53 protein-coding genes and 1 other RNA gene (2 of these 54 cut by a window edge) are annotated in these 56,057 nt (G+C 69.4%); 20 read left to right on the top strand and 34 right to left on the bottom strand.

The window, feature by feature from the left end; translation table 11 throughout:
• The 3 genes from KS03_RS20075 to KS03_RS20065 all read left to right on the top strand — a co-directional run.
• A protein-coding gene (locus tag KS03_RS20075; protein WP_012734673.1) for an NUDIX hydrolase crosses the window boundary here: on the top strand, nt 1-508 show its 3' portion. The gene continues 2 nt to the left of window position 1, outside the view; 508 of the gene's 510 nt are visible here — the last part of the coding sequence; the start codon is cut by the window's left edge — 1 of its three bases falls inside, at nt 1; the stop codon is at nt 506-508.
• Nucleotides 505-1,686 (top strand): tRNA 2-thiouridine(34) synthase MnmA, encoded by a 1,182-nt coding sequence (gene mnmA / locus KS03_RS20070; protein WP_012734672.1) that lies wholly within the window; start codon nt 505-507, stop codon nt 1,684-1,686. The genes KS03_RS20075 and mnmA overlap by 4 nt, the downstream gene beginning before the upstream one ends.
• A gap of 197 nt (nt 1,687-1,883) precedes the next feature.
• Nucleotides 1,884-3,503, top strand: coding sequence for an FMN-binding glutamate synthase family protein (locus KS03_RS20065; protein ID WP_012734671.1), 1,620 nt, complete (start codon nt 1,884-1,886; stop codon nt 3,501-3,503).
• Nucleotides 3,504-3,601: 98 nt separating this feature from the next.
• Here KS03_RS20065 and KS03_RS20060 read toward each other — a convergent pair whose 3' ends face one another.
• Nucleotides 3,602-4,216 carry a glutathione S-transferase family protein gene (locus KS03_RS20060; protein ID WP_012734670.1) on the bottom strand — a complete coding sequence of 205 codons (615 nt, stop codon included), beginning with the start codon at nt 4,214-4,216 and terminating at the stop codon, nt 3,602-3,604.
• 237 nt (nt 4,217-4,453) lie between these two features.
• Between KS03_RS20060 and KS03_RS20055 the strand changes: the two genes are divergently transcribed.
• The 10 genes from KS03_RS20055 to KS03_RS20010 all read left to right on the top strand — a co-directional run bounded on the left by KS03_RS20055 (nt 4,454) and on the right by KS03_RS20010 (nt 15,377).
• Nucleotides 4,454-5,881, top strand: a complete 1,428-nt coding sequence (locus tag KS03_RS20055; RefSeq protein ID WP_012734669.1) for an aminopeptidase P N-terminal domain-containing protein — start codon at nt 4,454-4,456, stop codon at nt 5,879-5,881.
• A 52-nt stretch (nt 5,882-5,933) separates the two neighbouring features.
• On the top strand, nt 5,934-7,139 hold the full coding sequence (locus KS03_RS20050) for a UbiH/UbiF/VisC/COQ6 family ubiquinone biosynthesis hydroxylase (RefSeq protein WP_012734668.1): 1,206 nt from the start codon (nt 5,934-5,936) through the stop codon (nt 7,137-7,139).
• A gap of 178 nt (nt 7,140-7,317) precedes the next feature.
• On the top strand, nt 7,318-8,361 hold the full coding sequence (gene dusB / locus KS03_RS20045; RefSeq protein ID WP_012734667.1) for a tRNA dihydrouridine synthase DusB: 1,044 nt from the start codon (nt 7,318-7,320) through the stop codon (nt 8,359-8,361).
• 4 nt (nt 8,362-8,365) lie between these two features.
• Nucleotides 8,366-8,599: a Fis family transcriptional regulator gene (locus KS03_RS20040; RefSeq protein WP_012734666.1), complete on the top strand. Its 234-nt coding sequence runs from the start codon at nt 8,366-8,368 to the stop codon at nt 8,597-8,599.
• Between the two features lie 45 nt (nt 8,600-8,644).
• Entirely contained in the window at nt 8,645-10,210 is a 1,566-nt protein-coding gene (gene purH / locus KS03_RS20035; protein WP_012734665.1) for a bifunctional phosphoribosylaminoimidazolecarboxamide formyltransferase/IMP cyclohydrolase, read from the top strand.
• A gap of 413 nt (nt 10,211-10,623) precedes the next feature.
• Nucleotides 10,624-11,166, top strand: coding sequence for a crossover junction endodeoxyribonuclease RuvC (ruvC, locus tag KS03_RS20030; RefSeq protein ID WP_012734664.1), 543 nt, complete (start codon nt 10,624-10,626; stop codon nt 11,164-11,166).
• Between the two features lie 83 nt (nt 11,167-11,249).
• Complete coding sequence (ruvA, locus tag KS03_RS20025) at nt 11,250-11,831, top strand: Holliday junction branch migration protein RuvA (RefSeq protein ID WP_012734663.1); 582 nt, start codon at nt 11,250-11,252, stop codon at nt 11,829-11,831.
• A 100-nt stretch (nt 11,832-11,931) separates the two neighbouring features.
• Nucleotides 11,932-12,999: a Holliday junction branch migration DNA helicase RuvB gene (gene ruvB, locus KS03_RS20020; protein ID WP_012734662.1), complete on the top strand. Its 1,068-nt coding sequence runs from the start codon at nt 11,932-11,934 to the stop codon at nt 12,997-12,999.
• A 19-nt stretch (nt 13,000-13,018) separates the two neighbouring features.
• Nucleotides 13,019-14,095, top strand: coding sequence for an oxygenase MpaB family protein (locus tag KS03_RS20015; RefSeq protein ID WP_012734661.1), 1,077 nt, complete (start codon nt 13,019-13,021; stop codon nt 14,093-14,095).
• 187 nt (nt 14,096-14,282) lie between these two features.
• Complete coding sequence (locus KS03_RS20010; RefSeq protein ID WP_012734660.1) at nt 14,283-15,377, top strand: ParB/Srx family N-terminal domain-containing protein; 1,095 nt, start codon at nt 14,283-14,285, stop codon at nt 15,375-15,377.
• A 63-nt stretch (nt 15,378-15,440) separates the two neighbouring features.
• Here the strand turns inward: KS03_RS20010 and KS03_RS20005 are convergent, their stop codons facing one another.
• From KS03_RS20005 to tyrS, 3 genes are all read right to left on the bottom strand, one after another.
• A complete protein-coding gene (locus tag KS03_RS20005) occupies nt 15,441-16,103 on the bottom strand; it encodes a histidine phosphatase family protein (RefSeq protein ID WP_012734659.1) in 663 nt (220 codons plus the stop codon).
• A gap of 89 nt (nt 16,104-16,192) precedes the next feature.
• Nucleotides 16,193-16,651: a D-aminoacyl-tRNA deacylase gene (dtd, locus tag KS03_RS20000; protein WP_012734658.1), complete on the bottom strand. Its 459-nt coding sequence runs from the start codon at nt 16,649-16,651 to the stop codon at nt 16,193-16,195.
• A complete protein-coding gene (gene tyrS / locus KS03_RS19995; RefSeq protein WP_012734657.1) occupies nt 16,648-17,889 on the bottom strand; it encodes a tyrosine--tRNA ligase in 1,242 nt (413 codons plus the stop codon). The genes dtd and tyrS overlap by 4 nt, the downstream gene beginning before the upstream one ends.
• A 201-nt stretch (nt 17,890-18,090) precedes the next feature.
• Here tyrS and KS03_RS19990 point away from each other — a divergent pair, with 201 nt between their 5' ends.
• Entirely contained in the window at nt 18,091-19,194 is a 1,104-nt protein-coding gene (locus tag KS03_RS19990; protein ID WP_045678951.1) for an anhydro-N-acetylmuramic acid kinase, read from the top strand.
• Nucleotides 19,195-19,295: 101 nt separating this feature from the next.
• Here the strand turns inward: KS03_RS19990 and erpA are convergent, their stop codons facing one another.
• From erpA to rplM, 3 genes are all read right to left on the bottom strand, one after another.
• Nucleotides 19,296-19,670 (bottom strand): iron-sulfur cluster insertion protein ErpA, encoded by a 375-nt coding sequence (gene erpA, locus KS03_RS19985; protein WP_012734655.1) that lies wholly within the window; start codon nt 19,668-19,670, stop codon nt 19,296-19,298.
• 201 nt (nt 19,671-19,871) lie between these two features.
• Nucleotides 19,872-20,264, bottom strand: coding sequence for a 30S ribosomal protein S9 (gene rpsI, locus KS03_RS19980; protein ID WP_012734654.1), 393 nt, complete (start codon nt 20,262-20,264; stop codon nt 19,872-19,874).
• A gap of 13 nt (nt 20,265-20,277) precedes the next feature.
• Nucleotides 20,278-20,706 (bottom strand): 50S ribosomal protein L13, encoded by a 429-nt coding sequence (rplM, locus tag KS03_RS19975; RefSeq protein WP_012734653.1) that lies wholly within the window; start codon nt 20,704-20,706, stop codon nt 20,278-20,280.
• A gap of 676 nt (nt 20,707-21,382) precedes the next feature.
• On the opposite strand from rplM, the gene KS03_RS19970 reads away from it, so the two are divergent.
• Nucleotides 21,383-21,805 (top strand): OsmC family protein, encoded by a 423-nt coding sequence (locus KS03_RS19970; protein ID WP_012734652.1) that lies wholly within the window; start codon nt 21,383-21,385, stop codon nt 21,803-21,805.
• An 86-nt stretch (nt 21,806-21,891) separates the two neighbouring features.
• On the opposite strand, the gene rnpB is transcribed toward KS03_RS19970, so the two are convergent.
• From rnpB to pyrC, 3 genes are all read right to left on the bottom strand, one after another.
• Nucleotides 21,892-22,307: RNase P RNA component class A (gene rnpB, locus KS03_RS29075), an RNA gene on the bottom strand.
• A gap of 72 nt (nt 22,308-22,379) precedes the next feature.
• Nucleotides 22,380-23,213, bottom strand: coding sequence for a DUF3025 domain-containing protein (locus KS03_RS19965; RefSeq protein WP_039203511.1), 834 nt, complete (start codon nt 23,211-23,213; stop codon nt 22,380-22,382).
• The gene (gene pyrC, locus KS03_RS19960) at nt 23,210-24,280 is read right to left on the bottom strand and encodes a dihydroorotase (protein ID WP_012734650.1); all 1,071 of its coding nucleotides are present in this window, start codon (nt 24,278-24,280) and stop codon (nt 23,210-23,212) included. Before pyrC ends, KS03_RS19965 begins: the two co-directional genes overlap by 4 nt.
• A 209-nt stretch (nt 24,281-24,489) precedes the next feature.
• Between pyrC and KS03_RS19955 the strand changes: the two genes are divergently transcribed.
• The gene (locus KS03_RS19955) at nt 24,490-25,434 is read left to right on the top strand and encodes a class II glutamine amidotransferase (protein WP_012734649.1); all 945 of its coding nucleotides are present in this window, start codon (nt 24,490-24,492) and stop codon (nt 25,432-25,434) included.
• 97 nt (nt 25,435-25,531) lie between these two features.
• Here KS03_RS19955 and KS03_RS19950 read toward each other — a convergent pair whose 3' ends face one another.
• From KS03_RS19950 to KS03_RS19925, 6 genes are all read right to left on the bottom strand, one after another.
• Nucleotides 25,532-26,257: an amino acid ABC transporter ATP-binding protein gene (locus KS03_RS19950; RefSeq protein ID WP_012734648.1), complete on the bottom strand. Its 726-nt coding sequence runs from the start codon at nt 26,255-26,257 to the stop codon at nt 25,532-25,534.
• Entirely contained in the window at nt 26,254-26,931 is a 678-nt protein-coding gene (gene gltK, locus KS03_RS19945; protein WP_012734647.1) for a glutamate/aspartate ABC transporter permease GltK, read from the bottom strand. Before gltK ends, KS03_RS19950 begins: the two co-directional genes overlap by 4 nt.
• Entirely contained in the window at nt 26,931-27,671 is a 741-nt protein-coding gene (locus KS03_RS19940) for an amino acid ABC transporter permease (protein WP_012734646.1), read from the bottom strand. Before KS03_RS19940 ends, gltK begins: the two co-directional genes overlap by 1 nt.
• An 86-nt stretch (nt 27,672-27,757) precedes the next feature.
• Nucleotides 27,758-28,651, bottom strand: coding sequence for a glutamate/aspartate ABC transporter substrate-binding protein (locus tag KS03_RS19935; RefSeq protein WP_012734645.1), 894 nt, complete (start codon nt 28,649-28,651; stop codon nt 27,758-27,760).
• A gap of 244 nt (nt 28,652-28,895) precedes the next feature.
• The gene (locus KS03_RS19930; RefSeq protein ID WP_012734644.1) at nt 28,896-30,203 is read right to left on the bottom strand and encodes a Glu/Leu/Phe/Val family dehydrogenase; all 1,308 of its coding nucleotides are present in this window, start codon (nt 30,201-30,203) and stop codon (nt 28,896-28,898) included.
• Nucleotides 30,204-30,375: 172 nt separating this feature from the next.
• Complete coding sequence (locus KS03_RS19925) at nt 30,376-31,332, bottom strand: LysR family transcriptional regulator (RefSeq protein WP_012734643.1); 957 nt, start codon at nt 31,330-31,332, stop codon at nt 30,376-30,378.
• 181 nt (nt 31,333-31,513) lie between these two features.
• On the opposite strand from KS03_RS19925, the gene purB reads away from it, so the two are divergent.
• Nucleotides 31,514-32,902, top strand: a complete 1,389-nt coding sequence (gene purB, locus KS03_RS19920; RefSeq protein WP_035977317.1) for an adenylosuccinate lyase — start codon at nt 31,514-31,516, stop codon at nt 32,900-32,902.
• A gap of 143 nt (nt 32,903-33,045) precedes the next feature.
• Here the strand turns inward: purB and KS03_RS19915 are convergent, their stop codons facing one another.
• The 4 genes from KS03_RS19915 to edd form a co-directional block, all read right to left on the bottom strand.
• The gene (locus tag KS03_RS19915) at nt 33,046-33,549 is read right to left on the bottom strand and encodes a gluconokinase (protein WP_012734641.1); all 504 of its coding nucleotides are present in this window, start codon (nt 33,547-33,549) and stop codon (nt 33,046-33,048) included.
• Nucleotides 33,550-33,566: 17 nt separating this feature from the next.
• Nucleotides 33,567-34,931 carry a GntT/GntP/DsdX family permease gene (locus tag KS03_RS19910; protein ID WP_012734640.1) on the bottom strand — a complete coding sequence of 455 codons (1,365 nt, stop codon included), beginning with the start codon at nt 34,929-34,931 and terminating at the stop codon, nt 33,567-33,569.
• Between the two features lie 537 nt (nt 34,932-35,468).
• Nucleotides 35,469-36,095, bottom strand: coding sequence for a bifunctional 4-hydroxy-2-oxoglutarate aldolase/2-dehydro-3-deoxy-phosphogluconate aldolase (gene eda / locus KS03_RS19905; RefSeq protein WP_012734639.1), 627 nt, complete (start codon nt 36,093-36,095; stop codon nt 35,469-35,471).
• Nucleotides 36,096-36,186: 91 nt separating this feature from the next.
• Nucleotides 36,187-38,052: a phosphogluconate dehydratase gene (gene edd / locus KS03_RS19900; RefSeq protein WP_012734638.1), complete on the bottom strand. Its 1,866-nt coding sequence runs from the start codon at nt 38,050-38,052 to the stop codon at nt 36,187-36,189.
• Nucleotides 38,053-38,341: 289 nt separating this feature from the next.
• Here edd and KS03_RS19895 point away from each other — a divergent pair, with 289 nt between their 5' ends.
• Nucleotides 38,342-39,238: a MurR/RpiR family transcriptional regulator gene (locus tag KS03_RS19895; RefSeq protein WP_012734637.1), complete on the top strand. Its 897-nt coding sequence runs from the start codon at nt 38,342-38,344 to the stop codon at nt 39,236-39,238.
• Between the two features lie 106 nt (nt 39,239-39,344).
• Here KS03_RS19895 and KS03_RS19890 read toward each other — a convergent pair whose 3' ends face one another.
• The 9 genes from KS03_RS19890 to KS03_RS19850 all read right to left on the bottom strand — a co-directional run bounded on the left by KS03_RS19890 (nt 39,345) and on the right by KS03_RS19850 (nt 48,837).
• Nucleotides 39,345-39,767 carry a CopD family protein gene (locus KS03_RS19890; protein WP_012734636.1) on the bottom strand — a complete coding sequence of 141 codons (423 nt, stop codon included), beginning with the start codon at nt 39,765-39,767 and terminating at the stop codon, nt 39,345-39,347.
• A gap of 73 nt (nt 39,768-39,840) precedes the next feature.
• On the bottom strand, nt 39,841-41,112 hold the full coding sequence (locus KS03_RS19885) for a glutamate-5-semialdehyde dehydrogenase (protein ID WP_012734635.1): 1,272 nt from the start codon (nt 41,110-41,112) through the stop codon (nt 39,841-39,843).
• Nucleotides 41,113-41,234: 122 nt separating this feature from the next.
• Entirely contained in the window at nt 41,235-42,374 is a 1,140-nt protein-coding gene (gene holA / locus KS03_RS19880; RefSeq protein WP_012734634.1) for a DNA polymerase III subunit delta, read from the bottom strand.
• A 50-nt stretch (nt 42,375-42,424) separates the two neighbouring features.
• Nucleotides 42,425-42,976: an LPS-assembly lipoprotein LptE gene (locus tag KS03_RS19875; protein WP_012734633.1), complete on the bottom strand. Its 552-nt coding sequence runs from the start codon at nt 42,974-42,976 to the stop codon at nt 42,425-42,427.
• Between the two features lie 28 nt (nt 42,977-43,004).
• On the bottom strand, nt 43,005-45,599 hold the full coding sequence (gene leuS / locus KS03_RS19870; protein WP_045678881.1) for a leucine--tRNA ligase: 2,595 nt from the start codon (nt 45,597-45,599) through the stop codon (nt 43,005-43,007).
• 250 nt (nt 45,600-45,849) lie between these two features.
• Nucleotides 45,850-46,317, bottom strand: coding sequence for an ExbD/TolR family protein (locus tag KS03_RS19865; protein WP_012734631.1), 468 nt, complete (start codon nt 46,315-46,317; stop codon nt 45,850-45,852).
• Between the two features lie 9 nt (nt 46,318-46,326).
• Nucleotides 46,327-47,016: a MotA/TolQ/ExbB proton channel family protein gene (locus KS03_RS19860; RefSeq protein ID WP_012734630.1), complete on the bottom strand. Its 690-nt coding sequence runs from the start codon at nt 47,014-47,016 to the stop codon at nt 46,327-46,329.
• Between the two features lie 30 nt (nt 47,017-47,046).
• Nucleotides 47,047-47,844, bottom strand: coding sequence for a 4-hydroxy-tetrahydrodipicolinate reductase (gene dapB / locus KS03_RS19855; protein ID WP_012734629.1), 798 nt, complete (start codon nt 47,842-47,844; stop codon nt 47,047-47,049).
• Between the two features lie 90 nt (nt 47,845-47,934).
• A complete protein-coding gene (locus tag KS03_RS19850) occupies nt 47,935-48,837 on the bottom strand; it encodes an outer membrane protein assembly factor BamE (protein WP_012734628.1) in 903 nt (300 codons plus the stop codon).
• A 153-nt stretch (nt 48,838-48,990) separates the two neighbouring features.
• On the opposite strand from KS03_RS19850, the gene fur reads away from it, so the two are divergent.
• A complete protein-coding gene (gene fur, locus KS03_RS19845) occupies nt 48,991-49,419 on the top strand; it encodes a ferric iron uptake transcriptional regulator (protein ID WP_012734627.1) in 429 nt (142 codons plus the stop codon).
• A 216-nt stretch (nt 49,420-49,635) separates the two neighbouring features.
• On the opposite strand, the gene KS03_RS19840 is transcribed toward fur, so the two are convergent.
• The 3 genes from KS03_RS19840 to KS03_RS19830 form a co-directional block, all read right to left on the bottom strand.
• The gene (locus KS03_RS19840) at nt 49,636-50,169 is read right to left on the bottom strand and encodes an ureidoglycolate lyase (RefSeq protein WP_012734626.1); all 534 of its coding nucleotides are present in this window, start codon (nt 50,167-50,169) and stop codon (nt 49,636-49,638) included.
• A gap of 16 nt (nt 50,170-50,185) precedes the next feature.
• Entirely contained in the window at nt 50,186-51,196 is a 1,011-nt protein-coding gene (gene alc, locus KS03_RS19835; RefSeq protein WP_012734625.1) for an allantoicase, read from the bottom strand.
• A 97-nt stretch (nt 51,197-51,293) separates the two neighbouring features.
• Nucleotides 51,294-52,616: a C4-dicarboxylate transporter DctA gene (locus KS03_RS19830; RefSeq protein ID WP_012734624.1), complete on the bottom strand. Its 1,323-nt coding sequence runs from the start codon at nt 52,614-52,616 to the stop codon at nt 51,294-51,296.
• A gap of 215 nt (nt 52,617-52,831) precedes the next feature.
• Between KS03_RS19830 and KS03_RS19825 the strand changes: the two genes are divergently transcribed.
• Nucleotides 52,832-53,524 (top strand): FadR/GntR family transcriptional regulator, encoded by a 693-nt coding sequence (locus KS03_RS19825; RefSeq protein ID WP_012734623.1) that lies wholly within the window; start codon nt 52,832-52,834, stop codon nt 53,522-53,524.
• A 177-nt stretch (nt 53,525-53,701) separates the two neighbouring features.
• Here the strand turns inward: KS03_RS19825 and gap are convergent, their stop codons facing one another.
• Both gap and tkt read right to left on the bottom strand, forming a co-directional pair.
• Nucleotides 53,702-54,712, bottom strand: coding sequence for a type I glyceraldehyde-3-phosphate dehydrogenase (gene gap / locus KS03_RS19820; RefSeq protein ID WP_012734622.1), 1,011 nt, complete (start codon nt 54,710-54,712; stop codon nt 53,702-53,704).
• Between the two features lie 93 nt (nt 54,713-54,805).
• Nucleotides 54,806-56,057, bottom strand: partial view of a transketolase gene (gene tkt, locus KS03_RS19815; RefSeq protein ID WP_012734621.1) — the 3' portion only. The gene runs 770 nt beyond the window's last position; only the last 1,252 of its 2,022 coding nucleotides appear in the window; its start codon lies off the right edge, out of view; the stop codon is at nt 54,806-54,808.

Genomic DNA, 56,057 nt, shown 5'->3' with positions numbered 1-56,057 from the left:
GAAATCCGAACTCTGGACTCCGCACGTGACGGTGGCCGCGATCGTCGAGCGCGCCGGGCGTTTCCTCCTGATCGAGGAACACACGTCGGCGGGCCTGCGCCTGAACCAGCCGGCCGGGCATCTCGAGGCCGGCGAGACGCTCGCCCAGGCCGTGATCCGCGAGACGCTCGAGGAAACCGCGCATCCGTTCGCGCCCGAGGCGCTGGTGGGCGTCTACCAGACGCACTTCGAGCGGCCGGGCAAGGGCGGCGCGACCTACCTGCGCTTCACGTTCTGCGGCAGCGCGGGCGAGGCGGTGGCCGGGCGCGCGCTCGATGCCGGCATCGTGCGCACGCTGTGGATGACCGCCGACGAGCTGCGCGCGGTACCCGAGCGGCACCGCACGCCGGCCGTGATGCAGTGCATCGACGATTACCTCGCCGGCCGCCGCGTGCCGCTGGCGTTCATTCATACGCATTCCGTCGCGCCCGATCGCGCGACGCCCGATCATCAGGCTGTCAGCAAATGAAGAAGCAACGTGTCGTGGTCGGCATGTCGGGCGGTGTCGATTCGTCGGTCACCGCGTGGCTGCTGAAGGAGCAGGGTTACGACGTGGTCGGCCTGTTCATGAAGAACTGGGAAGACGACGACGACGGCGAATACTGCTCGACGCGCCAGGACTGGATCGACGTGGTGTCGGTGGCCGACCTGATCGGCATCGACGTCGAGGCCGTGAACTTCGCCGCCGAATACAAGGACCGCGTGTTCGCCGAGTTCCTGCGCGAATACTCGGCCGGCCGCACGCCGAACCCCGACGTGCTGTGCAACGCCGAGATCAAGTTCAAGGCGTTCCTCGACCACGCGATGTCGCTCGGCGCCGAGACCATCGCCACCGGCCACTACGCGCGGGTGCGCGAACGCGACGGACGCTTCGAGCTGCTGAAGGCGCTCGACCAGACCAAGGATCAATCCTATTTCCTGCACCGGCTGAACCAGGCGCAGCTCTCGAAAACGCGCTTCCCGCTAGGCGAGATGCCGAAGACGCAGGTGCGCGAGATCGCGGCGCGGATCGGCCTGCCGAACGCGAAGAAGAAGGATTCGACCGGCATCTGCTTCATCGGCGAGCGGCCGTTCCGCGACTTCCTGAACCGCTACCTGCCGACCCGGCCGGGCCCGATGAGGACGCCCGACGGCAGGCGCGTGGGCGAGCACATCGGCCTCGCGTTCTACACCTTCGGCCAGCGCAAGGGCATCGGCCTGGGCGGCAGCCGGGACGGCAGCGGCGAGCCGTGGTTCGTGGCCGGCAAGGACATCGCCTCGAACACGCTCTATGTGGCGCAGGGACACGACCACCCGTGGCTGCTGTCGCACGAGCTGGTGGCCGGCAACGTCAGCTGGGTGGCCGGCGAGCCGCCCGCCGACGGTTTCGTCTGCGGCGCCAAGACGCGCTACCGGCAGGCCGACTCGGCCTGCTCGTTCGCGCGCGCGAAGGCCGGCGAGGCGGGCGAGCCGCGCTTCTCGCTCGCCTTCGACGCGCCGCAATGGGCCGTCACGCCCGGCCAGTCGGCCGTGCTCTACGACGGCGAGGTCTGCCTCGGCGGCGGCATCATCGAGACGGTCGCGACCAGCCAGCCGGGCTCGGCCGCCGCACTGGCCGCGGCGCTCGGCAGCGCGGCCGAGCCGCTCGCGGGCAGCCTTGCGCGCTGACCCGCCACCTTTCAACGGCCCTTCCACGGCGCGCATGGCGAAGCGCGCCGACACGTTCTCGGTTTAGACTTGCGGCGCGCGACGATATGTCGCCGCGATCTGTCGTCTAGATTCATCGCCGCCTGTGACCGGCCCGCGTCGGCGGGGGGCGGCGCGCGCCGCGGCATGGCGGCCAACCGAAGAACAAGGAACACCCCATGTTTGCAAGACGTTATCTCGCGATGTGGTGCGCGACGCTCGCGCTCGTGCTGCTCGCCGCCCTCGCCTACGGCCACTTGATCGCCTGGCCATGGCTGCTGATCCCGGCCGGGTTCGTCGCGCTCGGCCTCTGGGACCTGAACCAGGATCGTCACGCGATCCTGCGGAACTACCCGCTCTGGGGCCATTTCCGCTTCATGTTCGAATTCATCCGCCCGGAGATCCGCCAGTATTTCGTCGAGGACGACACCGAGGAAAAGCCGTTCTCGCGCGCGCAGCGCAGCGTGGTCTACCAGCGCGCGAAGAACGTGGCCGACAACCGGCCCTACGGCACCGAGCTGAACGTCAAGGCGGTCGCCCACGAGTGGATCAGCCACTCGCTCGCGCCCACCCGGCTCGCCAACCACGACTTCCGGATCCGCGTCGGCGCGGCGCGCGCGCAGCCCTACGACATCTCGATCTTCAACATCTCGGCGATGAGCTTCGGCTCGCTGTCGGCGAACGCGATCCGCGCGCTGAACCTGGGCGCCAGGAAGGGCGGCTTCGCGCACGACACCGGCGAGGGCTCGCTCTCGAAGTATCACCGCGAGCACGGCGGCGACATCATCTGGGAGATCGCCTCGGGCTACTTCGGATGCCGCAACGACGACGGCACCTTCAACCCCGACAAGTTCGCGAAGCAGGCCGCCGATGCCCAGGTGAAGATGATCGAGGTGAAGCTCTCGCAGGGAGCGAAGCCGGGCCACGGCGGCGTGCTGCCGGCCGCCAAGATCACGCCCGAGATCGCCGAGACGCGCGGCGTGCCGATGGGCCAGGACTGCATCTCGCCCGCCTCGCATTCGGAGTTCTCGACGCCGCGCGGCCTGCTCGAATTCGTCGAGCGGCTGCGCACGCTGTCGGGCGGCAAGCCCACCGGCTTCAAGCTCTGCATCGGCCACCCGTGGGAATTCTTCGGCATCGCCAAGGCGATGCTCGAGACCGGCATCCTGCCCGACTTCATCGTGGTGGACGGCGCCGAGGGCGGCACCGGCGCGGCGCCGCTCGAATTCACCGACCACGTGGGCGTGCCGCTGCAGGAAGGGCTGCTGCTGGTCCACAACACGCTGGTCGGCATCGGCCTGCGCGAGCGCGTCAAGCTCGGCGCGAGCGGCAAGATCATCACCGCGTTCGACGTGGCGCGCACCCTCGCGATCGGCGCGGACTGGGTGAATTCGGCGCGCGGCTTCATGTTCGCGGTCGGCTGCATCCAGGCGCAGACCTGCCACACCGGCCGCTGCCCGACCGGCGTCGCGACCCAGGACGAGGTGCGCCAGCGCGCGCTGGTGGTGCCCGACAAGTCCGAGCGCGTCTACAACTTCCACCGCAACACGCTGCATGCGCTGCAGGAGCTGGTGCAGGCAGCCGGCCTCGCCCACCCGGCCGACCTGCGCGCGCATCACCTCGTGCAGCGCGTCGCGCCGCACGAGGTCCGGCTGATGTCGGAACTGCTGAAGTACGTGAAGCCGGGCGCGCTGCTGTCGGGCGAGAAGCTCGGCCTCACGCTCTACGACACCTGGTGGCCGGCTGCGCGCAGCGACACGTTCGCGATCGGCGACGCCGCCTACGCGGCCTACGACTGAGCGCGGCGCGCCAGCCACAGCTCATGAAAAACGCCCCGTCGAGACGGGGCGTTTTGCATGGGCCGCGGCGGCGCCGGGGCGCGGCGGACCGCGCTCGCTCAGTCCTGCAGCACCGTGTCGGCGAACGACGGCCGCTGCAGCAGCTTCGCGTAGTGCTTGTCGAGGTTCGGGTGGCGCTCGCGCCAGCCGAGTTCGGGCATCCGGAACTCGAGATAGCCGAGCGCGCAGCCGAGCGCGATGTCGGCCAGCGTATAGTGCGTGCCGACGCACCACGGCTTGCCGCCGAGGCCTTGCGACATGGCCACCAGCGCGTCGTCGATCTTGCGCTGCTGGCGCGCGATCCAGGCCTCGCTGCGCTGCTCCGGAGTGCGCTGCACGTGCTCGATGCGGATCGCCACCGCGGCGTCGAGCAGGCCGTCGCCGAGCGCCTCCCAGCACCGCACCTCCAGCCGCTCGCGGCCCGAGCCGGGAATCAGCTTGCCGACCGGCGACAGCGTGTCGACGTATTCGCAGATCACGCGCGAATCGAACACCGCCGCACCGTCCTCCATCACGAGACACGGCACCTTGCCGAGCGGATTCGCGGCATGAATCGCGGTGTCCGCCCCCCACACGTTCTCGAGTTCCAACTTGTAGTCGATCTTCTTTTCGGCGAGCACGACGCGCGCCTTGCGCACATACGGGCTGCTCAGTGAACCGATTAGCTTCATCATCCTGCCTAAATTGAAAACACCGCCCGGGAGTATACGTCGTCGGCGATCATAACCGGGCGCCGCGACGCGCTGGCAAGTCCGCCGGACGGCCTGTGGATCGTTTGCAACAGCAGGCCCGGATGCCCCGCGCTTTCGGGTCCGCGCCGCGGCGCGCCGCCGTCCGCCCGCCCGCCCGCCCGCCCGCCCGGCGCATGGTGCCGAAGCGCAGCGCGCGCGCCACAGCGCTACAATCGCCCCATGAACGCGCCGACCGATACCTGCCTCGTCCCCGACGTCTACCGCCAGCGCCGCGCGCGCGTGCTCGCCGCCTTGCGCGCGACGGGCGGCGGCGTCGCGATCGTCCCCACCGCGCCCCAGGCGCTGCGCAACCGCGATGCCGATTATCCGTATCGGCACGACAGCTACTTCTATTACCTGACCGGCTTCAGCGAGCCCGACGCGCTGCTCGTGCTCGATGCGAACGCCGCCGACGGCGCGCCGCAATCGATCCTGTTCTGTCGTGCGAAGCATCCCGAGCGCGAGATCTGGGAAGGCTTCCACTATGGGCCGGACGGCGCGCGCGACGCGTTCGGCTTCGATGCCGCGTTCGCCAGCGACGCGCTCGACACCGAGATGCCGCGGCTCCTCGCCGATGCCGGCGCGCTTCATTACCGCTTCGGCGCGTCGGCCGAGTTCGAGCGCCGGCTCGCGGGCTGGCTCGAGGCGGTGCGCGCGAAGAGCCGGGCCGGCGTCGCCGCGCCGGCCTCCGCGCACGATCTCACGCCGCTGCTCGACGAGATGCGCATCGTCAAGGACGCCCACGAGCAGGCGATCATGCGCCGCGCCGCCGTGATCTCCGCGAGCGCGCACCGGCGCGCGATGGCGGTGACGCGGCCGGGCATCCGCGAATACGAGATCGAGGCCGAACTGCTCCACGAATTCCGCCGCCACGGCGCGGCCGGCCCCGCCTACGGCTCGATCGTCGCGGCCGGCGCGAACGCCTGCGTGCTGCACTATCCGGCCGGCAACGCGGTGGCGCGCGACGGCGATCTGATCCTGATCGACGCGGCCTGCGAACTGGAAGGCTACGCCTCCGACATCACGCGCACGTTTCCCGCCAACGGCCGCTTCTCCGGCCCGCAGCGTGCGCTCTACGACATCGTGCTCGCCGCGCAGGCCGCGGCTGCGGCCGCCACGCGGCCCGGCGCGGCATTCGAGGCGCCGCACGAGGCCGCCGTGCGCGTGCTCGCGCAAGGGCTGCTCGACACCGGCATCGTGCCGAAGTCGCGCTTCGCGAGCGTCGACGACGTCGTGGCCGAGCGCGCCTACGCGCGCTTCTACATGCACCGCACCGGCCACTGGCTCGGCATGGACGTCCACGACTGCGGCGACTACCGCGAGCGCGGCGCCGCGCGCGACGCGCAGGGCGCGCTGCCATGGCGCACGCTGCGCGAGGGCATGGCGCTGACGATCGAGCCGGGCCTCTACGTGCGCGCGGCCGACGACGTGCCGGCCCGATTCCACGATATCGGCATCCGCATCGAGGACGACGCATTCGTCACCGCCGCCGGCTGCGAACTGATCACGCGCGACGTGCCGGTGGACGCCGACGAGATCGAGGCGCTGATGCGCGACGCGCACGGCACCTCGGGCCCGTCCGGCACTACGCCGCCGGCGCGGCCGTGACCGGCGCGCCGGCGTGCCGCCTCCCCCGAACCCGCTCCCCCGCTTTCGCCCGATGACCACCTCCGCTCCGCTTGCGCCCGCCGCCGCACCGTTCGACGCCGACCTCGCGATCATCGGCGCCGGCCCGGTCGGGCTCGCGCTGGCCGGCTGGCTGGCGCGCCGCAGCGCGACCCGCGCGCTGTCGGTCGTGCTGGTCGATGCGCGCGAGCCGTCGGCCAGCGCCGACGACCCGCGCGCGATCGCCGTCTCGCACGGCAGCCGGCTCCTGCTCGAGCCGCTCGGCTGGCCGGCCGACGCGACGCCGATCGAACACATCCACGTCTCGCAGCGCGGCCACTTCGGCCGCACGCTGATCGACCGCGACGAACACGGCGTGGCCGCGCTCGGCTACGTCGCGCGCTACGGCTCGCTGGTGGACGCGCTGGCACGCGCCGTGCGCGGCACGCCGGTGCGCTGGATGACCTCGACCCAGGCGCGCGCGCCGCGCCAGGACGCCGGCGGCGTGAGCGTGACGCTCGCGGCGCCCGACGGCGAACGCGAGCTGCGCGTGCGCGCGCTCGTCAACGCCGAGGGTGGGCTGTTCCAGGGCGGCACGGGCGACGCGCTCGATGGCCGCCACCGCCGCGACTACGGGCAAACCGCGATCGTCGGCACCGTCAGCGCCGCCGCGCCGCGCCCGCGCACCGCCTGGGAGCGTTTCACGCCCGAGGGGCCGCTCGCGCTGCTGCCGCTCGGCGGCGCGGGCCAGGCCGACTACGCGCTGGTCTGGTGCTGCGCGCCCGACGAGGCCGCGCGGCGCGCGGCACTGCCCGACGCGGCGTTCCTGAGCGAGCTCGGCGCGGCCTTCGGCGAGCGCATGGGGCGCTTCACGCGCGTCGTCGGCCGCGCCTCGTTCCCGCTCGGGCTGGTGGCCGCGCCGACGCTCGTCGAGGGCCGCATCGCCACGGTCGGCAACGCGGCGCAGACGCTGCATCCGGTGGCGGGCCAGGGCCTGAACCTCGGGCTGCGCGACGCGCACACGCTGGCCGACGCGCTTTCCGAACACGGCGCGACGCCGCTCGCGCTGGCCGCCTTCAACCTGCGCCGCGCGCTCGACCGGCGCCTCACGATCGGCGCGACCGATATGCTCGCGCGCCTGTTTACGATCGACTCGCGCCCGCTCGCGGCGCTGCGCGGCGCGGCGCTGAGCGCGCTCGAATTCGTGCCGCCGCTGAAGACGGCGATCGCGCGCCAGATGATGTTCGGCCGGCGCGGCTGAGCGGCAGCACCGCGCCGCCCGGCCGCCCGCCCAGGCGCCTGTCACCGGACCGTCACGCAAGCTTCACGGCGATTCGATGCGGTTCGGCGCTTCGCCATGCCCGGCGGCGCTTACGGTAAAATGCGCGTTTCCCATCTCCCGACCGATGCCCGCGCCCCGCGCGGGCGCCGCCATTGCGATGCCCGTTATCGGCCCCCATATCCTGCGCAACAATCTGTTCGTGGCCCCCATGGCGGGCGTCACGGACCGTCCGTTCCGTCAGCTCTGCAAGCGGCTCGGCGCGGGTTACGCGGTGTCCGAGATGGTCGCCTCGAACGCGCAGCTGTGGAAAAGCGAGAAGACCATGCGTCGCGCGAACCACGCCGGCGAGGTCGAGCCGATCGCCGTGCAGATCGCCGGCGCCGATCCGGCGATGATGGCCGAGGCCGCGCGCTACAACGTGGCGAACGGCGCGCAGATCATCGACATCAACATGGGCTGCCCGGCCAAGAAGGTCTGCAACGTGGCGGCCGGCTCGGCGCTGCTGCAGAACGAGCCGCTGGTGGTGCGGATCGTCTCGGCCGTGGTGGCGGCGGTGGGCACCGGCCCCGACGCGGTGCCCGTCACGCTGAAGATCCGCACCGGCTGGGACCGCGAGCACCGCAACGCGCTGACCATCGCACGTCTGGCCGAGGACGCCGGCATCGCGATGCTGACCGTCCACGGCCGCACGCGCGCCGACCTCTACCGCGGCGACGCCGAATACGAGACGATCGCGGCCGTGAAGGCGGCGGTAAAGATTCCGGTGGTGGCCAACGGCGACATCACCTCGCCCGCCAAGGCGAAGGCCGTGCTCGACTTCACCGGTGCCGACGCGCTGATGATCGGTCGCGCCGCGCAAGGTCGCCCATGGCTGTTCCGCGAAATCGATCATTTCCTGCAAACCGGCACCACGCTGCCGGCGCCGAGCGTCGACGAGATCCAGCAACTGCTCAACGAGCACCTGGAGGATCATTACGCGTTCTACGGGGAATTTACCGGCGTACGTACTGCACGCAAGCACATCGGCTGGTACACTCGCGGCCTTTCCGGCGCCAACGCGTTCCGGCACCGGATGAACACGCTCGATACCACACGCGAACAGCTTGCCGCCGTCAACGAGTATTTCGACGCGCAACGCGCGCTGTCGGACCATCTCGTCTATGTCGGCGACGAAGACGGCACATCCGACCCTATTCAATAGCAGCATGAGCAAGCACAACATCGAACAATGTGTCCGCGAAAGCCTGGACGGTTACTTCCGGGATCTCGACGGCTCCAATCCGCACGACGTCTACGACATGGTGATGTCCTGTGTCGAGAAGCCGATGCTCGAGGTCGTGCTCGAACAGGCGGGCGGCAACCAGTCGCTGGCCGCCGAGTACCTGGGCATCAATCGCAATACGCTGCGCAAGAAGCTGCAGCAGCACGGTCTGCTGTAGGCGGCCTCTTCTTCCCCGTTCTCCTGGCTATTGGTGCCCCCGATCATGATCAAGCAAGCGCTCCTCTCCGTTTCCGATAAAACCGGCATCGTCGAATTCGCGACGGCGTTGTCGCAGCAAGGCGTCAAGCTGCTGTCGACGGGCGGCACCGCGAAACTGCTCGCCGAGGCCGGCCTTCCGGTCACGGAAGTCGCCGACTACACCGGCTTTCCGGAAATGCTCGACGGGCGCGTGAAGACGCTGCACCCGAAGGTCCACGGCGGCATCCTCGCGCGGCGCGACCTGCCCGAGCACATGCAGGCGCTCGACGCGCACGGCATCCCGACCATCGACCTGCTGGTGGTGAACCTCTACCCGTTCGTCGCGACCATCGCGAAGGACGACTGCACGCTCGCCGACGCGATCGAGAACATCGACATCGGCGGCCCGACCATGCTGCGCTCGGCCGCCAAGAACCATCGCGACGTGACGGTGATCGTCGATCCGGCCGACTACGCGGTGGTGCTGGACGAGATGAAGGCCAACGGCAACACGGTCGGCTACGCCACCAATTTCCGCCTCGCCACCAAGGTGTTCGCGCACACCGCGCAGTACGACGGCGCGATCACGAACTACCTGACGAGCCTGACCGACGAGTTGCAGCACGCCACGCGCAGCGCCTACCCGGCCACGCTGAACCTCGCGTTCGACAAGGTGCAGGACCTGCGCTACGGCGAGAACCCGCACCAGAGCGCCGCGTTCTACCGCGACCTCGCGGCGCCGGCCGGCGCGCTCGCGAACTATCGCCAGCTGCAGGGCAAGGAACTGTCGTACAACAACATCGCCGATTCGGACGCCGCCTGGGAATGCGTGAAGACGTTCGACGCGCCGGCCTGCGTGATCATCAAGCACGCCAACCCGTGCGGGGTGGCGGTGGGCGCGAATCCGGCCGAAGCCTACGCCAAGGCGTTCCAGACCGATCCGACCTCGGCGTTCGGCGGCATCATCGCGTTCAACCGCGAACTCGACGAGGCCGGCGCGCAGGCGGTGGCCAAGCAGTTCGTCGAGGTGCTGATCGCGCCGTCGTTCTCCGCAGCGGCGCGCCAGGTGTTCGCCGCCAAGCAGAACGTGCGTCTGCTCGAGATCGCGCTCGGCGACGGCTTCAACGCGTTCGACCTGAAGCGCGTGGGCGGCGGCCTGCTGGTGCAGTCGCTCGATTCGCGCAACGTGCAGCCCGACGAGCTGCGCGTCGTGACCAAGCGCCAGCCGACGCCGAAGGAACTCGACGACCTGCTGTTCGCCTGGCGCGTCGCGAAGTTCGTGAAATCGAACGCGATCGTGTTCTGCGGCAACGGCATGACGCTCGGCGTCGGCGCGGGCCAGATGAGCCGCGTCGATTCGGCCCGCATCGCCGGCATCAAGGCGCAGAACGCGGGCCTCACGCTGGCCGGCTCGGCGGTGGCCTCGGACGCATTCTTCCCGTTCCGCGACGGCCTCGACGTGGTGGTGGCGGCGGGCGCGACGGCCGTGATCCATCCGGGCGGCTCGATGCGCGACGAGGAAGTGATCGCCGCGGCCGACGAGCACGGCATCGCGATGGTGCTCACGGGCATCCGCCACTTCCGTCACTGACCGGCCCGGCCGGACGAGCCGGCGGCCCCGGCCGGCCCGGCCGCGCCGCGCGAGGCACCCGGCGGCGAAGGCATCGCCCTCGCCGCCGGGTTTTTGCTTGCTGCGGCAACGCGCGGCCGGGCGCGGGCGCTTCGGTGCCGGCCCGATGGCGCCGGGCGCCGGTGGCTGCCATGCGCCGCCGGCGGTCGCCTGCCGAGCCTCGTCCCCGGCAGGTCCGCACATCGAACCCCGGTATCGAAGGGTCGAGATCGGACCGCGCCGGCCGGCGGGCCCGGGCGCTCGGGCCCGCCGCGCCCGGGCGGCGCGCGGCCCCGCAATGCGCCGCGCGGCCGGCCATGACGGCTCGCGCGCGGCGCGATCGTTGTACCATCGCCGGAATCCGTCTTTTCCTCTCGCCTTTCTTCGGCCAGCCCATGCGAATCATCGGCATCGACCCCGGCCTGCGCGTCACCGGCTTCGGCGTGATCGACGTCCACGGCAGCAAGCTCGCCTACGTCACGAGCGGCGTGATCCGCACCCCGAGCGCCGACCTCGCGGTGCGGCTCGGCACCATCTTCGACGGCGTCTCGACCCTGGTGCGCGAGTACAGGCCCGACCAGGCCGCGATCGAGAAGGTGTTCGTCAACGTCAATCCGCAATCGACGCTGCTGCTCGGCCAGGCCCGCGGCGCGGCGATCTGCGGGCTCGTCTCGGGCAGCCTGCCGGTTGCCGAATACACGCCGACGCAGCTGAAACAGGCGATCGTCGGCTATGGCCGCGCCACCAAGGAGCAGATGCAGCAGATGGTGGTGCGGCTGCTCGGCCTGTCGGGGCTGCCCGGCACCGATGCGGCCGACGCGCTCGGCACCGCGATCTGCCATGCCCACGGCGGCGCCAAGCTCGAGACGCTCGGCGGCCTCGCGCCCGCGCTCGTCAGGAAGGGCTTTCGCGTGCGGCGCGGCCGGCTGGTCGGCTGACGCGGCGCCGCCCTGGCCGCCACGGCGCGCTGGCGGCTGCCGCGTGCGCTACACTCGCGCTTTCCCCCATCGTCGTCCTCGTCATGATCGGTCGCATCGCCGGCACCCTGCTCGAAAAGAATCCTCCCCACCTGCTCGTCGATTGCAACGGCGTCGGCTACGAGCTCGACGTGCCGATGAGCACGTTCTACAACCTGCCGCCCACGGGCGAGCGCGTGGTGCTGCTCACCCAGCTGATCGTGCGCGAGGACGCGCACCTGCTGTACGGCTTTCTCACGCCGCAGGAGCGCTCGGCATTCCGCGAGCTGCTGAAGATCACCGGGATCGGCGCGCGCATGGCGCTCGCGGTGCTCTCCGGCATGAGCGTGCAGGAGCTCTCGCAGGTGGTGACCATACAGGACGCCGCGCGCCTGCAGCGGCTGCCGGGCATCGGCAAGAAAACCGCCGAGCGCCTGCTGCTCGAACTGAAGGGCAAGCTCGGCGCCGACCTCGGCGAGCTGGCCGGCCAGGCCTCGCAGTCGGACCACGCGGCCGACATCCTCAACGCACTGCTCGCGCTCGGCTACTCGGAGAAGGAAGCGCTGGCCGCCATCAAGAACGTGCCGGCCGGCACCGGCGTGTCCGAGGGCATCAAGCTGTCGCTGAAGGCACTGTCCAAGACCTGAGCGGGCGAGCCGTGCGGCTACTGTCCCATCTGCGGGCGCGCCGCGCGAGTCGGCCGTTCGGCCGGTTCGTCGGCTCGGTTGCGCGCGGTACAATGCCCGCATGATCGAAACCGACAAACTCGCCGGCGAGCGCATCATCGCCGCCACGCCCGCCTCGTCGCACGAGGAGGCGTTCGAACGCGCGCTGCGGCCGCGCCAGCTTGACGAATATGTCGGCCAGGAAAAGGTGCGCGGCCAGCTCGAGATTTTCATCGAGGCCGCCAAGCGCCGCGCCGAGGCACTCGATCACGTGCTGCTGTTCGGGCCGCCCGGCCTCGGCAAGACCACGCTCGCACACATCGTCGCACGCGAGATGGGCGTCAACCTGCGGCAGACTTCCGGCCCGGTGCTGGAGCGCCCGGGCGACCTTGCCGCGCTGCTCACCAACCTCGAAGCGAACGACGTGCTGTTCATCGACGAGATCCACCGGCTCTCGCCCGTCGTCGAGGAAATCCTGTACCCGGCGCTCGAGGACTACCAGATCGACATCATGATCGGCGAGGGGCCGGCCGCGCGCAGCGTCAAGCTCGACCTGCAGCCGTTCACGCTGGTCGGCGCCACCACGCGCGCCGGCATGCTGACCAACCCGCTGCGCGACCGCTTCGGGATCGTCGCACGGCTCGAGTTCTACGACGCCAGCCAGCTGTCGCGCATCGTGCAGCGCTCGGCCTCGCTGCTCAACGCGCGCATCGATCCGCACGGTGCACTGGAGATCGCGCGCCGCGCGCGCGGCACGCCGCGGATCGCCAACCGGCTGCTGCGCCGCGTGCGCGACTACGCCGAAGTGAAGGCCGACGGCGAGATCACCGAGCGCGTCGCCGATGCCGCGCTCGCGATGCTCGACGTCGATCCGGTCGGCTTCGACCTGATGGACCGCAAGCTGCTCGAGGCGATCCTGCACAAGTTCGACGGCGGCCCGGTGGGCGTGGACAACCTGGCCGCCGCGATCGGCGAGGAACGCGACACCATCGAGGACGTGCTCGAACCCTATCTGATCCAGCAGGGCTTCCTGCAGCGCACGCCGCGCGGGCGCGTCGCCACGCTGCTCACCTATCGCCACTTCGGGCTGCCGGTGCCCGACAGCCACACGCCGGGGCTCCCGGGCATCGACGACGACACGCGGCGCTAGGCCGCCCGGAATCCGCACGATGCCCCGCCCGCCCAGCCACGCAGCCGCCCAGCCGCAAGCAAGCGGGCTTGCGCAGCGCCTGCGCGCGCGGCTCGCGGGCGGCGTGACGCTGTTGACCACGGGCGGCGGCGGGCCGTCGATCGACTATGCCGCGCCGCCGGGCGATCCGGGCCTGTTCGGCCCCGAGGCGGTCTGCTGGCGCGTCCACGCCGATTTCACCTCGATGATGACGGGCGGCATCGCCGCGCTGCTGCTGCAAGCGCTGCACCCGCTCGCGCTGGCCGGCGTCTGGGACCATTCCACGTTCCGCACCGACATCCTTGGCCGGCTGCGCCGTACCGCGACCTTCGTGGCCGGCACCACGTTCGGCAGCCGCGCCGACGCGCTCGCCCTGATCGAGCGCGTGAAGACGATCCACGCCGCGGTGACGGGCACCGCACCGGACGGGCGACCCTATCGCGCGAGCGATCCGGCACTGCTGACCTGGGTCCATGTGGCCGAGGTGTCGAGCTTCCTCGCCGCGTATCTGCGCTATGTGAACCCTGCGCTGTCCGGCCCCGAGCAGGATCGCTACTACGCCGAGACCGCGCTGATCGCGACGCTGCTCGGCGCGCGCGACGTGCCGGCCTCGCGCGCCGCAGTGGCCGCCTATCTGGCGCGCATGCGCGGCGAACTGGCCGCCAGCGAGCGCACGCGCGAGGTGATCCGCGTGCTGCGCGACGCGCCGGTGCCGCGCGCGTCGATGAAGCCGGCGGCCGCGCTGCTGTTCCACGCCGGCATCGACCTGTTGCCGGACTGGGCGCAGCGCCAGCTCGACCTCGCCTCGCTCGCGCCGGTGCGGCGCGTGGTGGCGCGGCCCGGCATTCGTCTGATCGCGCCGGTGTTTCGCTGGGCGCTCGTCAATGGCGCGTCGAAGCGCGCCCGGCGGCGCGCGGCGGCGGCGCCGGACGCCGTCATGACGCCGACGGCCTCCACCCCGGCCGCGCCGCAGCGGCCGCCGCCGGCGAACTCCGGCGACGCGCCAGGCGCCCGCGATCCCGCCCGCGCACAGCATTCGGCCGCCGACGCCGCCGGTGAGCCGCCCGGACCACGCTGAGCCGCCCGTCCTGCCGGCGGCGGAGCCCAGGCACCGCGCGGGCCAAGCCATCTGGCCGGCGCCCTCGGACTCGCGATTGTCATCGCACCGATATCGAGTCACCATCACGCTGCGGCGGCACGCTTGCACCGCTGCTCGCGCCGCTACCCGCAGCGGCGCCCTGCCCATTTTCACGTCCGCTCTCACGATGCCTGCTGCTTCGCTCAGCCGTTTTGCCCTGGCCGCCCCGCTCTGCTCGCTGCTCGCGCTCGCCGCCTGCGGCGGCGCCACGTCCGCCGCTGCACCCGCCGCCGCATCCGCCGCCGTTCGGCAGCCGGCTGCCACGGCGGTACAGCCGCTGCCCGGCAAGTGGGCCGCGGCCGCCGCCGGTCAGATGCTCGATGTCGCGCTCGGCGATCTGCACCCGACCCAAGCGGCGCTCGGCTATGACCAGATCTACTACAAGCTCGGCCGCTACGAGCGCGATCCGCTCCGGAAATTCGACGACTTCTGCGCCGACGAGGGCCTTGGCGGCCTGAGGAAGAACGGCGCCTCGCCCCGCTCGACGCTGACCAATGCGGCGAGCTACGCCTGCACGACCACCGACCCGCGCCAGCGCGACACCAGCGTGCTGAACCCGGTGGTGGTCGGCCCGAACGGCGACACGCTGTACCTGACGGACGGCCATCACGGCCTGTCGACCTACTACGAGGTGCCCGGCGGCGGTCCGACGCTGCATGTGCACGTGCTCGTCAAGGACAACCTGAGCGGCTACTCCGGCAGCGCGTTCTGGGCACAGATGCAACGCCGCGGCTACACGCGCCTGAAGGACGCGAACGGCGCCGCGATCACGCCGGCGCAACTGCCCACCGGGCTCGGCCTCGAGCTCGGCATGCAGGACGACGTCTATCGCTCGCTCGTCTACTTCACGCGCGGGATCGGCTACCGCAAGCCGACGTCGCCCACCGATTTCCTCGAGTTCTACTGGGCCGACTGGCTGCGGGCGAGGTTCCCGCTGTCGGGCTACACGCTCGCGAAGCTCGGCGCGACCGCCCCCGATCCGGCCACGGCCGACACCGGCTATCTGAACGCCATCTGGAACGCGTCGCGGCGCATGGTCGGGGCTGCCGACCCGGTGATCGACGGCAAGACCGGCGCCGATCTCGGCCGGCTCGCGCGGCTCAACGCCGGCAGGCAATACACGACGGGAGCGTTCGGCGAGCTGAGCGCGCCGCTCACGGCGGCCAAGCCGGGCAAGCTCGCCTACGCGCTCGCCTACAAGGCGCGCCACGGCCTGCCGTGAACCGCGCAGGGGCGGCAGGAACGGCACCGCACCACGGCACCGCGAGCGCGGGGCCGTGATCGTCTACAGCACCTTGCGGTAGCCGTCGTCGTCGCTGTCGCCGTCGAGATGCGCGACGTCGGCCCAGCGCACGACGCGCAGCGCGTTGCCGTCGGCCTCGACCACGTTGATGCTGGCGTTGAGCAGCGCGTACTGGCGCGGCGCCTCGAGCGGCAGCGAGGCCGCGCGGCGATAGATGCAATCGAGCACGCCGCCGTGCGTGACCACGGCAATGCGGCCGCCCGGATGCGCGGCCACGATCGGCGCGAGCGCATGCAGCACGCGGTGATGGAACGCGCGATGCGATTCGCCGCCGGCCGGCTCGAAGCCGGGGTCGCGCGTCTGCCACTGCGCATAGGCATCGGGATAGCGCGCGGCGATCTCGGCGCTGTCGTGGCCCTGGAACGCGCCGTAGGCGCGCTCGCGCAGCCCGGCGTCGAGCCGCACCGGCAGGCCGAGGGCATCGGCGCTCGGCTGCGCGGTCTGCCGCGCGCGCTGCAGATCGCTCGAATAGATCGCGTCGAGCCGGGCGCCATCGGCCGCCTCGCGCGCGAGCCGCTCGGCGAGCCGCGCCGCCTGCTGGACGCCGGTCTCGGCGAGCGCGATGTCGATATGCCCCTGAATGCGCTTGATGCGGTTCCAGGGCGTTTCGCCGTGGCGGATGAAGAGGATTTGCGTCGTGGTCATCGGTTGGCCGATCGGAATGCGAAGAAGCGAAGCAGTGAGCCGAGCGGGCGCGGCAGCCGGCCGGCGCGGGTCCGTCGCGCGCCGGCCTGTCAGGCGCGAGCCTGCAGCCAGAACGTGACGGGCCCGTCGTTGACGAGCGAGACCTGCATCTCGGCGCCGAACTCGCCGGTCTCGACGATCGGGTGCCGCGCCCGCGCCGCTTCGACGAAGTAGGCGAACAGCCGCGCGCCTGCTTCGGGCGGGGCGGCTGGCGTGAAGCTCGGCCGCATGCCGCTGCGGGTGTCGGCCGCGAGCGTGAACTGCGAGACGAGCAGCAGGCCGCCCGCCGTGCCCGCGCCGTCGAGATTCGTGACGGGCAGGTTCATCTTGCCGGCCGCGTCGCTGAACACGCGGTAGCCGAGCACTTTCGCGAGCAGCTTGTCGGCCTGTGCCTCGGTGTCGTCGCGCTCGGCGCAGACGAGCGCGAGCAGGCCCGCGCCGATCTGCCCGGTCACGCGCTCGCCGACGCGCACGTCGGCGCGCCGCACGCGCTGGATCAGCGCGATCATGCGCCGACCGTCACGCGCGCGAAGCGCCGCTTGCCGACTTGAACCACGTACTCGCCCGCCTCGACCTTGAGGCCCTTGTCGGAAACGGTGGTGCCGTCGATCTTCACGCCGCCCTGCTCGATGTTGCGCAGCGCCTCGCTGGTCGAAGGCACCAGGCCAGCCTGCTTGAGCAACTGGCCGATCGCGAGCGGCGCGCCGCCGAGCGACACCGACGGGATGTCGTCGGGCACGCCGCCGCGCGCGCGGTGGTTGAAGTCCTCGAGCGCCTGCTCGGCGTCGGCCTGCGAGTGAAAACGTGCGACGATTTCCTGGGCGAGCAGCACCTTGAAGTCGCGCGGGTTGCGGCCCGCCTCGATCTCGGCCTTGAACTTCTCGATCTCGCGCATCGGCCGGAACGACAGCAGTTCGAAGTAACGCCACATCAGCACGTCCGAGATGCTCATCAGCTTGCCGAACATCTCGGCCGGCTTCTCGCTGATGCCGACGTAGTTGCCCTTCGACTTCGACATCTTCTCGACGCCGTCGAGGCCTTCCAGCAGCGGCATGGTCAGGATGCACTGCGGCTCCTGGCCGTACTGCTTCTGCAGCTCGCGGCCCACCAGCAGGTTGAACTTCTGGTCGGTGCCGCCGAGTTCGAGGTCGGCGTTCAGCGCGACCGAATCGTAGCCCTGCATCAGCGGGTAGAGGAATTCGTGGATCGAGATCGGCACGCCGCCCTGGAAGCGCTTCGTGAAATCCTCGCGCTCGAGGATGCGCGCCACCGTGTAGCGCGAGGCGAGCTTGATCATGCCGTCGGCGCCGAGCGGCATCGACCATTCGCTGTTGTAGCGGATCTCGGTCTTGTCGCGGTCGAGCACCAGCGCGGCCTGCTCGAAATAGGTCTTCGCGTTGGCCTCGATCTGCTCGCGCGTGAGCGGCGGGCGCGTGGCGTTGCGGCCCGACGGATCGCCGATCAGCGAGGTGAAGTCGCCGATCAGGAAAATCACCGTGTGGCCGAGATCCTGCAGCTGGCGCATCTTGTTGAGCACCACCGTGTGGCCGATATGGATGTCGGGCGCGGTCGGATCGAGCCCCAGCTTGATCCGCAGCGGCGTGCCGGTCGCCTCGCTGCGCGCCAGCTTCTGCGCGAACTCGTCCTCGATCAGCAGTTCGTCGACGCCGCGCTTGGTGATCGCGAGCGCCTCGCGCACGGCATCGGTGATCGGGAGCGCGGGCTTCGTTTGGGGATCGTGGCTCATCGGTGCGGAAAAGGAGGAAAGTCGGAAAAGCGGTGATTTTCCCATAACTTCCGCGCGCATCGCTTAACGGCGCCGCCGCTTGCGCGGATAATCGGACCACGCCGGCGGGTATGCCGCCCGCGCGCTCGACGACAGGAGAACACCGTGGCGCCACCTCGCAAGCAAGCCGACCATTCCGCCGACGGCGTCTATCTCGGCCTGATGTCGGGCACCAGCATGGACGGCTGCGACGGCGTGGCCGTGCGGTTCGCCGCGCACGCGCCGCCCGTGGTGCTGGCCGAGGGCTTCGCCGACTTCGACCACACGCTGCGCGACGCGCTGTTCGCGCTGCAGCAGCCGGGGGCCGACGAGATCGACCGCGAGGCCCAGGCGGCCAACGCGCTGGCCGCGCGCTATGCGGCCTGCTGCCACGCCTTGCTGCGCTCGGCGCAGCTCGCACCCGACCAGGTGCGCGCCATCGGCGTCCACGGCCAGACCGTGCGGCACCGGCCCGAGCGCGGCTACACGCGGCAGATCAACAGCCCCGCGCTGCTCGCCGAACTGACCGGCATCGACGTGATCGCCGATTTCCGCGCGCGCGACATCGCCGCGGGCGGCCAGGGCGCGCCGCTCGCGCCGGCGTTCCATGCCACCGTGTTCGGCGCGCCAGACGAGACGCGCGTGGTCTGCAATCTCGGCGGCATCAGCAACATCACGATCCTGCCGGCCGAGGGTGCGCAGGGCGGCGCTGGCGTGCGCGGCTTCGACTGCGGGCCGGCCAACGCGCTGCTCGACGCCTGGGCGCAGCGCCAGCTCGGCAAGCCGTTCGACGAGGACGGGCGCTTCGCCGCGAGCGGCAGGCTCGACACGGCGCTGCTCGCGGCGCTGCTCGCCGAGCCGTATTTCGACCTGCCGCCGCCGAAGAGCACGGGCCGCGACCTGTTCAATCCGGATTGGCTCGACGCGCGCCTGCGGATGTTCCCGCAGGTCGCGCCGCCCGACGTGCAGGCCACGCTGGCGGCGCTGACCGCCGCGACCGTGGCGCGCGAGATCGCGCGCCACGCGCCGGACTGCCGCGCCGTCTACGTATGCGGCGGCGGCGCACGCAATCCGGTGCTGCTGCGCGCGCTCGCCGATGCGCTGGCCGAGGCGGGCGTGGGTGCGGCGGTCGACACCACGGCCGCGCTGGGCGTGCCGCCGCAGCAGGTCGAGGCGATCGCGTTCGCCTGGCTCGCCTGCCGCTTCACGGCGCGCGCGGCCGGCAACCTGGCCGGCGTGACGGGCGCGGCCGGGCCGCGCGTGCTGGGCGCGCTATACCCGCGCTGACGGCAGGGAATCATGCGCACCACGACAAAAACCCCACGCAAGGCGTGGGGTTTCGGGATCGCGGGCGACGCTGGCCCGCGCGCTGCGTCAGTGGCGGCCGGTCAGACCGAGAACGACGAGCCGCAGCCGCAGGTGGTGGTCGCGTTCGGGTTCTTGATCACGAATTGGGCGCCGTTCAGATCGTCCTTGTAGTCGATCTCGGCACCCACCAGATACTGGTAGCTCATCGAGTCGATCAGCAACTGGACGCCGCTCTTGTTCATCACGGTGTCGTCCTCGTTGACTTCCTCGTCGAACGTGAAGCCGTACTGGAAGCCCGAGCAGCCGCCGCCCTGCACGAATACGCGCAGCTTCAGCTCGGGATTGCCCTCTTCCTCGATCAATTGCTTGACCTTGTCGGCGGCGGCGTCGGTAAAGACGAACGGCGCCGGCATTTCGGTGGGGGTGGTTGCCGCGGATTCGGTGACAGCGTTCATGCGAACTCTCCAAAAAAGCCATTGCCGCTATTGTAGGGCGGTTCCGGAGATCGTGCCGAAGTCCGCGAAATCAAGCGGTTTGCGCCCTGATTACGGCCGGCGCGCGCCGCTCTCGCGAGCCGCGCGCGCAAAAAAAACCGCCGGTCGGGACCGGCGGTTTGGGTCGCGAGCATCGCCCGCAGGCGATGAACCGACAAGCGCTTAACGCTTCGAGAACTGCTTGGCGCGGCGTGCCTTGCGCAGACCGACCTTCTTACGCTCGACTTCACGCGCATCGCGCGTGACGAAGCCGGCGCTCGACAGTTGCGGCTTGAGCGTCGCGTCGTAGTCGATCAGCGCGCGCGTGATGCCGTGACGCACCGCACCGGCTTGACCCGTTTCGCCGCCGCCCGTCACGTTGACCTTGATGTCGAACGTTTGAGCGTGGTTCGTCAGTTCCAGCGGCTGACGCACGATCATCAGCGACGTTTCGCGGGCGAAGTAGTCGGCGATGGGCTTGCCGTTGACGATGATGTCGCCCTTGCCAGCCTTGATGAAGACACGAGCGACTGCGCTCTTGCGGCGGCCCGTACCGTAGTTCCAGTTACCGATCATTTGGTGGGTCCCCTTAGATCTCGAGCGCCTTCGGCTGTTGTGCCGAATGCGGATGGGTCGCTTCTGCGTAGACCTTCAGCTTCTTGATCATCGCGTAGCCGAGCGGGCCCTTCGGCAGCATGCCCTTGACCGCCTTCTCGAGCGCGCGGCCCGGGAAGCGTTCCTGCATCTTGCCGAACGTCGTTTCATAAATACCGCCCGGGTAGCCCGAGTGACGGTAGTACTTCTTGTCCAGAACCTTGTTGCCCGTGACCTTCAGCTTGCTGGCGTTGATAACGATGATGAAATCACCGGTGTCGACGTGCGGGGTGAACTCGGGCTTGTGCTTGCCGCGCAGACGGCGTGCCACTTCGCTGGCGACACGTCCGAGAACCTTATCCGTCGCGTCAATCACGTACCATTCACGCGTCACCTCATGGGCTTTTGCGGAAAACGTCTTCATGATCGATCCAAAAATAATGACTGCTGCCCTTGTTTTTTTCCTGCTTGGATTTGGTTGCGCTCCGGGCGCTGTGCAGGCTCTCCCTGATTCTTCTCCGCGGGCATGAATGCGGAAAACCCTGAATTATAAAGGAATTCAGGCAGACCGGTCAAAGAAATCCGCTTGGGCGGGCAAACCGGGCCCGGCTGCCGCTGGCAACGCAGCCCGTGGGCTCCGCCGGCTACCGGCCCCGCAGCCAGGGCAAGCTGCCGTTTCGTGCGCGCGGGACGAAAAAAAGCCCGAACTGTCGTTCGGGCTCAATCCACCTTTGGAGGAGGGTGGAGGAGACATGCGGAGATTGCCGCAGCGCGTCAATCAATGACTGCAATTGTAGGAGCCGGCGCCCGGCAATACAAGAAAACCTACATGATGAAATCGAAATTCATGATATGAAATTTTCTTGCTGCTTTGCGGCATCGATGTTTTTCTTATTGAAATCATGAGGTTAATAAAAATCATCAGATCATTTGTGTGCACCGATCTAGAGCAAAACCCCTAACCTGCCGCCTCGAACAACGCAAAGCCGCACCGCGCGCGACGGTCGATCATTGCCGTTTCCGCACCGCATCAGCCGAGCGTGTCGACGCGGGCTACAATGCCGGTTCGTCATCGAAGCCGAAGAGGCTGGAGCACACGCATGGAATGCAAAGTTAGCTGGATGGGCCAGGACGGCATGGCGTTCGTCGCGCAGACGGGCAGCGGCCACCTCGTTACCATGGACGGCGCGCCGGGAGGCGGCGGCAACAACCTCGCCCCGCGTCCGATGGAAATGGTGCTGCTGGGCACGGGCGGCTGCACCGCGTATGACGTCGTGCTGATCCTGCAAAAGAGCCGCCAGGAAGTCACGGGCTGCTCGGTGTCGCTGAAGGCCGAGCGCGCGAGCGAGGATCCGAAGGTGTTCACCAATATCCACTTCCACTTTACCGTCACGGGCCGCAACCTCAATCCGGCCACCGTCGAGCGCGCGATCAACCTGTCGCACGACAAGTATTGCTCGGCATCGATCATGATCGCGAAGACGGCCGAACTCACCCACTCGTTCGACATCGTCGCGGGCTGAGCGGCGCCGCCGGCTCAGGCCGCACCGCCGGCCGCCAGACGACAAGGCCGGCGCCAATCCTGGCGCCGGCCTTGGTTCATGTGAGGAGGCAAAGCGGGCCGATAAGCCGGATTCTGTGCATCACGCGCGTCCGGGGACGCACGCGACGTGGCAGTCATTCCTCTAGGCGCGCCATTGCTGACGCGCTCGAGCTTCCTACCCGCAGACGAGACGGGGGCACCGTCCTGCATCGCGAAGATGCGCGCCTGCCTACTTGGAATTGCTCCGGGTGGAGGTTACCGTGCCGGTCTGCGTCGCCGCAGCCGCGGTGCGCTCTTACCGCACCGTTTCACCCTTACCTGATCCCGGCTTGCGCCGGGCCATCGGCGGTCTGTTCTCTGTTGCCCTGTTCCGCGTGTCGCCACGGATGGCCGTTAGCCATCACCCTGCCCTGGCGGAGTCCGGACTTTCCTCGCCCCGCACGACCGGAAGCCGTGCGGGCCGCGACTGCCTGGCCCACTTTGCGAGGCGAATTCTAGCATCGACGCGGCCCTGCCGCGAACCGGACCATCCTCGGCCGGGGCCGTGCCGTGCCCTAGCCGTGCGCGCGGCGGCCGGCGCGGAACACTCGCGGGTCGTCGTAGAAGCCCGGCTCCGCGTTCGCGGCGCACCAGCCCGGCACGCCGAGCACCGGCACCGGCGCGAAGCCGCCGTGCGGCGGCAGGCGAGCATCGAAGCCAGCGGCCACGTGCGCGTCGAGCCAGCCTCGGCGCGCGCCCTCGTCCCAACCGAACCAGGCGGGCGGCGCCTCGACGATCCAGGCATGCGCGCAGCAGGCCTTGTAGGGCGCGACGAGTTTCTCGAGCAGCGCGTGGCCCACCAGCCGCAGTTCGCAGGCCCGGCCCCAGGCTGCACGCGCCTCGACGAACAACGCGCGCCAGCCGAAGCGGCGCAGCGCGTCGCCAAGCGCCGGATCGGCGGTGACGAACAGCGCCCCGTTCTCGTCGAGCAGCGTCAGCGCATCGCGCAGGCCGCCGCGCGTGCCGCCCACGCCGAGCGCGTCGATCGCCGCGGACTGTCGCGCGTTGATCGCGGCCTTGAGGCGCGGATAGGCGAACCAGACCAGCGCGTTGAAGAAATCGTGGAGGTTGTGGCGGGTCGGCACGCCGCCGGTGGTGGCGATCTGCGTCTCGTAGGCGACGCCGGCCGGCAGCGCGGCCTGCTCGATGAACCGCAGCGGCAGGCCGCGCCCGGTGCCGATGCCGGCCGCGGCCGCGTCGGCGGCCACCGCCGCGAGCCAGGCGGCCTCGCCGGCCAGCGCGGCTGCCTGCCAGCGCGGCCCGCGCGCCGCGAACGGTGCGAGCCACGGCAGTTGCCAGTCGATCGCCGCAAAGCCGGCGCCGGACGGGCCCCGCGCGGCACCGCTCACACCAGGCGCCAGCCGATCGGCTCGCCGCCGCGCAGCGGCACGACCGCGGTGTCGCCGGCCTCGACGGTGGCCGGCAACTGCCAGGTCTCGCGACGCAGCGTGACCGTCTCGGTGGCGCGCGGCAGGCCGTAGAAATCGGCGCCGAAGAAGCTCGCGAAGCCCTCCAGCTTGTCGAGCGCGCCGGCCTGGTCGAACGCTTCCGCGTAGAGTTCGAGCGCGTGCAGCGCCGTGTAGCAGCCGGCGCAGCCGCAGGCCGCTTCCTTGGCGCCCTGTGCGTGCGGGGCGCTGTCGGTGCCGAGGAAGAAGCGCGCGTTGCCGGAGGTCGCCGCCGCCACCAGCGCCACGCGGTGCGTCTCGCGCTTGAGCACCGGCAGACAGTAGTAATGCGGCCGGATCCCGCCCGTGAAGATCGCGTTGCGGTTGTAGAGCAGGTGATGGGCGGTGATGGTCGCGCCGAGCATGCCGGGCGCCGCGTCGGCGTCGCGCACGTAGTCGGCCGCGTCCTTCGTCGTGATGTGCTCGAACACCACCTTGAGCGCCGGGAAATCGCGGCGCAGCGGCGTCATCACGCGATCGATGAACACCTTCTCGCGATCGAACAGGTCGATCTCGGCATTCGTGACCTCGCCGTGGACCAGCAGCGGCATGCCGGTTTCCTGCATCGCCTCGAGCGCGCCCGAACATTTGCCCAGGTCCGTCACGCCGGCGTCGGAGTTGGTCGTCGCGCCGGCCGGATAGAGCTTCACGCCGTGCACGAAGCCGCTTTCTCGCGCGCGGCGGATCTCGTCGGCCGGCGTGTTGTCGGTCAGGTAGAGCGTCATCAGCGGCTCGAAGGCCATGCCGGCCGGCAGCGCGGCGAGGATCCGCGCGCGGTACGCCTCGGCCTGCGCCGTGGTGGTCACGGGCGGCTTCAGGTTCGGCATGATGATGGCGCGGCCGAACTGGCGCGCCGTGTGCGGCAGCACGGCGGCCAGCATCGCGCCGTCGCGCACGTGCAGGTGCCAGTCGTCGGGACGGGCGAGGGTCAGCGAGGTGACGGGGGCGGCGGAGGCGTTCGGAGCGGTCATTGGGGCGTCGTCGGGTGGGCGGGCGGCGGCGCGCGCGGGCCGCGGCGCCCGCCGTCCCGCGGCCCGTCGCGAGTGACGGAAAACCGCAACAGGGAACCGCGGGCACGCGGGTTCCACTTTTGGCCGCCCGGGGCTCGGTGATATGCTTGAAACCGCCATTGTACCGGTTCCTCCCGGTGTTCCTCCTGCCTCGTCTGCCGTAACGCCCTATGTGCCAACTCTTCGGAATGAACTGCGCCGAGCCGACCGACGTGACCTTCTCGTTCACGGGTTTCGCGGCCCGCGGCGGGCTCACCGATCATCACGCGGACGGCTGGGGCATCGCGTTTTTCGAGGAGAAGGCATGCCGGCTGTTCCTCGACCACCAGTCGTCGGCCACCTCGCCGATCGCCGAGATGGTCAAGCGCTACCCGATCAAGTCGAAGAACACCATCGCGCACATCCGCAAGGCCACCCAAGGCGCGATCCTGCTCGAGAACAGCCACCCGTTCATGCGCGAGCTGTGGGGACGGCACTGGATCTTCGCGCATAACGGCGACCTGCCGGGCTTCGCGCCCAGCCTCGACGACGGCGTCTACCAGCCGGTCGGCACCACCGACAGCGAGCGCGCGTTCTGCCTGCTGATGCAGGGCCTGCGCGACACCTTCCCGGGCGCGCAGCCGCCGCTGCCCGAGCTGTTCGAGCGGCTCGCCGAACTGACCGAACAGATCACCGCGCACGGCGTGTTCAACTTCCTGCTGTCGAACGGCCAGGCGCTGTTCGCGCACTGCTCGACGCGGCTGCACTACCTGGTGCGGCGCTGGCCGTTCTCGACCGCACACCTGATCGACGAGGATCTCTCGATCGACTTCGCCAAGTACACCACGCCCGAGGACCGCGTCGCCGTGATCGCCACGCAGCCGCTGACCGACGACGAGGTCTGGACCGCGTTCGAGCCGGGCGAGCTGCTGATGTTCCAATGCGGCGACGTCGCCGCGAAGACGCGCGTGGCGGTGCCCGAGGTGGTGCTCGAGAAACTGCGCAACCCGGCGCTCGATCCGTCGGCCTCGGCCGGCTGCGGGCGCGCGTCGGTGGCGAACGCGGCCGGCACCGACGCCACGCTCGAGGCGGCCGCGGCGGCCGTCGCGCACGGCGACGATCCGGTCGACTTCTGAGCAGCGCCGCTCGCACGCTCGCGGTCGGCCGCCCATGAAAAGCGCCCGGCGCGATGCCGGGCGTTTTTTCGTGCGGGGGCCGCGACCGCGGCCGCCCTCAGTGCAGGATCTTCGCAAGGAAGTCCTTCGCGCGATCGGACTTCGGATTGGCGAAGAACTCGTCCTTGCGGTCGTCCTCGACGATCGCGCCCTTGTCCATGAAGATCACGCGATGGGCGACCTTCTTCGCGAAGCCCATTTCGTGGGTCACGCACATCATCGTCATGCCTTCCTGCGCGAGCTCGACCATCACGTCGAGCACCTCGTTGATCATCTCGGGATCGAGCGCCGAGGTCGGCTCGTCGAACAGCATCGCGATCGGGTCCATCGACAGCGCGCGCGCGATTGCCACGCGCTGCTGCTGGCCGCCCGAGAGCTGGCCCGGGAACTTGTGCGCGTGCGCCTTGAGGCCGACCCGGTCGAGCAGCTTGAGGCCCTTGTCGTTGGCCTCGTCCTTGCTGCGGCCGAGCACCTTGATCTGCGCGAGCGTCAGGTTTTGCGTGATCGACAGATGCGGGAACAGCTCGAAGTGCTGGAACACCATGCCGACCTTCGAGCGCAGCTTCGACAGGTTGGTGCGCCGGTCGCCCACCGACTCGCCGTTGACGAGGATCTCGCCCTTCTGGAACGGCTCGAGGCCGTTCACGGTCTTGATCAGCGTGGACTTGCCCGAACCGGACGGCCCGCACACCACCACCACCTCGCCCTTCTTCACCTCCGTCGTGCAGTCGGTCAGCACCTGGAACTGCCCATACCACTTCGAGACGTTCTTGATGGAAATCATCTTGTAACCTTTTTCTGAAGACCCTTGACGAGTGCGGAAGCCAGCACGCACACGACGAAATAGCAGGCGCCCGCGAACAGGATCATCTCGACGCTGGTGCCGTCGCGATCGCCGATGTTGGTGGCCGTGCGGAAGAAGTCCGCGAGGCTGATCACATAGACGAGCGAGGTGTCCTGGAACAGCACGATCGCCTGCGTGAGCAGCAGCGGCACCATCGCGCGAAACGCCTGCGGCAGGATCACGAGGCGCATCGCCTGGCCGTAGCCCATGCCGAGCGCGAACGCCGCGTTGACCTGCCCGCGCGGCACCGCCTGAATCCCCGCGCGAATGATCTCCGAATAATACGCAGCCTCGAACAACGAGAACGCGATCATCGCCGAGGCGAGCCGGATGTCGATGGTCGGCGACAGCCCGAGCACGCCCTGCAGCAGTTGCGGCACGATCAGGAAGAACCATAGCAGCACCATCACCAGCGGGATGGAACGGAACACCGTCACGTAGAGCCGCGCGAACCATTGCAGCGCGGCGACGCCCGACAGCCGCATCAGCGCGAGCAGCGTGCCCCATACGATGCCGACCACGATCGCGAGCGCGGTGATCTCGAGCGTGACGATCGCCCCCGTCCACAGCGCGGGCAGCGCGCCGGGAATCCCACTCCAGTCGAAGTCGTGCATCACTTGCCTCCGATATAGCCGGGCAGCCGCGTCCTGGATTCGATCCAGCGCATCAGGGCCATCACGACGAGGTTGATGATCACGTAGGCGAGCGTGACGGCGATGAACGATTCATAGGTCTGCGCGGTGTAGTCGACCAGCTGGCGCGCCTGGGCCGACAGGTCGAGCAGGCCGATGGTCGAGGCCACCGCCGAATTCTTGAAGATATTCAGAAACTCGGAGGTGAGCGGCGGCACGATGATCCGATAGGCCACCGGCAGCAGCACGAAGCGGTAGGTCTGCCATTCGGTGAAGCCCATCGCGAGCCCGGCCGCGCGCTGGCCCTTGGGCAGCGCGGCGATGCCCGAGCGCACCTGCTCGCACACGCGCGCGCCGGTGAAGAGGCCCAGGCACACCACCGAGGCGGTGAAGAACTGCGTGCCCGGCGGCAACTGCTTGATCCAGGTGCCCAGCGCGGGCGGCAGCAGTTCGGGCACCACCAGGTACCAGACGAAGAACTGCACGATCAGCGGGATGTTGCGGAAAATCGACACGTAGAGCGTGCCGAGCGCGGACAGCCAGCGGTTGGGGACGGTGCGCAGCACGCCGAACAGCGAGCCGACGACGAGCGCGATCACCCAGGCCACCAGCGAGACCTTGATGGTCACCCAGAAGCCCGATAGCAGCCAGCCGAGGTAGGTGGTCGGCTCGCCCGTCGAAACGGGGCTCAGGAAGATTCCCCAGTTCCAGTGGTAAGACATGATGGACAGGACTCCAGCAAAAAGAAACGGAAGAAGCGCGGTGCCTCTTCCGTTGCATCAGAGCGTCGAACGCGACACCGGGCGACTCAGTCGAGCGCCTTGTCGTTCGGATTCGCGTAGAGCTTCTTCATCGAGTCAGACAGCGGGAAGTTCAGGTTCAGGCCCTTCGGCGGAATTGGGTTCTCGAACCACTTCGCGTAGAGCTTGGCCGCCTCGCCCGATTTCTCGGTCTCGGTGATCGCGTCGTCCACCACCTTCTTGAAGGCCGGATCGTCCTTGCGCATCATGCAGCCGTAGGCCTCTTCCGATTGCGGCGTCCCGACGATCACCCAGTTGTCGGGCTTCTTCGCCTTGGCGCGCTCGCCGGCCAGCAGCGCGTCGTCCATCATGAACGCCACCGCGCGGCCCGTCTCGAGCGTCTGGAACGACTCGCCGTGGTCCTTCGCGCTGATGATGTTCATGCCCATCTGCTTGTCGTTGTTCATCGCGCGCAGCAGGCGTTCGGAGGTGGTGCCGGCGGTGGTCACGACGGTCTTGCCCTTGAGGTCGGCGAAATCCTTGATGCCCGAATCCTTCGAGGTCATCAGGCGCGTGCCGATCACGAAATAGGTGGTCGAGAAGGCGGCCTGCTTCTGGCGGTCGAGGTTGTTGGTGGTCGAGCCGCACTCGATGTCCACCGTGCCGTTCTGCACGAGCGGAATGCGGTTCTGCGAGGTGACCGGAATGTTCTTGGTCTGCAGGTTCGGCAGGTTCAGCTTCTTCTTCACGGCATCGACGATGCGCATCTGGAAGTCGCGCGCGTAGCCGATCACCTGCTGGTTCTGGTCATAGTACGAAAACGGAATCGACGACTCGCGGTGGCCGAGCGCGATCACGCCGGTGTCCTTGATCTTCTTCAGCGTCCCCGCCTCCTGCGCGATGGCGCCGCCGGCAAACGTGGCGAGGGCGGCGGTGAGCAGCAGCGCTTGTTTGAATTTCATCTGGCATCTCCTTGGGCTAACGTCGGGCAGTCTAACAAAGTAACTCTAATGAAAGAAATTGTTGTCGGGCGCATTTTGTTTTGATTGTTCACAGTTGATGTGCCGCGCCAGGCGTGCCATCTCAAACAGGGCCAGATGTAAAAACGGGCGATACCGGATCGGTATCGCCCGCGGGGGGGTGGCGGCACGGCGGGGTGAGCCGCGCCGCCGCGTCGACCGGCGGCAAGCCGCCGGTCCAGGGGGATCAGGGATAGAGGCCGCGCATCTCGCGCGCCATCAGGATCCGCTTGCAGGCCACGATGAACGCCGCCGTGCGCACCGTGACATTGTGCTCCTGCGCAACCGACCAGACGCCGGCGAACGCCTCGCGCATGATGCGCTCGAGCCGCTGGTTGATCTCGTCCTCGGTCCAGAAGAAGCTCGAGAAATCCTGCACCCACTCGAAGTACGAGACGGTCACGCCGCCCGCGTTGGCGATCACGTCGGGAATCACCAGCACGCCATTGGCCGCGAGGATGTCGTCGGCCGCCGTGGTGGTCGGGCCGTTCGCGCCCTCGACGACGATCTTCGTGCGGATCTTGCCCGCGTTCTTCTCGGTGATCTGGTTCTCGAGCGCGGCCGGGATCAGGATGTCGGTCTCGACGGTCCAGAACTCGTCGTTGGCCATCGACTCGGCGCCCTCGAAGCCCGCCACGCCGCCCGTGCGCGCCACATGGTCGAGCAGCTTCACGGTGTCCAAGCCGGCCGGCTGGTAGATCGTGCCGGTGTGGTCCTGCACGGCGATGACGGTCGCGCCGGCCTCCTGGAACAGCTTGCCCGCGATCCCGCCGACGTTGCCGAAGCCCTGCACCGCGATGCGCGCGCCGCGGATCTCGAGGCCGATCTTCTGGGCCGCCTCGCAACCCACCACGAACACGCCGCGGCCGGTCGCCTCGCGGCGGCCGAGCGAGCCGCCGAGCGTGATCGGCTTGCCCGTCACCACGCCGGTGGCCGTCTGGCCCTGGTTCATCGAGTAGGTGTCCATCATCCACGCCATCACCTGTTCGTTGGTGTTGACGTCCGGTGCCGGGATATCGGTGTTCGGCCCGATGATGATGCCGATCTCGCTCGTGTAGCGGCGCGTCATGCGCTCGAGCTCGCCGCGCGACAGCTTGCGCGGATCGACGCGGATGCCGCCCTTCGCGCCGCCGTACGGCACGTTGACGGCCGCATTCTTGACCGACATCCAGGCCGACAGCGCCATCACCTCGGACAGCGTGACGTCCTGGTGGTAGCGCACGCCGCCCTTGCCCGGGCCGCGCGAGACGTTGTGCTGCACGCGGTAGCCCTCGAAGTGCGCCACGGTGCCGTTATCGAGCTCGATCGGCACGTCGACCACCAGGATGCGCTTCGGGCGCTTCAGCGTTTCGAGCCAGCGCGACAGCGAGCCGAGATACGGCGCGACGCGGTCGACCTGCTGCAGGTAGTTGCCCCACGGGCCCAACGCTTCCGCGTTCAGATATGACGGAATGGACTGCGCGATGACGGGCGAGGACTGCGATTGCGAAGACATGGATTCTCCAACGGTCAGCGAATGACGCACATTGTCGAAAAACGGATTTTCGAAATCCAATGCCGTTTGTTTATTCGATTATGCGTTTCGCGCATGATCGCGCTATTGCCGGCCAACCGGCGGGTTCCCTCCATGAACGCCAGCAATCGCCATGCCTTCTGCGAGCGGCATTTCAGCGCGCACGCTGCGCGAGCTCCTCGACGACGGCGTCCCACAGCGCGCGCATCAGCGCCTGGCGCGCCTCGTCGCCCTGCACGGCGAGCTTGTCGCGATAGAGCCGGATCTCCATGGTCAGCGTGAACGGCTGCGCGCCGCCCGCGCGCGCGGGCCGGTCGAGGCGGATCAGCTCGCCGCGCGCCACCGCGTCCTCGACCGCGCTGTGCGGCAGGAACGCGACGCCGTGGCCGGCCAGCGCCATCGCCTTGAGCCCCTCGGCCATGTCGGTCTCATAGACCCGGTCCAGATGCAGCGGCTCGCGCGCGTTGGCGATGATCACCTCGGTCATCCGGCCCAGGTAGGCGTTCGGCGTGTAGGACAGGTAGGGCACCGCCGCATCGGCGCCGCCGGGCAGCGTGTAGCGCGGCCGGCCGGCGCGCAGCGGCGCCGAGAACGGGCTGATCGGCTCCATGCCGAGCGTCAGCATGTCGTAGCGCGACGGATCGAGCGCCACCGGATGGCTCGGGTGGTGGTAGCCCATCACCAGGTCGCAGCCGCCCTCGACGAGCGAGAGCACCGCGTCGTGGACGTTCAGCGCGCGCAGCCGCGTATGCACCGGCCCCAGCTTGGCCTCGATGCGCTGCAGCCAGAACGGGAAATAGGTCAGCGAAAGCGTGTGCGGCACCGCGAATTCGATGGTCGGCACCGGCGCCGCCGCATGGCCGCGCAGCACCGTGCGCGCCTCGTGCGCCTGCGAGAGGATGGTCAGCGCCTGTTCGAGGAACACCTGGCCGGCCTGCGTGAGCCGCGTCGGGTACACGGAGCGGTCGATCAGCTCGGTGCCGAGCCACGCCTCGAGCGCCTGGATGCGCCGCGAGAACGCCGGCTGCGAGACGTGCCGCGATTCGGCCGAACGGCTGAAGCTGCGCGTCTCCGCGAGCGAGACGAAGTCTTCGAGCCATTTCAGTTCCATGCGGACCCTTGCTGCGCGGCGATTGCGGAGCCCGCATTGTAGCCGGGCGGCGGCGGCGCAGGCGAAGGCGCCCGCGCGGGCCGCCCCCCGGCGCCCTGCCCGCACCGCGTGCCGGAGCCGGCCGCCGCCGATGGTAAAATTGCGGGTTGACCCTCTCCACGCCCGAACCGGCCGCCCCATCATGTCCGACACCCGCCCCGACACCCTTTTCGCCCTCACCGCGCTCTCGCCGCTCGACGGCCGCTACGCGAGCAAGACCGAAGCGCTGCGCGAGTGGCTCTCCGAGGCCGCGTTCATGCGCCACCGCGTGACGGTCGAGGCTCATTGGCTGATCGCGCTGTCGCGCGCCGGCTTCGCCGAAGTGCCGCGCTTCTCGGCGGCCTCCGAGCAGTTCCTGCTGCAGCTGGTCGAGCGCTTCACCGCGCACGACGCGGCACGCATCAAGGACATCGAGCGCGTCACCAACCACGACGTGAAGGCGGTCGAATACTGGCTCAAGGAATCGGTGAAGGGCCAGCCGGAACTCGAGGCCGCGAGCGAATTCATCCACTTCGCCTGCACCTCGGAAGACATCAACAACACCTCGCACGGCATGATGCTGGCCGGTGCGCGCGACAAGGTGATCGTGCCGGCGCTGCGCAGCGTGCAGCAGCGGCTCGTCGCGCTCGCGCACGCGCTGGCCGACCAGCCGATGCTGTCGCGCACGCACGGCCAGCCGGCCAGCCCGACCACGCTCGGCAAGGAAATCGCCAACGTCGCGGCGCGCCTCGCGCGCGCGATCGAGCGCATCGAGAAGGTCGAGCTGCTGGGCAAGATGAACGGCGCGGTCGGCAACTTCAACGCGCACCTGTCGGCGTATCCGGAATTCGACTGGGAGGCGTTCTCCAAGGACGTGGTCGAGAACCGCCTGAAGCTCGCCTTCAACCCGTACACCATCCAGATCGAGCCGCACGACTACATGGCCGAGCTGTTCGACGCGGTGGCGCGCGCCAACACGATCCTGCTCGACCTCGACCGCGACGTCTGGGGCTACATCGCGCTCGGCTACTTCAAGCAGAAGACCAAGGCCGGCGAGATCGGCTCGTCGACCATGCCGCACAAGGTCAACCCGATCGATTTCGAGAACTCGGAAGGCAACCTCGGCCTGGCCAACGCCACGCTGCGCCATCTCTCCGAGAAGCTGCCGGTGTCGCGCTGGCAGCGCGACCTGACCGACTCCACGGTGCTGCGCAACATCGGCGTGGCGTTCGGCTACTCGCTGCTCGCCTACGAATCGCTCACGCGCGGTCTCGACAAGCTCGAGGTGAACCCCGCGCGCCTGAACGAGGACCTCGACAACTGCTGGGAAGTGCTGGCCGAGCCGGTGCAGACCGTGATGCGCCGCTACGGCATCGAGAACCCCTACGAGCAGCTGAAGGAACTGACGCGCGGCAAGGGCATCACGCGCGAGGCGCTGCAGCAGTTCGTGGGCGGCCTGGCGATCCCGCAGGACGCGAAGGACCTGCTGCTGGCGATGACGCCGGCCTCGTACATCGGCAAGGCGGTCGAGCTCGCGAAGCGGATCGCGTAACGCGCGAGGCATCACGGCGTGCCGCCTCGCGGCGGCACGCAAAAACCAAGGCGCCCGGGGCATTCGCCGCCGGGCGCCTTGTTTTGTCTGGTCGCGCGGGCCGTGCGCCGGTGGCGCCGGCCCGCCGGATCGCAACCGGGCCGTCAGGCCTGCGGGGCGAGGCCGAGTTTCTTCAGCACCTCGTCCACCATCTGCTCGGGCGTCTGCTCGATGCTGACCTGCACGGCCTCGTCGGCGCCCGGCACCTCGAGCGTGTCGAGCTGGCTTTGCAGCAGCGACGGATCGAAGAAATGGCCGGTGCGCGTCTTGAGCCGCTCGCTCAGCACTTCCATCGTGCCTGCGAGGTAGACGAAGCGCACGTCGGCGTCGCCGCCGCGCAGCACGTCGCGATACGAGCGCTTCAGCGACGAGCAGGTGAACACCGCCGTCTCGCCCGCGCGCTGCTTGGCCTCGATCGCCGCGCGGATCGCCTTCAGCCATGGCCAGCGGTCGTCGTCGGTGAGCGCAATCCCGTGATGCATCTTTTCCTTGTTGGCGGCGCTGTGGAACGCGTCGCCATCGGTGAACGTGCAGCCGAGCCGCTCCGCCAGCAGTTCGCCGATCCGCGTCTTGCCGGCGCCCGAGACGCCCATTGCGATCAAAATCATTGACTACCCCTTGCTTGTTACAGAACGGTGGCGAGCACCATCGTGAAGCCGAGCCCGAGCAGCGAGATCAGCGTCTCGAGCGCCGTCCAGGTCTTGAAGGTCTGGCCGACCGTCATCCCGAAGTATTCCTTGATCAGCCAGAATCCGCCGTCGTTCACGTGCGAAAAGATCAGCGAGCCGGAGCCGGTGGCGAGCACCAGCAGTTCGGGCTTCACCGTGCCGCCGGCGGCCGCCGCGATCGGCGCGACGATGCCGCAGGCGGTCGTCATGGCCACCGTCGCCGAGCCGGTCGCGAGCCGGATCAGCGCGGCGGCGAACCAGCCGAGCAGCAGCGGCGACAGGTGGGCCTGCGTGGCCGTGGCGACGATCTGCTGCGAGATGCCGCTGTCGCGCAGCACGCCGCCGAAGCCGCCGCCGGCGCCGACGATCAGCGTGATGCCGGCGATCGGCGCGAGGCACTCGCCGCAGAATTTCTGGATCTGCTCGCGGTTGAAGCCCTGCTTCGCGCCGAAGGTCCAGAAGCTGACCAGCACCGCGATCAGCAGCGCGACGTCGGAGGTGCCGGCGAAGCGCAGCAGGTTGTTCGGCAGCGTCTTCGGCGCGAACAGCAGGTCGGCCCAGCTGCCGACCAGCATCAGCACCACCGGCAGCAGGACCGTAAACAGCGTGATGCCGAAGCCCGGCAGCTCGCGGTCGCGCCGCGCCCGGTCGCCCGAATCGACGAACTGCGAGGCGAGCGGGTTATGCTCCGGCAGCTTCACGTACTTGTGGATCACCAGCGCGAACAACGGCCCGGCGATGATCGCGGTCGGGATGCCGACGACCAGGCCATAGGCAATCGTCTTGCCGATGTCGGCACCGAACGCCTGCACCGCGAGCAGCGCGGCCGGGTGCGGCGGAATCAGGCCGTGCACCACGGACAGGCCCGCCACCATCGGCAGGCCCACCAGCAGCAGCGACTTGCCGGTGCGCTTGGCGACGTTGAACGCGATCGGAATCAGCAGCACGAAGCCGACCTCGAAGAACACCGGCAGGCCGATGATCATCGCGACGCACAGCATCGCCCAGTGAATGTTTTTCTCGCCGAACCAGCCGATCATGGTGGTGGCGATCCGTTCGGCGCCGCCCGACTCGGCCATCATCTTGCCGAGCATCGTGCCGAGGCCCACCACGATCGCGATGTGGCCGAGCGTGTTGCCGTTGCCGGTCTCGAACGACTTGACGATCTTGTCCATCGGCATCCCGACCACGAGGCCGAGGCCGAGCGAGACGATGATCAGCACGAGGAACGGATAAATCTTGTAGCGCGCGATCAGCACGATCAGCAACACGATCGCGATCAGCGCGCACACCAGCAGCATGCTGCCTTGTACTGCCCCCATGGACTCCTCCTTCGATTGTTGAAACCGGGCCGGCCAGACTGCGGCGCCCGGTGTTCTCTGACGCCCCGCACGGCGGGACGCTGAATTCTACTTTCGTTTCGTGATGCACGATAGAACCGGTTCCATGCCTGCTCCGCGGCCGCAACCGGCGGCGGGTCGGGTCGAATCCTGCCCGGCCGGTCAGCCGGCGCGCACGCGCGCCAATCACTATAAGGGAGGTCGGAAAGCTTCGCCGCGAGCCGCGTGAGCGCGGCAATGCGGGGGCATGGCGGCGTGGCGGCGTGGCGGCGTGGCGACGTGGCGACGTGGCGACGTGGCGGCGTCACGCAAGAGCGGCGGGCGGATTCGCACCGCGACGACGGCGATCGCGGCGATCGCGGCGCATGGCGGGCAGGCGCGAGGCGGGACGCATGCGGCGCCGCGCGGCTGCCGGCGTCGGACACGCGCCGGCGGATGCGCACGCAACCATCGCTCCCGCCGGCCGGCCCGGCGACGATTCGAGCCGATTCGGCCGAGCGGGCCGCCCGGCGGGGCGGATCAGCGGGCCAGCTGGCTCGCCGCCTGGGCGAGCCGCGTGACCTCGGCCCAGTCCTGGGCCGCGAGCGCGGCCTTGGGCGTCAGCCACGAGCCGCCCACGCAGACCACGTTCGGCTGCTTGAGGAAATCGGGCGCCGTCTGCGCACTGATGCCGCCGGTCGGGCAGAACTTCAGCGTCGGGAACGGGCCGTGGAACGCCTGCAGCATCGGGATGCCGCCCGCCTGCTGCGCCGGGAAGAACTTCACCACCTCATAGCCGAGCTCGAGCGCGGTGATGATGTCGGTCGGCGTCATCACGCCGGGCAGCAGCGGCAGGCCCGCGTCGCTCGCGGCCCGGTGCATGTCCCTGGTGAGGCCCGGCGACACGCCGAACTGCGCGCCGGCCTGCTTGGCGAGCGCGCAGTGCTCGGGCTTCGTGATGGTGCCGACACCGACCACGATGTCGTCGGCGAGCTGGCTCGCGCGTTCGATCGCCTTCAGTCCGGCCTCGGTGCGCAGCGTGATCTCCAGCACCTTCACGCCGCCCGCGTGCAGCGCGCGCGACACGTGCTCGCCCTGCTCGACCGTCTCGAACGCGAGCACCGGAATCACCGGGCCGAGTTTCACGATGTCGTGGATCGTCTTCATCTGCTGCTTCTCCTATGATTCGATGCGTGGGCCGGGCCGCGGCGGATTCGCCGTGGCGCGACCGGCCCGATTCGGTTCCATGCCATGCGGCTCAGTGCGTGACGCTCGCGCCGGCCTGCGCGGTCTCGCCGACCAGCGCACCGAACACCGAGGCGCCCGCCTCGGCCGGCATCGCCGCGGCGCGGAACACGCCGAACAGCTCGCGGCCGAAGCCGACCTCGTTGTCGGCCTGATGCGTGGGGCGCGCCAGCTCGCGCGCGGCCCATTCGCCCGCGTCGATCTCGACGTCGAGCACGCCGGCCTGCGCGTCGATCACGATGGTGTCGCCGCTGCGCACCTTGGCGAGCGGCCCGTCGAGCAGCGCCTCCGGCGAGACGTGGATCACCGCCGGAACCTTGCCCGAGGCGCCCGACATGCGGCCGTCGGTAACCAGCGCGACATGGAAACCCTGATCCTGCAGCACGCCGAGCAGCGGCGTCAAACGGTGCAGCTCCGGCATGCCGTTGGCGCGCGCGCCCTGGAACCGCACCACGGCGACGAAGTCGCGCTTGAGCTCGCCCGCGTCGAAGGCGGCCTGCACGGCCTCCTGGGAATCGAACACGATGGCCGGCGCGACCACCTTGCGGTGCTCGGGCGCGACCGCCGAGATCTTGATCACGCCGCGGCCGAGACGCCCCTGCATCAGGCGCAGGCCGCCGTCCGGCGCGAACGGCTCGGCGAGCGGCCGCAGCACCTTCGGATCCTGGCTCTCGGCCACGCCCGGCACCCATTCGAGCCTGCCGTCGATGAGCTTCGGCTCGTGCGTATAGTGCGACAGGCCGCGGCCCGCCACCGTCGTCACGTCCTCGTGCAGCAGACCGCCTTCCAGCAGGTTGCGCACCAGGAACGCCACGCCGCCCGCCGCGTGGAAGTGGTTCACGTCGGCCTTGCCGTTCGGGTAGATCTTCGCGAGCAGCGGCACGATCGCCGACAGCGCGTCGAAGTCGTCCCAGTCGATCAGGATGCCGGCGGCACGCGCGATCGCGACCAGGTGCATGGTGTGGTTGGTCGAGCCGCCCGTGGCGAGCAGCGCGACGATGCCGTTGATCACGGCCTTCTCGTCCACCACGTGCCCGATCGGCGTGTAGCTGCCGCGCTCGACGGTCAGATCGAGCACGCGGCGCGCCGCGGCGGCCGTCAGCGCGTCGCGCAACGGCGTGTGCGGGTGCACGAACGCCGAGCCCGGCAGATGCAGGCCCATCACCTCCATCAGCATCTGGTTGCTGTTGGCGGTGCCGTAGAACGTGCAGGTGCCCTGGCCGTGATAGGCGGCCGATTCGGCCTCGAGCAGCGCGTCGCGGCCCACCTGGCCGGTCGCGAACTGCTGGCGGATCTTCGCCTTGTCGTCGTTCGACAGGCCGCTCGTCATCGGGCCGGCCGGCACGAAGATGGTCGGCAGGTGGCCGAACTGCAGCGCGCCGATCAGCAGGCCCGGCACGATCTTGTCGCAGATGCCGAGGCAGAGCGCCGCGTCGAACATGTTGTGGGTCAGCGCGATCGCCGTGCTCATCGCGATCGTCTCGCGCGAGAACAGCGACAGCTCCATGCCCGGGTTGCCCTGCGTGACGCCGTCGCACATCGCCGGCACGCCGCCCGCGAATTGCGCCACGCCGCCGTTCTCGCGCGCGGCTGCCTTGATGATGTCGGGATACGAGACGTAGGGCGCGTGCGCCGACAGCATCTCGTTGTACGACGAGACGATGCCGATATTCGGCTCGCGGATCGCCTTGATCACGAACTTGTCGTTGCCTTCGAGGCCGGCGAAGCCGTGCGCGAGGTTCGCGCACGACAGCGCGCCGCGCGCCGGAAAGCGTCCCTGCGCGGCGGCGATGCGGTCGAGATAGGCGGTGCGGGTCGGACGGCTGCGCGCGATCACGCGCTCGGTCACGTTCACGAGAGTGGGATGCGGCGAGGCCATGCTGGGCGGCTCCTCTGATGCCGGGCGGTGCCGGCGGCTGGAATCGTGGGGCTGGCCGGCTTGCCGACCAAACGCGCCAAAGTCTAGTAGAAAAACTACATAGTCGCAATCTTGCGTTGCAGCATCGATCTCTCGAATATTCGCCTGACGCCTGCTATATCGGCCCTTTTGATTAGTGAAAACCCTGATGTCGTGCCACGACGTCGACACTTCAGCTAGAAATTTCCTGTAGTTTTTCTACAATACCGCCACACGCCTACAATCCGTCATTTGCGAAAACGAGCCGCCGATGCTGCCCCGAATCGAAGCGCTGCGCGCGCAGCTACGCCCTTCCGAGCGCAAGCTCGCCGACTACATGCTGGCCGCGCCGCGCGAGATCCTCGACCTGTCGATGACCGAGCTCGCCGCGCGCGCGGGCGTGAGCCAGCCCACCATCGCGCGGTTCTGCCATGCGCTCGGCTGCAGCGGCTTTCGCGAGTTCAAGATCCGGCTCGCGCAGAGCGTGGCGCCGGGCGTGCCGTCGGTCTATCGCGACGTGGAACCCGACGAGCCCGCGCCCGGCATCATCGGCAAGGTGTTCGACCGCACCATCGGCGCGCTGATCGAGGTGCGCAACAGCCTGTCGGCCGGCAGCGTGGCGGAGGCCATCGCGCTGCTCGCGCGCGCCTCGCGCATCGAGTTCTACGGCGCGGGCGGCTCCGGCATCGCCGCGCAGGACGTCCAGCACAAGTTCTTCCGGCTCGGCATGCCGAGCGTGGCCTATTCCGACCCGCACACCTTCAGCATGTCGGCCGCGCTGCTAGGCGCGCAGGACGTGGTGGTGGCGATTTCGAACACGGGGCGCACGCGCGACATCGTCGAGGCCGCGAAATCGGCGCTCGCCTGCGGCGCGAAAGTGGTGTCGATCACGCACAGCCACTCGCCGCTGGCGCAGCTGGCCAGCGTCAATCTCGCCTCGAACATTGCCGAGGAAACCGACGTGTTCTCGCCGATGACCTCGCGCATGTCGCATCTGGCGATCGGCGACATCCTCGCGGTGGGCGTCGCGCTGCAGCGCGGGCCGGCGCTCGTGGACCGGCTCGGCCGCGCGAAGGCGGCCATCACGCGGCGCCGCATCGAGCCCGACGGCAAGCCGGCCGAGCGCCGGGGCGCGCGCGACGGGAAGGAAACCGAAACGCAGGCCTGAGCGGCCCGCGCCGCCTGAGGACGCCGCCGGGCGGCGGCGATGATGCCGCCCAGCGACGATGGCGCGGCCGCTATCGCCGAGCGCGCGCGGCGGCGCGAAGCCCCGCTCAGAACGGCTTGATCACGGCCAGCGCGACGGCGCCGAGCATGCCGAGCACCGGCAGTTCGTTGAAGAAGCGATACCAGCGATCGGAGCGGCGGTTCTCGCCGCGCTCGAACACGCGCAGCAGATGCCCGCAATAGACGTGATAGACGATCAGCAGCAGGACGATCGTCAGCTTCGCGTGAATCCACCCCTGCCCGCGCCCGACGCCGGCGACGAGCCAGAGCCAGAGCCCGCAGGCGAGCGCCGGCACGGCGATGAAACTCATGAAGCGGAACAGCTTGCGCGCCATCGCGAGCAGCCGGCGCACCGCGCCGGGATCGCTCTCCATCGCGAGGTTCACGTAGATGCGCGGCAGATAGAACAGCCCCGCGAACCAGGCGGCGATCAGCACGATGTGGAAGGTCTTGACCCAGAGATACGTCATCGAATAGCCCGTCCTTCGGTGGCCGGGTCGCGCCGGCCCGTGGCCGCGGCGGCCGGCACCGGCCGCCGCGTGTTCATTGCCGCCCTTCGCCGTGCCCGAGCACGACGTACTTCAGCGAGGTCAGCCCCTCGAGCCCGACCGGCCCGCGCGCATGCAGCTTGTCGTTCGAGATGCCGATCTCGGCGCCGAGGCCGTATTCGAAGCCATCCGCGAAACGCGTCGAGGCGTTCACCATCACGCTGGCCGAATCGACCTCGCGCAGAAAGCGCATGGCGCGGTCGTGGTCCTCGGTGACGATCGCATCGGTGTGCGCCGAGCCATACGCGTTGATGTGCTCGATCGCGGCATCGAGCCCGTCCACCAGCTTGATCGCGAGCACCGGCGCCAGATACTCGGTGCGCCAGTCCTCCTCGGTCGCGTCCACCAGCGGGCCGACCCCGGCCGCCGCCAGCACGGCCTTCGCGGCCGCGTCCACGCGCAGCTCGACCGACTTGTCGCGATAGAGGCGCCCCAGCTGCGGCAGCACCGCGGGCGCGATGCCGCGCGCGACGAGCAGCGTCTCCATGGTGTTGCAGGTGCCGTAGCGATGGGTCTTGGCGTTGTCGCAGACGCTCAGCGCCTTCGCCAGATCGGCGCGATCGTCCACGTACACGTGGCAGATCCCGTCGAGATGCTTGATCATCGGCACGCGCGCCTCCTCGATCAGCCTCGCGATCAGGCTCTTGCCGCCGCGCGGCACGATCACGTCGACGTATTCGGTCATGGTGATCAGCCGGCCGACGGCCGCGCGATCGGCGGTCTCGACCACCTGCACGGCGTCGGCCGGCAGCCCCGCCGCCGCGAGCCCCTCGCCGATCAGCCGCGCCAGCGCGGTGTTCGATTCGAGCGCCTCGGAGCCGCCGCGCAGGATCGTCGCGTTGCCGGACTTCAGGCACAGCGCCGCCGCGTCGATCGTCACGTTCGGCCGCGATTCGTAGATGATGCCGATCACGCCGAGCGGCACGCGCATCTGGCCCACCTGGATGCCGCTCGGGCGAAACTTCAGGTTCGAGATCTCGCCGATCGGATCGGCCAGCGCCGCGACCTGCCGCAGGCCGTCCAGCATCGTCTTCAGCGCCTTGTCCGACAGCGTCAGGCGGTCGACGAACGCGGCGTCCTGGCCCTTCGCGCGCGCGCGCTCGACGTCGCGCGCGTTGGCGGCCTTGAGCGCACCGGCCTCGCGCTCGATCGCGGTCGCGATCGCGGCGAGCGCGGCGTTCTTCGCGGCCGTGTCGGCCCGTGCAATGGCGCGCGAGGCCTGCCGCGCGCGGCGGCCGACGTCCGTCATGTACTGATCGATATCCATCGTGAAACCCGAATCCGGAATGGCGGCCGCGTGGCGCAGCCAGATGCCGTTGGTCATTGCCGCCCGCGCCCGGTCGGGACGCCGGCGAGTGATCGATTGTAAGCGCGCCGTGCCGTGGCCGCTCAGGCCGGGCGCCGCGGCGCGGCGAAAGCCGCGGCACGTGCGCCGGCGGCGCCGCGCGTGCCGGAGCCGGCCGCCGGCGAGCCCTGCGCACCGGCCACCGTCATGGCGAGCTGGAACAGCCCGTCCCACGGGTCCGGCGGCGGCTCGTCGACGCGCGGCAGCCCCGGCGCCATGCCGGACAGCCCCTTCACCTGGCGGTCGAGCCTGGCGGCCAGCGCGAGCGCCGCCTCGAGCACCGCTTCCGAGACGCGCGACAGCGCCGGCCCGATCAGCCGCTCGCGCGGCCCCCAGACGCGATTCTCGCGGACCAGCACCGCGAGCGGCTTGCCGGCCGCGACGCCGCGCTTGATCCGCAGCAGCGTGCGCAGTTCCTCGACCACGGCCCACAGCACCAGCACGAGCGCCTCGCCCTCGCCCTTCAGGCCGTCGATCATGCGCGCGAGCCGGCCCGCGTCGCCCGCCAGCATCGCCTCGTTGAGCTTGAACACGTCGTAGCGCGCCACGTTCAGCACGGCGTCCTGCACCTGATCGAGCGCGAGCGTGCCGGACGGATAGAGCAGCCCGAGCTTCTGGATCTCCTGATGGGCGGCCAGCAGGTTGCCCTCCACGCGCTCGGCGATGAACTGCAGCGCGCGCCGGCCGTCCTCGCCGGCGGCCACGCGCTGGCCCTGCGCGGCGAGCCGCTGGCCGATCCAGTTCGGCAGCTGGGCGCGATCGACGGGATCGATCTTCAGCGCCACCCCGCCGTTGCCGAGCGCCGTGAACCAGGCCGATTTCTGCGTGGCCGCATCGAGCCGCGGCAGCGTCACGAGCATCAGCACGTCGGGGTTGCCTGCGCCGGCGAGCGTCTTCAGCGCATCGGCACCTTCCTTGCCGGGCTTGCCCGACGGAATCCGCAGCTCGATCAGCTGGCGCTCGCCGAACAGCGACATGGCCTGGCTCGCGCCGAGCAGCGAACTCCAGTCGAAGCTGCGCTCGACGGTAAACACCGAACGCTCGGTGAAGCCGCCCGCGCGCGCGGCGGCGCGAATCCGGTCGCAGGCCTCCTGCACCAGCAGCGGCTCGTCGCCGTACACGGTGTAGAGGCCCGCGAGCGTCTTCGCGAGGTGCGCCTCCAGCGCGTCAAGTCGCAATTGCATCGGTTGGCATGCTCAGCAGTCGAAAGGAAACCACGCCCGGAACCGCGCGCTCACAGCGGCGGCGGCGGCAGCGGCGCGCGCGGCGCGACGCCCGGCGCCACGTCGCTCGGCCCCGGCGTCAGCGTGCGCACGATCGACAGCCGGCGCGTGAGCTGATCGACCGCGTCGTTCTGCATGTCGGCGTAGAGGATGTCGGACTCCTGCGCCTTCGCCTGGACGAACTGCGCGTTGTAGGTCATCGCGCGGTTCAGCGAAATCACGCTCGGCGCGATCAGCAGCGCGCCGTCCCTGCTCGTCAGCGTGTAGTTGAGCGAGTAGTTGAGCTGGTACTCCTCGACCGTGCCGAACTGGTCGAGCGTCAGCGTGCTCGTGCCGCGCGACTCGCCCACCCGCAGCACCGCGTCGGCCTGGTCGAGCGTCGTGACGATCCGGGTGTCGCTGCCGCCCTCGACCAGGCGCTTCAGGCGCGCCTCGACGAACGGCGGCGCGCCCACGATCAGCAGATGCTTGAACGCGTAGTTCTGCGTGCCGCGCAACTGAAAACCGCATGCGGACAGCAGCAGCGCGCTGCCCATCACCATTACGAACGATCTGCGGATCACCTTGGCTCCTTGCTGGTTCTACTGCGCGTCAGACCACGACATTGACGAGACGGCCCGGCACGACGATCACCTTCTTCGCCGGCTTGCCCTCGCCGAACTTCGCGAAACTCTCGTCGGCGAGCGCCGCGGCCTCGATCACGTCGCGGCCCGCGTCCTTCGCCACCTTGATCGCGCCGCGCACCTTGCCGTTGATCTGCAGCACGAGTTCGATCTCGGCCTGTTCGAGCGCGGCCTCGTCGACCTTCGGCCAGGGCGCGTCGAGCAGCGTGCCGAATTCATCGGCGTAGCCGAGCGCCTGCCAGAGCGCGAAGGTGATGTGCGGCACCACCGGATACAGCACGCGCAGCAGGATCCCGTAGGTCTCGCGCAGCACGCCGGCCGGCGCGGCCTTGGCCGCCTCGATCGCGTTGAGCATCTTCATCGCGGCCGACACGACGGTGTTGTACTGCAGCCGCTGGTAGTCGAAATCGGCCTGGCGCAGCACGCCGTGGATCTCGCGGCGCAGCGCCCTGGCACCCTCGTCGAGCTGGGCGGCGTCGAACCCGGCGCGCACGGCGAGCGCCTCGCGGTGCGCCGCGCCGAACGCCCAGACCCGGCGCAGGAAGCGGCTCGCGCCCTCGACGCCGGCGCCGGACCATTCGAGCTGCTGCTCGGGCGGCGCGGCGAACATCGTGAACAGGCGCGCCGTGTCGGCGCCGTGCTGGTCGATCAACACCTGCGGATCGACGCCGTTGTTCTTCGACTTCGACATCTTCTCGATACCGCCCAGCACCACCGGCTGGCCGTCGGCATTGTGCACGGCGCCGACCGGGCGGCCCTTGTCGTCGTGCGTGACGGTCACGTCGGCCGGGTTGAACCAGGTCTTCTTGCCGGTCGCGTCCTCGCGGTAGAACGTCTCGTTGAGCACCATGCCCTGGGTGAGCAGGTTCTTGGCCGGCTCGCCGAACTTCACGAGGCCGAGGTCGCGCATCACCTTGGTCCAGAAACGCGAATAGAGCAGGTGCAGGATCGCGTGCTCGATGCCGCCGATGTACTGGTCCATCGGCATCCAGTGGTCGGTGCGCGCATCCACCATGGTGGCGGCGTCGGGCGCGGTGTAGCGCGAGAAATACCACGACGAATCGACGAAGGTGTCCATCGTGTCGGTTTCGCGCTTCGCAGCGGCGCCGCACTTCGGACAGGTGCAGTTCACGAACGCCTCGGACTTGGCCAGCGGATTGCCCGAGCCGTCCGGCACGAGATCCTCGGGCAGCACCACCGGCAGATCCGCCTCGGGCACCGGCACGTCGCCGCACGACGGGCAATGGATGATCGGGATCGGCGTGCCCCAGTAGCGCTGGCGCGACACGCCCCAGTCGCGCAGGCGCCAGGTGACCTGCTTGTCGCCGAAGCCGCCCGCGGCCAGGTCGGCCGCGACCGCGTCGACCGCGGCCTCGTGGCCGAGGCCGTCGTACTTGCCGCTGTTGACGCAGACGCCCTTCGTCTTGTCGCCGTACCACTCCTGCCACGCGTCGGTGGAATAGGTCTCGCCCTCGGCCGCGATCACCTGCTTGATCGGCAGGCCGTACTTGGCGGCGAACGCGAAATCGCGCTCGTCGTGGGCCGGCACGCCCATCACGGCGCCTTCGCCATAGCTCATCAGCACGTAGTTGCCGATCCACACCGGCACGGGCTCGCCCGTCAGCGGGTGCTTGACCGAGAAGCCCGTGGCCATGCCCTTCTTCTCCATGGTCGCCATGTCGGCCTCGGCCACGCCGCCCTGCTTGCATTCGTCGATGAACGCGAGCAGTTCGGGCCGGCCTTCGGCGAGCCGCGTGGCGAGCGGATGCTCGGCCGCGACCACGCAGAACGTCACGCCCATGATGGTGTCGGCGCGCGTCGTGAACACGCGCAGCAGCTTCTGCTCGCCGTCGAGTTCATAGGGGAAGCCGAAGTTCACGCCGAAGCTCTTGCCGATCCAGTTCTGCTGCATGACCTTGACGCGCTCGGGCCAGCCGAGGCCCTCGAGGTCGTCGAGCAGCTCGTCGGCATACTGCGTGATGCGCAGGTAGTACATCGGGATCTCGCGCTTCTCGACCACGGCGCCCGAGCGCCAGCCACGCCCGTCGATCACCTGCTCGTTGGCCAGTACGGTCTGGTCGACCGGGTCCCAGTTCACGGTGCCCGTCTTCTTGTAGGCGATGCCCTTTTCCAGCATCTTCAGGAACAGCCACTGGTTCCACTTGTAGTAGTCCGGATTGCAGGTGGCGATCTCGCGCGACCAGTCGATCGCGAGACCCATCGCCTGCATCTGCCTCTTCATGTAGGCGATGTTGTCGTAGGTCCACTTCGCGGGCGGCACGCCGTTGGCCATCGCGGCGTTCTCGGCCGGCATCCCGAACGCGTCCCAACCCATCGGCATCAGCGTGTTGTAGCCGTTCATCCGCAGATAGCGGTACATCACGTCGTTGATCGTGTAGTTGCGCACGTGACCCATGTGCAGCTTGCCGGACGGATACGGCAGCATCGATACGCAATAGAACTTCGGCTTTTGCGAATCTTCCTTCGTCAGGTAGGCATCGGCATCGCGCCAGTCGCGCTGGGCGGCGGCTTCGACGTCGGCGGGTACGTATCGTTCTTGCATGGTGTGGTTCGGCTAGGCTGTCGGCACCGGCGCGGCGCGCGCGGGCTGGAGTGGATCGAAGGTCGCACTCCCCGGATCGCGGGGAAAGGGTCGATTATACCGTCCGCTCAGGCGCGTCAGGCCATCGCGCGCGGCATGCGGCGGCCGGGCGGCTCGGGCGGCAATCGCGGCGCCGGACGGCAAACGCCGGCCACAGGCGCGGCCGGATGCGGGCGGGCACGGCGCGCGAGCCGGGCGGCGCCCGGCCGGCTCAGCGGCCAGGCGCGAGCGGCGCCGCCCTCGCCGGCCCGGGCGGCGCGCCGCCCGGGTCCGGCTCGGTCACGAAACCGATGCGCGTCAGCCCGGCCGCCTGCGCGGCGCTCATCACGCGCGCGATCGTGTCGTAGCGCGCCGCGGCGGCGGCACGCACGTGCAGCTCGGGCGTGCCGCCGCGCGCGACCGCGGCGCGAAACCGGCCGGCCAGCGCCGCCTCGCCGATGGGCGCGGCGCCCCAGAACAGCCGGCCGTCGGCGTCGATCGACAGCGTGATCGTGTCGGGCCGCTCGCGCGCGGGCGCCGCGGCGGCCTTCGGCAGGTCGAGCCGGATCGCGTGCGTGAGCAGCGGTGCGGTGATGATGAAGATCACCAGCAGCACCAGCATCACGTCGATCAGCGGCGTCATGTTGATCTCGGCCATCGGCGCGGCCGGTTCGCGAGGATCGAGTCCGCCGAATGCCACGGTGCGCCCTCAGGCCCGCGCGTCGCGCTCGGGCGCGCCGCCGGCGAATGCGTGCAGGTCGCGCGCGAACCCGTCGAGATCCTCGACGAGCTGCCGCACCAGGCGGCCGAGCATGTTGTAGGCGAGCACCGCCGGAATCGCGACCACCAGCCCGAACGCGGTCATGATCAGCGCCTCGCCGACCGGGCCGGCCACGCTGCCGATCTGCGCCTGACCGCTCGCGGCGATGCTGCCGAGCGCGTGGTAGATGCCCCAGACCGTGCCGAGCAGTCCGACGAACGGCGCCGTGCTGGCGATCGAGGCGAGCAGCACGAGGCCGAACTCGAGCCGCCGCTGCGAGCCGCGCATGGCCTCGCGCACCGCCCGCAGCACGCGTTCGCCGGGCGCAACGCGCGCGCCCAGCAGCGCCGCGCCGGCGGCGGCCTCCCGCGCCGCCGCGTCTGCGGCGGCCGCGAGCGGCACGAACACGCGCTCGCGGTCGGCGGCGCGCAGCGCGGCGAGCCCCGCGTCGAACGAGCCGGCCCGCCAGAACGCGGCGATCGCGCCGGCGCTCGCACGCCTCGCGCGCACCAGCGTCCACGCCTTGAGCAGCAGGCAGCACCAGCTCGCCACCGACATCGCCAGCAGCAGGTACGCGACGGCATGCGTGACGGCATCGCCGCTCGCGAGATAGTGGATGACGCCGGTATCGGTGGCCATGCGCGGCTCCGGATCGATCGGCCGGCCTGCTCAGCGCAGGCCGAGCACGTCCTGCATGTCGAACAGGCCGCTCGGCTTGTCGGCGAGGAAGCGCACCGCGCGCATCGAGCCCTGCGCGTAGGACACGCGGCTCGACGACTTGTGGGTGATCTCGATGCGCTCGCCGATGCCGGCGAACAGCACGGTGTGGTCGCCGACGATGTCGCCGCCGCGAATCGCCGTGAAGCCGATCGTCGAGGGATCGCGCGGCCCCGTCTCGCCATGGCGGTCATAGACGGCGCAGTCGGCGAGCTGGCGGCCGAGCGAGGCGGCCACGGTCTCGCCCATCATCAGCGCGGTGCCGGACGGCGCATCGACCTTGTGGCGATGGTGCGCCTCGATGATCTCGATGTCGTAGCCCTGCGCGAACTGCTTCGCCGCGAACTCGAGCAGCTTGAGCGTGACGTTCACGCCCACGCTCATGTTCGCCGAGAACACCATGCCGATCCGCGCGGCCGCCGCGCGCAGCCGCGCCTTCTGCGGCTCGGAGAAACCGGTGGTGCCGATCACCAGCTTCACGCCATGGCGCTGGGCGGCGTCGAGATAGCCGAGCGTGGTGTCGGGGCGGGTGAAATCGATCAGGTAGTCGGCATCGGCGAACACGCGCTCGACGTCGTCGGTGACGATCACGCCGGTCGGCTTGCCGAGGAATGCCCCGGCGTCCTGGCCGAGATGCGCGGAGCCGGGGCGGCCGAGTGCGCCCGCGAGCGTCGCGTCGGGATCGTTGAGCACCGCTTCGATCAGCATCCGGCCCATACGGCCCGACGCTCCGGCAATGGCAATCTTCATGGTCGTGTTCGCGTAGGTGAACGAAGAAGGGGACGGGATTCGGAAAACGAACCGGGCGGCCGAAGCCGCCCGTTGGCTACTGCCCGCGCGTCAGTTCGAGTTCGGCGGCGCCGAGATGTCGGCGGGCGGCGCGGTCAGCGGCTGATTCGGCAGCACGTCGGTGCCCCGCGGGCCGACGGGCGGCGCCGCGTCGCTCGGCGCCGACGGCTGCGGCGGACGCTGGAACTGGAACTGCGGCTGGATCGCCGGGCTCGCGCCGGGCGGCATGCCGCCCGGCGTCGGGGCGGACGGCGCGCTCTGCGCCGACGGCTTGAAGCGATGCTGGGCGCCCTGGCCCGGAACCTGCGCGGTCGCGCGGTTCGCCGCGCGCGCGGCCTCGGTGTTGGCGGCGCTCTGGCCGCCCGCCGCCGGCGCCGCCGCGCTCGAGGCGCTCGAGGCGCCCGCAGCCGGGCTGGCCGCCATGTCGGGCGGGAGGCTCGGGGCCGGCGCGGCAGCAGCCGGGGCCGGCGCGGCGGCGGCTGCCGCGGAAGCGGCCGACGCCGCAGCGGCCTGCTCGGCGGCCGCTTTCGCTGCCGCCTTGGCGGCGCGCTTGCCGCGGCGGTCGCCGTCGATGTCGGCGAGCAGGTCGAGCTCGGTCGGCAGATTTTCCGCGCCGCTCCAGCTCGCGAGGCGATCGTTCTGGAAATGCAGCACGAGATCGCGCTGCTGGACCACCGAGGTCGAGCCGCGCTTGAAATAGAACAGATAGTCCCAGCGATCGGCGTGGAACATATCGGTGAGCAGCGGCGTGCCGAGCAGCGTGCGAACCTGGTCGCGCGTCATGCCGACTTGCAGCTGTGCAGCTTTTTCCTGGGAAACGAAATTGCCCTGGACGACCGTGATGCGGTACGGCGTAATGCTCTGCGCGATTCGTTGCGTGACGCTGTCATATGACGAACAGCCTGCCAGCGTGACGACGGCGACAGCGACGGCAGCAGTGATGGCACTCCGCATGCGGGTCCTCTGAAGTTGCGAACGGATACAGGAAACTTGTCCTTCATCGGATCGAACCGTCGGACAGGCCGCACGACTCGGCTCACTGATGACTGACAGGGCGAAAAGCCGGTACTATTGGAACCCTGCATTGTACTCTAGGGACGCCTAGCCATGACCAATCCGACCGAGCTGAAGAATATCGGGCTCAAGGCCACCCTACCTCGCCTCAAGATTCTGGAAATCTTCCAGCAAAGCGAAGTCCGGCACCTGACGGCCGAAGACGTCTATCGCAATCTGCTGCACGAGCAACTCGACATCGGACTGGCCACGGTCTATCGCGTGCTGACGCAGTTCGAGCAGGCGGGCCTGCTCACGCGCAGCAACTTCGAATCGGGCAAGGCCGTGTTCGAGCTCAACGAAGGCTCGCACCACGATCACCTGGTCTGCCTCGACTGCGGCCGCGTCGAGGAATTCTTCGACGCCGAGATCGAGAACCGCCAGCAGGCGATCGCGAAGACGCGCGGCTTCAAGCTGCAGGAGCATTCGCTCGCGATGTACGGCTCGTGCACCACCGAGGACTGCCCGCACCGCAAGCACTGACGGCTGCCTGCACGGCACGGCCGCGCAGCGATTCGGCCCGGCGGGCGCCAGCCCGGCCGGGCCGAATCGTTTTCGGGCGCGCCGCCGCCGAATCGCACGGCATCGCACGCTGCCAGGCGCCGTGGCGAAGCTCGCGCCGATCTTTCGCTTTCCTGACGGGTCGGCGCGCCGCGCCCGCCTTCAGCGGGCAATCCTCACACGATTGCCGCCGCGCGCTCAGGCCGCGGCGGGGCTGGCCGGGGCCAGCAGCAGACGCGGCAGGTCGAGCGCGATCTCGTCGCAATTCGGCTCGCCGTTGCCGCCGCGGTCGATCACGACGAAATCGCTGACGCGGTCGAGCGCGAGCAGCGGATGGTGCCAGACCCCCTTCGCGTAGTTGACGCCCTGCCAGCCCTGGGCCAGAAACGCGCGCAGCCGCCGCGCGTCGAACTCGCCGGCCGGCGCCACCACGATCGCGTAGCGCCCCTGCGTCGCGAGCGGCACGAACGCCTGGCTGCCGAGCGGATGGCGTTCCATCATCGCGATCTCGATCGGCCAGTCGCGCGGCTGGCCGCGGAACAGGCTGACGAGCGGGCGCCCGCCCGCGGTGCCGACGTCGATCGTGGCAAGATCGTGAAAGCGCTCGGTGGTGCCGCCGTTGATCGGGAAATGGCGCGCGCCCGCCAATTCGATCACGTCGCCGAACGGCGCGAACGCGGCGCGCGTGAGCGGTTCGAGCCGCAGCGGAACGGCGGAGCGCGAATCGTTCATCGTCATGCTCCGGCCGTCATGCCGGCTCGCCCCACAGCCGCAGCCGCGATACGCCGCCGTCCGGAAAGATGTTGAAGCGCACGTGCGTGACGATGCCGGATGCCGCGCCGCCGGGCTCGAACACGTGCACGCTGTCCATCGACAGCGCCTGCTCGCCGAGCAGTTCCGGCCAGAACATCGCCTGCGTGACCAGCGATCCGTCGGTGCCGCCCGTCACGCGCGCGGCCTGCAGCGAGCAGCGGTCCGGGTAGTTGCCCTTGAAGTGCGCCGTGTCGACCTCGATGCGGCGGATGATGCCCGGCCGCGCCAGCGCGACGATTGCCCAGTCGTTGCCGGGCTCGCGCCGGCGCCGCGTCTCCCAGCCGTCGCCCATGTTCAGGCCGCGGCCCGGCATCAGCAGCCGCGAGGCCGCGCCGAAGTGCTCGTTGTTGGCGGCCACCAGATACGCGCCGTTCTCGGTCGCGGCCAGATCGACGAGCTCGCCCGCCGGCACGCGCGACCAGTCGCGCTGCGGCTGGCCGTACACGCGCAGCCGCGCGAGCCCGCCGTCGGGATAGAGGTTCACGCGCAGGTGCGTGACGACGCGCGCCTCGCGCACCTCGACGTAGTGATGGCGGTTGCCCTGCAGCGTGGCGGCCGCCACCAGCGGCTGCCAGTCGGCGTCGTCGGGCGGCAGCTCGCCCTCGGCGCGGCAGGCGTCGATCGACGCGGCAGGCGGGAAATTGCCGGTGAAGTGGCTGGTATCGAGATCGACGCCATGCACGACTGCGGGGCGCGCCAGCTTGACGATGCACCAGTCGTGCCCCGCCGTGCGCTTGCGGCGCGTCTCCCAGCCGTCCATCCACTTGCCGTGGTCGTCGTACTTGCCGGGGATGAACACCGCCGGTTCCGGGTCGAGCATGCGCTCCTTCGGCGCGAAGAATTCGTCGCTCGCGGCCAGCGCGCGGGCGCCGAGGCGCGGGTCGGCGAGATTCGGATAGCGCCGCGTGAACGCGGGGGCGTCGGGGTCGAGGATCGGTGCTGCCATGGTCGGGCTCCTGCCGTTAAGCGGTAATCGAAAGTCGGCCGATCCGCACGCGCGGCCTGCCGCGCGCGGGACCGGGATCAGGTCGCGGGCGCTGGCCTCAGAGCGCCGGGGCCGGCTCTTCCGGGGCCAATTCGCCGGCCGGCGCGTCGCCGGACGGCACGTAGCGCAGCTCGCGGTTCAGCACGCGGCGCGCGCGGGCCGCGTCGATGTCGTGCTCCCACACCGCCACCACCACCGTCGCGACGCAGTTGCCGAGCAGGTTCGTCACGGCGCGCGCGATGCCGACGAACCAGTCCACCGGCAGGATCAGCACGAGGCCGAGCACCGGCAGCGCCGGGATCGCCGAGAGCGTCGCGGCGAGGATCACGATCGCCGAGCCGGGAATGCCGTGCGCGCCCTTCGAGGTGACCAGCGAGACCAGCAGCACCACGATCAGATCGTGCGCCGACAGCGGCGTGTTGGTGGCCTGCGCGATGAACAGCACGGCGAGCGTCAGGTAGATCGAGAAGCCGTCGAGGTTGAACGAGTAGCCGGTCGGGATCACCAGCCCGACCGTCGAATCCTTGACGCCCATCCATTCGAGCTTGCGCATCACCTGCGGCAGCACGGCGTCCGACGAGGCGGTGCCGAGCACGATCATCAGTTCCTCGCGCAGATAGCGGATCAGCTTGAACACGCTGAAGCCGGCGAGCCGCATCACCGCGCCGAGCACCACCACCACGAACAGCAAGCAGGCCAGATAGAACACCGCCACCAGCAGGCCCATCTGCTCGAGCGAGGCCACGCCGTACTTGCCGGTGGTGTACGCGATCGCGCCGAGCACGCCGAGCGGCGCGAGCCGGACGATGAAGCCCATCACGCGGAAGCAGACCTGCGCGAACTCGTCGATGAGGCCGCTGAGCGCGCGCGCGCGCTCGCCGAGCATCGACAGCGCCACGCCGAACGGCACCGCGAACACGAGGATCTGCAGGATGTCGCCCTTGGCGAACGCGTCGAACGCGGTGTCGGGAATGATCTTCAGCAGATAGCCGGCGGTGTCCTTCAGGCTCTGCGCATGCTTCGCGTAGTCGGCGAGCGAGGCCGGATCGAGCGCGCCCACATCCACGTTCATGCCGGCGCCGGGGCGCGTGAGCTCCGCGAGCACGAGGCCGATCGCGAGCGCGAACGTGGTCATCAGCTCGAAGTAGATCACCGCCCGCAGGCCGACGCGCCCGACCTTGCGCAGATCGCCGGCGTTCGCGATGCCGCTCACCACCACGCAGAACACGATCGGCCCGATCACCATCTTGATCAGCTTCAGGAAGCCGTCGCCAAGCGGCCGCAGCGATTGCGCGGCATGCGGAAACGCCGCACCGAGCGCAATCCCGATCACGAGCGCGATCATCACGCGCCCGAACAACGAGTTCAGAAACTTCGCCATCCGATCCTCCGTACTGCGGGTACCGCGGTTTGCCGAGAGATGCTCACTGTTCCGACTGGTCATACCAGTAAGCGGATGCCGGAGTGTAGGAGGCCGATATAGTCGCGTCAATCGTATCAAAAACAGGGATTACCCGATTGCCACAGCGGGCCGGGCACTGCCGCTGCGGGGCAGGCCGCCGGATTACAATGCCGGTCTGACCGCCCCTTGCCGCCATGAAGAACCTTCCCCACACCGTCACCGACGCGGCCATCGCCACGATCCAGGCTCGGATCGAAACCGGCGTCTACCCCGTCGGCAGCCTGTTGCCCGCCCAACGCCAGTTGTCGGAAGAACTCGATATCAGCCGCGCCTCGCTGCGCGAGGCGCTCTCGACGCTCGAGGCGCTCGGCATGCTGACGATCCGGCCCGGCAAGGGCGTCTACGTCGAGCGCGCGCAGGCGGGCGCCGATCATCCGTGGCGCTTCGCCGAACGCTCGTCACCGCCCGACACCTACCAGATGCGCTACGCACTGGAAGGCTTCACCGCGCGCATGGCCGCGCTCGCCGTCAGCGACGTCGATCTGGCCTGGTTCGAGGAGAATCTGGCCGCGCTGCACGTGGCGCTCGTCGACAACGCGCTGGACGACGCGTCGCAGCTCGATTTCGAGTTCCACATGCGTATCGTCGGGCTGGCCGGCAATGCGGCGATCGAGTCGATCCTGCGCAACAGCGCGGACATCATGAAGGAAAGCCAGCGCATGCCGTTCTACCGGCGCGAGCTGATGCTCTCGACGTTCCACGAGCACCGCGTGATTCTCGACGCGCTGATCGCACGCGACCCGGCTGCCGCGGGCCGCGCGATCGAGACGCATATCCGGGGCGCGGCCCAGCGCGCCGGCGTGTTCTTCCCGACGCCGCCCGGTTGAGCCTGGCACGGCCGCCGGCAGCATCCACCGCCAGGGCGCCTCGGTCCGCTTGCTTGCGGCTCCGCCATGCCCGGCCCCGAAAAGACACGGCCCGGCGCCGCGCACGAGGCGCGACGCCGGGCCGTGAGTTCGCCGGCAAGCCGGTGCCGGAACTGCCGGCACCGCCCGCGGCGCGTGTTACTTCGCGTTCGCGAACGCGACTGCCGTGTCGAGCATGCGGTTCGAGAAGCCCCATTCGTTGTCGTACCAGCTCGACACCTTGACGAGACGGCCCGACACCTTCGTCAGCGTCGAATCGAACGACGACGAGGCCGGATTGTGGTTGAAGTCGATCGACACGAGCGGCTGGTCGTTATAGGCGAGGATGCCCTTCAGCGAGCCTTCCGACGCTTCCTTCATGATCGCGTTGACTTCCTCGACCGTCGTGTCGCGCTTGGCGATGAACGACAGGTCGACGATCGACACGTTGATGGTGGGCACGCGGATCGCATAGCCGTCGAGCTTGCCGTTCAGTTCCGGCAGCACCAGGCCGACGGCCGCCGCCGCGCCCGTCTTGGTCGGAATCTGGCTGTGCGTGGCCGAGCGCGCGCGGCGCAGGTCCTCGTGATAGACGTCGGTCAGCACCTGGTCGTTCGTGTAGGCGTGGACCGTCGTCATCAGGCCGGTCTCGAGGCCGATCTTGTCGTGCAGCGGCTTGACGAGCGGCGCGAGGCAGTTGGTCGTGCACGAGGCGTTCGAGATCACGGTGTGCTCGGCCTTCAGCACCTGGTGGTTGACGCCGTAGACGATCGTCGCGTCGACGTCCTTGCCGCCCGGGGCCGAGATGATCACCTTCTTCGCGCCGCCCTTCAGGTGCGCGCTGGCCTTTTCCTTGGTGGTGAAGAAGCCCGTGCACTCGAACACCACGTCGACGCCGAGCTCGCCCCACGGCAGTTCGGCCGGGTTGCGGTTGGCCAGCACGCGGATGCGGTCGCCGTTGACGATCAGGTAGTCGCCGTCCACCGACACTTCGCCCGGGAACTTGCCGTGCGCGGTGTCGTACTGCGTCAGGTGCGCGTTGGTCTTCGCATCGCCGAGGTCGTTGATCGCGACGATCTCGATATCGTGCTTCTTGCCGTTTTCATAGAAAGCGCGCAGCGTATTGCGGCCAATGCGGCCGTAACCGTTGATTGCAACGCGAATCGTCATGATTAATCTCCTGATGGCTGAAAAAAAACGGATCGCCGGCTTCACGACGGCGCCGGCCCGCCGGCGAGGCGCAGCCGGCGCGCTGGCTCACGCTCAGGCGAGCACGCGCTTCGCCGTCTCGACCACGTTCTCGATGGTGAAGCCGAAATACTTGAAGAGTACGCCGGCCGGAGCCGATTCGCCGAACGAATCGATCCCGATCACGCCGCCCTCGAGGCCGACGTACTTGCGCCAGAAGTCGGTCACGCCCGCCTCGATGGCGACGCGGCGCACGCCGGCCGGCAGCACGCGCTCACGGTACTCGGCGTCCTGACGATCGAACACGGTGGTGGCCGGCATCGACACGACGCGCGCGGCGATGCCCTGCTGCGCGAGCGGCTCGACGGCCTTCATCGCCAGCTCGACCTCGGAGCCCGTCGCGATCAGGATGATCTTGCGGGCGACGACTTCCTCGTCCCAGTCGCGCAGCACGTAGCCGCCCTTGGCGACGTTCGCCAGCTGCGCGTCGCTGCGCGCGTTGAACGCCAGGTTCTGGCGGCTGAAGATCAGGCACGACGGACGTTGCGCGGCAACGGCCTCGGTCCAGGCCACGGCCGTCTCGACCGTGTCGGCCGGGCGCCAGACATCGAGGTGCGGAATCAGCCGCAGGCTCGAAACGTGCTCGATGGACTGGTGCGTCGGACCGTCCTCGCCGAGGCCGATCGAGTCGTGCGTAAACACGAACAGCGAGGGCGCCTTCATCAGCGCGGCCACGCGCAACGCGTTGCGGCTGTAGTCCGAGAACGTCAGGAAGGTGCCGCCGAAAGGCTTGTAGCCGCCATGAAGCACGATACCGTTGATCGCGGCGCTCATGCCGAATTCGCGCACGCCGTAATTGATATGGTTTCCCCACTGAATGCCTTTCTCGCCCGCGCGAACCGGCTTCGACGCCTTCCAGTTCGTCAGGTTCGAGCCGGTCAGGTCGGCCGAGCCGCCGATCAGCTCGGGCAGCGCGGCGGCGAGGCCCTCGATGGTCTGCTGCGAAGCCTTGCGCGTGGCCACCGTCTCGCCGCGCTCGTTCGCGCCGGCCACGATCGCGGCGGCCTTCTGCGCCCAGTCGGCCGGCAGCTTGCCCGCCATGCGGCGCACGAACTCGTCGGCCTCGGCCGGGAACTTCGCGCGGTAGGCCTCGAACACGGCGTTCCAGTCGCTTTCGCGCTTCGCGCCGGCCGCCTTGCCGTCCCACGCCGCATAGACTTCCTGCGGGATCACGAACGGCTCCCAGTTCCAGCCGAGCGCCGCGCGCGTCTTGGCGATCTCCTCGGCGCCGAGCGCCGCGCCGTGCACGTCGTGGCCGCCGGCCTTG

The sequence above is a fragment of the Burkholderia glumae LMG 2196 = ATCC 33617 genome, assembly GCF_000960995.1.
GTDB classification, from domain to species: domain Bacteria; phylum Pseudomonadota; class Gammaproteobacteria; order Burkholderiales; family Burkholderiaceae; genus Burkholderia; species Burkholderia glumae.
This window is presented reverse-complemented; position numbering and strand designations above follow the sequence as displayed.

Coding starts and splice junctions, on each gene's coding strand:
- mnmA (WP_012734672.1), top strand. CDS start 505: ATGAAGAAGCAACGTGTCGTGGTCGGCATGTCGGGCGGTGTCGATTCG.
- KS03_RS20065 (WP_012734671.1), top strand. CDS start 1,884: ATGTTTGCAAGACGTTATCTCGCGATGTGGTGCGCGACGCTCGCGCTC.
- KS03_RS20060 (WP_012734670.1), bottom strand. CDS start 4,216: ATGATGAAGCTAATCGGTTCACTGAGCAGCCCGTATGTGCGCAAGGCG.
- KS03_RS20055 (WP_012734669.1), top strand. CDS start 4,454: ATGAACGCGCCGACCGATACCTGCCTCGTCCCCGACGTCTACCGCCAG.
- KS03_RS20050 (WP_012734668.1), top strand. CDS start 5,934: ATGACCACCTCCGCTCCGCTTGCGCCCGCCGCCGCACCGTTCGACGCC.
- dusB (WP_012734667.1), top strand. CDS start 7,318: ATGCCCGTTATCGGCCCCCATATCCTGCGCAACAATCTGTTCGTGGCC.
- KS03_RS20040 (WP_012734666.1), top strand. CDS start 8,366: ATGAGCAAGCACAACATCGAACAATGTGTCCGCGAAAGCCTGGACGGT.
- purH (WP_012734665.1), top strand. CDS start 8,645: ATGATCAAGCAAGCGCTCCTCTCCGTTTCCGATAAAACCGGCATCGTC.
- ruvC (WP_012734664.1), top strand. CDS start 10,624: ATGCGAATCATCGGCATCGACCCCGGCCTGCGCGTCACCGGCTTCGGC.
- ruvA (WP_012734663.1), top strand. CDS start 11,250: ATGATCGGTCGCATCGCCGGCACCCTGCTCGAAAAGAATCCTCCCCAC.
- ruvB (WP_012734662.1), top strand. CDS start 11,932: ATGATCGAAACCGACAAACTCGCCGGCGAGCGCATCATCGCCGCCACG.
- KS03_RS20015 (WP_012734661.1), top strand. CDS start 13,019: ATGCCCCGCCCGCCCAGCCACGCAGCCGCCCAGCCGCAAGCAAGCGGG.
- KS03_RS20010 (WP_012734660.1), top strand. CDS start 14,283: ATGCCTGCTGCTTCGCTCAGCCGTTTTGCCCTGGCCGCCCCGCTCTGC.
- KS03_RS20005 (WP_012734659.1), bottom strand. CDS start 16,103: ATGACCACGACGCAAATCCTCTTCATCCGCCACGGCGAAACGCCCTGG.
- dtd (WP_012734658.1), bottom strand. CDS start 16,651: ATGATCGCGCTGATCCAGCGCGTGCGGCGCGCCGACGTGCGCGTCGGC.
- tyrS (WP_012734657.1), bottom strand. CDS start 17,889: ATGAGCCACGATCCCCAAACGAAGCCCGCGCTCCCGATCACCGATGCC.
- KS03_RS19990 (WP_045678951.1), top strand. CDS start 18,091: ATGTCGGGCACCAGCATGGACGGCTGCGACGGCGTGGCCGTGCGGTTC.
- erpA (WP_012734655.1), bottom strand. CDS start 19,670: ATGAACGCTGTCACCGAATCCGCGGCAACCACCCCCACCGAAATGCCG.
- rpsI (WP_012734654.1), bottom strand. CDS start 20,264: ATGATCGGTAACTGGAACTACGGTACGGGCCGCCGCAAGAGCGCAGTC.
- rplM (WP_012734653.1), bottom strand. CDS start 20,706: ATGAAGACGTTTTCCGCAAAAGCCCATGAGGTGACGCGTGAATGGTAC.
- KS03_RS19970 (WP_012734652.1), top strand. CDS start 21,383: ATGGAATGCAAAGTTAGCTGGATGGGCCAGGACGGCATGGCGTTCGTC.
- pyrC (WP_012734650.1), bottom strand. CDS start 24,280: ATGACCGCTCCGAACGCCTCCGCCGCCCCCGTCACCTCGCTGACCCTC.
- KS03_RS19955 (WP_012734649.1), top strand. CDS start 24,490: ATGTGCCAACTCTTCGGAATGAACTGCGCCGAGCCGACCGACGTGACC.
- KS03_RS19950 (WP_012734648.1), bottom strand. CDS start 26,257: ATGATTTCCATCAAGAACGTCTCGAAGTGGTATGGGCAGTTCCAGGTG.
- gltK (WP_012734647.1), bottom strand. CDS start 26,931: ATGCACGACTTCGACTGGAGTGGGATTCCCGGCGCGCTGCCCGCGCTG.
- KS03_RS19940 (WP_012734646.1), bottom strand. CDS start 27,671: ATGTCTTACCACTGGAACTGGGGAATCTTCCTGAGCCCCGTTTCGACG.
- KS03_RS19935 (WP_012734645.1), bottom strand. CDS start 28,651: ATGAAATTCAAACAAGCGCTGCTGCTCACCGCCGCCCTCGCCACGTTT.
- KS03_RS19930 (WP_012734644.1), bottom strand. CDS start 30,203: ATGTCTTCGCAATCGCAGTCCTCGCCCGTCATCGCGCAGTCCATTCCG.
- KS03_RS19925 (WP_012734643.1), bottom strand. CDS start 31,332: ATGGAACTGAAATGGCTCGAAGACTTCGTCTCGCTCGCGGAGACGCGC.
- purB (WP_035977317.1), top strand. CDS start 31,514: ATGTCCGACACCCGCCCCGACACCCTTTTCGCCCTCACCGCGCTCTCG.
- KS03_RS19915 (WP_012734641.1), bottom strand. CDS start 33,549: ATGATTTTGATCGCAATGGGCGTCTCGGGCGCCGGCAAGACGCGGATC.
- KS03_RS19910 (WP_012734640.1), bottom strand. CDS start 34,931: ATGGGGGCAGTACAAGGCAGCATGCTGCTGGTGTGCGCGCTGATCGCG.
- eda (WP_012734639.1), bottom strand. CDS start 36,095: ATGAAGACGATCCACGACATCGTGAAACTCGGCCCGGTGATTCCGGTG.
- edd (WP_012734638.1), bottom strand. CDS start 38,052: ATGGCCTCGCCGCATCCCACTCTCGTGAACGTGACCGAGCGCGTGATC.
- KS03_RS19895 (WP_012734637.1), top strand. CDS start 38,342: ATGCTGCCCCGAATCGAAGCGCTGCGCGCGCAGCTACGCCCTTCCGAG.
- KS03_RS19890 (WP_012734636.1), bottom strand. CDS start 39,767: ATGACGTATCTCTGGGTCAAGACCTTCCACATCGTGCTGATCGCCGCC.
- KS03_RS19885 (WP_012734635.1), bottom strand. CDS start 41,112: ATGGATATCGATCAGTACATGACGGACGTCGGCCGCCGCGCGCGGCAG.
- holA (WP_012734634.1), bottom strand. CDS start 42,374: ATGCAATTGCGACTTGACGCGCTGGAGGCGCACCTCGCGAAGACGCTC.
- leuS (WP_045678881.1), bottom strand. CDS start 45,599: ATGCAAGAACGATACGTACCCGCCGACGTCGAAGCCGCCGCCCAGCGC.
- KS03_RS19860 (WP_012734630.1), bottom strand. CDS start 47,016: ATGGCCACCGATACCGGCGTCATCCACTATCTCGCGAGCGGCGATGCC.
- dapB (WP_012734629.1), bottom strand. CDS start 47,844: ATGAAGATTGCCATTGCCGGAGCGTCGGGCCGTATGGGCCGGATGCTG.
- KS03_RS19850 (WP_012734628.1), bottom strand. CDS start 48,837: ATGCGGAGTGCCATCACTGCTGCCGTCGCTGTCGCCGTCGTCACGCTG.
- fur (WP_012734627.1), top strand. CDS start 48,991: ATGACCAATCCGACCGAGCTGAAGAATATCGGGCTCAAGGCCACCCTA.
- KS03_RS19840 (WP_012734626.1), bottom strand. CDS start 50,169: ATGAACGATTCGCGCTCCGCCGTTCCGCTGCGGCTCGAACCGCTCACG.
- alc (WP_012734625.1), bottom strand. CDS start 51,196: ATGGCAGCACCGATCCTCGACCCCGACGCCCCCGCGTTCACGCGGCGC.
- KS03_RS19830 (WP_012734624.1), bottom strand. CDS start 52,616: ATGGCGAAGTTTCTGAACTCGTTGTTCGGGCGCGTGATGATCGCGCTC.
- KS03_RS19825 (WP_012734623.1), top strand. CDS start 52,832: ATGAAGAACCTTCCCCACACCGTCACCGACGCGGCCATCGCCACGATC.
- gap (WP_012734622.1), bottom strand. CDS start 54,712: ATGACGATTCGCGTTGCAATCAACGGTTACGGCCGCATTGGCCGCAAT.